The sequence below is a fragment of the Flagellimonas algicida genome, assembly GCF_049629585.1.
Lineage (GTDB): Bacteria > Bacteroidota > Bacteroidia > Flavobacteriales > Flavobacteriaceae > Flagellimonas.
In genome coordinates this window covers 229,917-287,587 of sequence record NZ_JBMYIX010000002.1, presented here as the reverse complement: position 1 = coordinate 287,587, position 57,671 = coordinate 229,917, and the positions used below count along the sequence as shown (strand labels likewise).

Here is a 57,671-nt window from a genome sequence, read left to right as displayed (position 1 = left end):
GTTTTTTGGATTTTTTGTTCTTCCATAGTTTCATTTCCGTGTAGGCGGAAATCCATGTCAAAATTGATAGGCTGTCATTTCGAAGGAGCTAGCGACTGAGAAATCTCAATGTGTAATTACTTAGATTTCTCAATCGTTGCTTTGCAACTCATTTCGAAATGACAATGAATGCGATTACTCCGTTGGCAATGGCGGTGGTGTGTTGCCTCCCAAGAACGATTTCAATTCTTCCACTTCTTTTAAAGAAGCCCAAGCGGCCATGCCCTGCTTCCATACCAAACTATCACGATTGATGGCCCGGGATGCAAAAAGGGATTGCATTTGTTCAAAGGTCACTGGTCCATGTTGTACCCCATTGGAGGCATAGTAATACATGGTTTGTGTTGGCATTGGTGGAGGAACGGCGCCTCCAACAGGTTGGGCGGTTTGTTGTGGGGAGGCTTGGGGGTTTCCACCCATCATGCCTCCCATTTGTTGGGCCAAAACAAACCCCATACCCATGCCCATTCCAGCCCCGGCGGTCCCGCCTTCGTTTTGGGCAGCGGCCTCAATGGCCTTGGCAGTTTTGAACTTGGTCAATTTATCGAGGTCAAGCTTGTCGATACGGCTGTACTCGAAGATTTCCTTTTTGAGATCTTCGGGCATAGAAACATTTTCGATATAGAATTTCTCCAAGGAAATACCAACGCTTTCAAACTCAGGTGACATGACTTCGCGACACGTATCCGAAAGTTCAGTGGTATTGGCGGCATACAATTCAATGGGCAAATTGGCTTGGCCCACGGTATTTGTGAATCGTGTGGCTATCAAACTTTTGAGATGTTCATTGATCTCAAAATTGGTAAAGTTGCTATCCGTGCCAACAATATCTTTGATAAACTTGCCAGCATCCGAAATTTTAAAGGCATAGGTTCCAAAAGCACGAATCTCTACCAAACCAAATCGGTCATCACTTAAAGTGATGGGACTCTTGGTGCCCCATTTCTCGTCGGTGAACAAGTGGGTGTTCACAAAATACACTTCGGCCTTGAATGGGGAATTGAACCCGTATTTCCACCCTTTCAGAGTAGCCAAAATTGGTAGGTTTTGTGTGGTAAGGTCATAAGTGCCCGGTTCAAAGACATCGGCCAATTGGCCTTCGTTGATGAAAACGGCGGTTTGCCCTTCGCGGACAATCAGCTTTGCGCCGTTCTTTATTTCATTTTGATAACGCTCAAACCGATGCGCAATGGTGTCATCCGTATAATCGAGCCACTCAACAATATCGATAAACTCATTGCTCAGTTTCTCCTTGATCTTTCCAAAAATATCCATGGTAGTGTTTTTTAGGTATTATGCTTTTAAAACTATAAAAAAACTATAGAGTTTCTATTAGGTTAGTGTAAAATTCAAGGGGAATGTTACGCCACATGCGAAGAAAAAGTGGATGGGATGAAGTGCTAGTCCATTTTATGGGCCGCTTGGAGCATTTCTAACACCTTTTTCTTTGGAAGCGCCTCAATGGTATGGTCATCACGACCGGTCATGGTTTCCGCAGCGAAAAGAGAATTAAGGATGGCCTCTTCGGTGGCTTCAATGGTGGCCAGAAAAAGTGGGGTCATGGCCTCATTGCGTAAGGTCGGTACAGTTTGAATGGGATTTTCACTTTCATAAGGGATTCTACATTCCTCTGCCGTGGAAACGGCAATCACATAATCCCCACTGCCGTTACTGGCAATTCCTCCGGTTTTGGCCAAGCCCAACATGGCCCGTTTGGCCAATCGTTCCAAATTGCGGGCATCCAATGGGGCATCGGTCAGGACCACCATCATACAGGAACCATCTGCTGAATACTTGAGCGTTTCAGAATAACGATCGAGCTGCTTGTCCACATCCACCCCGGCTATTTGCAAAACACCGCCAAAATTGGTCTGCACCAATACGCCTATGGTGTATCCTCCCAGTTTTTTGGGAAGTACACGGGAAGAGGTTCCTATCCCTCCCTTGAACCCAAAACAAATGGTGCCCGTTCCCGCACCAACATTGCCTTCAGGAACTGCTCCTGTTTTTGCTTTTGAAATGGCTTGTAGTACATCCGTTTCGCTTACATGGCGTCCTCGAATGTCGTTTAAATACCCATCATTGGTTTCGCCCACTACGGCATTTACGGAACGGACCGTTTCGTTGCCCTCTTGATGTAAAGTGTATCCTATAACGGCATTTACGGCCGTGGGCACACTCAACGTATTGGTCAGGATGATAGGGGTTTCCAAACTGCCCAGTTCCTTCACTTGGGTGCTGCCGGCCAGTTTTCCAAAGCCGTTGCCCACATGTATGGCTGCCGGGACTTTTTCCTGAAAGAGATTTCCGGAATGGGGGAGAATCGCCGTGACCCCGGTACGGATGCTGTCGCCTTTTATCAAGGTGACATGTCCCACCCGTACCCCAGGCACGTCGGTAATTGCATTGTATTGTCCTGGTCTGAGCACTCCAATCCCAACACCATAATCTCGAATACGCTTCTGCGAAAACGAAAGCAATGGTAGCAGAATCAGGAGGGTCAGTACGGACCTATTCATAATAGGGGAGTCCTAAAAATCCCTATAGTCTCCAGAAAGGTAGGCATTTGCCTTTTCCTCCTTGAACTTTGCCGCTTGTGCGTCCCAGTGGAGGGTCTCCCCGGGGAACCTTCCGGCAATGGTGCCCAACAGTATGGTCTCGGTGAGCCTAGCCCCATACTCAAAAGGTGCCGTGGTCTCAGCCTTGCCTAAACAAGCATCCACGAACTGGTGGTAGTGCTTGGGTCCTTCGGACTCATAATTTCTGATGGGCTCGCCCAGATTGTGCTTCTCGTTCAACTTGGCGATTTCTTTGGAGATGTCCACGTACTTGCCCCTTACGATCTTCTTGGGCAACTGCATGAAGTGGGGGAGCAACAGGCGTCCCTTTTCACCTACGAACATGGCTCCCTGTTCTGGAAGCTCGCCCTCTCCGGCCACCTTGGCGTCTAGTGATATTTTGTCCTCTACACTTTCCTCTTTGTTTGATTTCTTAGCGGCCATGTTCTTGGCACCAGGTAGAATTAAGTCCTCGTGCATATCTGGGGCTCCAGGGCCATCGTACCAAACCCATTTGAAAGTCTTGGAGGTATACGGTGTGCTAGGGAACTCATAGGTCACCACATTGTTCTCCGGGTACCCGAACCCATTGGAGGGGCGGCACTCGGTCTTCACGGTCATGGGAACGTCCAGCTCAAGGGCGTTGTACGGGGTGTCGAAGATGTGTACGCCCATGTCGCCCAAAGTGCCACAGCCGTAGTCCATCAATTTTCTCCAGTTCCCGGGATGGTACATTCCTTCTTTATAGGGTCTTTCGGCAGAAGTTCCCAACCAAAGGTTCCAGTCCAATTGTGCCGGGACTTTGTCCTCTCCTTGGGGAAGGGGACCGTCGTATCCCCAGTTCTTGGGGGACCAGGCATGCACGGTGTGCACCTTGCCAATGATTCCGGATTGGATCAATAGCGTAGCTAGTTTATAATCGTAGAAAGAGTGTACCTGGATGCCCATCTGGGTCACCAAACCTTTTTCGGCGGCCATCTTTTTCATGGCGCGGGACTCAGAAACATAATGAGTCAACGGTTTTTGGCAGTAGACGGGTTTGTTCATCTCCATGGCCATCATGGAGGCTGGGGCGTGGGTATGGTCCGGGGTGGACACGATCACGGCATCGATCTGATCGGCCATTTCCTTCAACATGGTGCGGTAATCGAAGAACACACGGGCCGTTGGGTGCAGTTTGCGCGCAGCGGAAAGGTTAACGGCATCTACATCGCACAAGGCCACCACGTCCACGGAACCATGGGACGATATGGCGCTGAGGTCCGCAGCGCCCATGTTCCCCACACCGATGTGTGCAGTTCGTAATCTTTCCTTGAAAGGGGCGCCTTTCAACAACGAAGGGGCCACCATGATGCCTAGGGCACCTACACTACTCTTTTTAATGAATTCTCTTTTATTCATGGGTTGGTTTTAGCGGATTATAATTTTTTTATTTTGATGTTTCGGAACCAAATTGGGCTGGAGTGGTCCTGCAAGGCAATGAACCCTGTCTTGAACTTTCCGTAGTCAGGACTGTTCTTCCACTTGTCCGAGTTTTTCTTTTCGTGCCAAGCCTCATCCCAAGGGACAAATGACAACAATAGTTCCCCGTTGAGCCAGTGCTCCACTTTTTCAGGGGTGAAGACGATCTTGGAGCTGTTCCATTCCCCAGCGGGATGTAGGGTCTTGTTGGCCTTTGGTGGGTGCATGGCGTAGTCGGCTCCGGTTTGCTGCAAGGGCTTGAGTTCTTCAGGTTTATCAGTGTAGCCCAGACTGGTATTGTAGGCCGTAAGGTCATGGATGCGGGCATAGTTCTCGTCATCGATCAACTGATATTCGGGAGATACCACGGGAGGACCGTCGTAACCTTCCTTGACGTGGTAGAAGATGCCACTGTTGCCGCCTTCGGGAAGCTTCCATTCCATGTAGAGCTCAAAATTGTCGAACTCCTCGGCGCCGTAGATGATGTCCTTTCCGCCTTTGTAGTCCTGCTCCATGCCCAGTTCGGTGTCGAAAGTCAGGGTGCTGTCCTTTATGATCCAACCGGGGGGAAGGGTCTCCATGTTGTAGCCGCGCCAGCCTTCGGTACTGGTACCGTCAAAGAGATAGATCCATTCGGACTCTTCTGGCTCTGGTGTTTGTACTGTTTGTGCTTCTTGGGATTTTGATTGGTTTTTGCAGGCTGCCATCAGAACGACAAGAACGATGAGCCCAAAATAATTTCGCATAGTGTGGGTTGAGATTTAAATGAGGGAGTTAAAATACAAAATATTGTGAAACCTTTTTTCTTCCTTTTTCATTACATTTAGACACGACTAATTAACACTTTGAAAATGAAGACTTGCTTTTCCAAAATGGGTATGCTGCTGCTTACCTTCACGCTCTGCGTTGCTACCGTTCAATCCCAACGAAAAAAGAAAACCCAAACCACCCCAGAATATCCTGAGGAAATCTATTCCAGTTTGGAATATCGATTGATAGGTCCGTTCCGTGGCGGTCGCTCCGCTGCCGTTACAGGAGTACCCGGAGAACCCAATCTTTTTTACTTTGGCGCCACCGGCGGTGGGGTTTGGAAGACCACGGATGGTGGTCGATCATGGGAGAATATTTCCGATGGTTATTTTGGAGGAAGTATCGGTGCCGTTGAAGTGGCCAAAAGCGACCCCAATGTAATATATGTTGGAGGAGGGGAGAAAACCGTACGGGGGAATGTCTCCTCAGGATATGGTGTTTGGAAAACTGAAGACGGAGGAAAGACATGGGCATCCATGGGGCTCGAAAAAACAAGGCATATCCCCAGGTTAAAGGTCCATCCCACAAACCACGATATCGTTTATGCGGCAGTAATGGGCAATATTTATAAACCCACTAAAGAACGCGGAATATACAAGACTACTGATGGCGGTAAAACTTGGAGACAGATTCTTTTTGTGAATGAACATGCTGGTGCTGTAGACTTGACTTTTGATCCCAACAACCCAAGAATATTGTATGCTTCCACATGGAGGGTGCAACGTACCCCATATAGCTTAAGTAGTGGAGGCGAAGGTTCTGCACTTTGGAAGAGTACGGATAGCGGAGAGACTTGGACGGAAATCTCAAAAAATGATGGTTTCCCAAAAGATACCTTGGGGATTATTGGCGTGACGGTATCCCCAAAAAATAGCGAAAGGGTATGGGCCATAGTGGAAAACAAGGAAAAAGGAGGCTTGTACCGCTCAGATGATGGAGGAAAAAAATGGACCCGTGTGAATGAGGAGCGAAAACTGCGTCAAAGGGCTTGGTACTATACCCGCGTCTATGCCGATACGGAAGATGAGGATGTGGTTTATGTGCTCAATGTCCAATACCATAGAAGTACGGATGGAGGAAAAACCTTCAATACGTTTAATGCACCACATGGTGACCACCACGATCTTTGGATCGCTCCAGAGAACTCAAAACGGATGATCATTGGGGACGATGGTGGCGCACAGATCAGTTACGATGGCGGGGAAACATGGAGTACCTACTACAATCAACCCACCGCCCAATTTTATAGGGTCACTACGGATAATGCGTTTCCGTACCGCATCTATGTGGCGCAGCAGGATAATTCCACTTTGCGCATCAACCACCGGAGTGATGACAATTCCATAGGGGAGGACGATTGGGAAGAAACTGCCGGAGGCGAATCCGCGCACATTGTAGTAGACCCTACCAATGATGATATTGTGTACGGAGGTAGTTATGGAGGATTCCTGACTCGCGTCAACCACAAAAACAAAACGGTTAGGGGCATCAATGTTTGGCCGGATAACCCTATGGGGTATGGTGCCGAGGGAATGAAATACCGTTTCCAATGGAATTTCCCGATCATATTCAGCAAGCATGATCCCAAAAAGCTCTACACCTTTTCCAACCATGTCCACATGAGTATCAATGAAGGGCAAAGTTGGACCTTGTTGAGTGATGACCTAACCCGAAACGATTCTACAAAATTGGTGTCCAGTGGCGGACCCATAACACAGGACAATACCAGTGTGGAATACTATTGTACCATTTTTGCCGCCAATGAGAGTCCTTTAAAAGAAGGCCTGTTGTGGGTAGGAAGTGATGATGGACTGATCCATGTGACCCAAGATGGAGGAAAAACATGGGAAAATGTAACACCCGATGTCATGCCCGAGTGGAGTATGGTGAACAGCATTGAACCCTCCGCTTTTGATGAAGGGACCTGTTATGTAGCCGCTACCCGTTACAAATTGGGGGATTTCACACCTTATCTCTACAAGACCACGGATTATGGAAAAACATGGACCAAGATTACCAATGGGATTAATAATGAACATTTTACCCGTGTGGTACGTGAAGATCCAAAGAGAAAAGGATTGTTGTACGCCGGGACTGAAACCGGGATGTACATTTCCTTCAATGATGGCCAAAATTGGGAGAAATTCCAATTGAACCTACCCATTGTTCCCATTACTGACTTGACCATTAAGGACAACAACCTCATCGTGGCCACCCAAGGGCGAAGCCTTTGGATTATTGATGATCTTACGGTTTTACACCAATTGGATGGCTCCAAAAAATCGGCAGAAGCCATTTTGTTCCATCCCAAGGACAGTTATCGTACCAAGGGAGGAGTGGCCAAGACCCCGTCTAAAACCGAGGGGCAAAACCATCCCAATGGCGTGGTCACCCACTTTTACCTCAAAAATCTTTCGGAAAAAGACAGTGTGGCCCTTACCTATACCACGATGAACGGGGATACTTTGGCTTCATATAGCTCTTATGCGAAGGATAAGGACAAAAAGCTTACGGCCAAGAAAGGGGGCAATACCCATGTTTGGGATACCCGTGGCAAAGGAGCGGAAAAATTAGAGGGAATGATTCTCTGGTGGGCCAATTTGGATGGTGCCAAAGCGGTTCCGGGAAGCTATAAAGTGCACTTGAATGTGAACGGTGCCGATCAGCCCCAGGAATTTAAGATTCTTCCCGATCCCAGGGCGGAAGTTTCCGTGGCCGATATGCAAAAGCAGTTCGATTTTATTACCGACATCAATGAAACGGTGGACAGGGCCCATCAATCCATAAAGAAAATCCGGAAAATCAATGAAAAGCTGGATGCTTTTGTGAAGCAGTACAAAGACAATGAAGCTACCAAGGCCTTGGTGGAAAAGGCCGAAAAAATGAAGGAAGACTTTGGGGAAATAGAAAAGGCGCTTTATCAAACCCAAAACCGAAGCAACCAAGACCCCTTGAACTTCCCCATACGGTTGACCAATAAACTGGCCCACTTGAACAGCTTGGTGTCCATAGACGATTTCCCTCCAACAGAACAGGATATGGCCGTGAAAAATGAACTTTCAGGAAAGATAAAGGAACAATTGAATGCCTTTGATGCTTTGGTGGATAAAGAGATTGATGCGTTCAACAATGAGTTCAACCAATTGGAATTGGACTATTTGAGTATTGAGGATTAAAAAGAAACCTAAACCCGACCGGACATGAAAAAAGTAAGCTTTCTTTTAGGGGTGCTTTGTGCTACCCTGACTTTTGGGCAAACCGCCAATGACTATTTCAAACCCATGAAATTCAGGAACATTGGTCCGTTTCGTGGTGGACGGTCCGTAACCGCCAGTGGTGTTGTGGGAGACCCCTTGACCTATTACATGGGAACAACGGGTGGTGGATTGTGGAAGACCAACAATGCCGGGCAACAATGGGAAAACATTTCGGATGGTTTTTTTGAAATGGGTTCTGTTGGGGCGGTTTCCGTATCGGCCTCCAATCCCAATGTGGTGTATTGCGGGATGGGCGAACATGCCCCCCGCGGGGTAATGACCTCTTATGGGGATGGCGTTTACAAATCCAATGATGCCGGCAAGACATGGGTCAAGCTGGGATTGGAAAAAACACAGCATATCTCCCGAATCATTGTGCATCCTACCAATCCGGATATCGTTTATGTAGCGGCTCAAGGAGCACTTTACGGTCCCAATAAGGAACGAGGGCTGTACCGCTCGGTGGATGGAGGAAAAACATGGAAGAACATTCTTTTTGTCAATGAACTTACGGGCGCCGTGGAACTTTCCATGGATGCCAATAATCCCTTGGTGTTGTACGCGGCCATGTGGGAGCACCAACGTAAACCCAATATTGTGATCAGTGGGGGCACTGGAAGCGGATTGTACAAAAGTACCGATGGAGGGGATACTTGGACCGAATTGACCGAAGGGCTTCCCAAAGAAAAAGGAAAAATGGCCATTGCGGTAAGCGCGGCCAATTCCGATAAGGTATATGCCCTGATTGAAAGCGATTCCAATGCAGATAAGGGCGGACTTTTCGTTTCCGGCGATGCCGGGAAAAGCTGGAGCATGGTGAGTGGCGATAACCGATTGGTGCAACGGGCTTGGTATTATATTGAGGTGTTTGCCGACCCCAATGACGAGGATACGGTATATGTGCTCAGTGCAGAAATGTTTCGGTCTGAAGATGGCGGGAAAACCTGGGAGACCATTTCCGTACCCCATGGCGACACCCATGATCTTTGGATCAATCCGAATAACTCCAAGAACATGGTAATGGCGGACGATGGTGGGGCCACCATAAGCTTTGATTACGGCAAAACGTGGACGCTTCAAGAGAATATGCCCACGGCCCAATTCTACCGCATCAGTACCGATAATCTTTTTCCATACAACATCTATGGTGGGCAACAAGACAATACCTCGGTGAAGATTGCAAGTCTTTCTTTAGGTCGATGGAGCATAAGCCGGGAAGACTGGCATTATTCCGCAGGAGGGGAGAGTGCCTTTTTGGCTTTTGACCCGGACAATCCCAGATATGTGATGGGCGGAAGTTATTTGGGAACCATTGAATTGTTGGATATGGAAACCAAGATGGCCACGGATGTCATGGCGGCTCCCATTCAATATTTGGGGCGTGAGGCCAGAAACATGAAATATTTGTACAATTGGAATGCCCCCATCATTTGGTCCCAACACGAACCCGGAACATTTTATCACGGCGCTCAGCTAGTGCTTCGCACTAGGGACAACGGGGTTACTTGGGAAGAAATTTCACCGGACCTTACCCGTGATCAAGATGACAAGCAGGGCAATGGCGGTGGACCCTATACCAATGAAGCTGTGGGAGCCGAAAACTATGGCACCCTGTCATACATGATTGAGTCCTCCCATGAAAAAGGGGTTTTCTATACAGGAAGTGATGACGGATTGGTGCACATTACCAAAAATGGAGGCGAAACCTGGGAGAACATCACCCCAAAAGGACTTCGGGAGTGTTTGATCAATGCCATTGAAGTATCGCCCCATGACCCAGCCACGGTCTACATGGCTACAACGCGTTATAAGTTCAACGACCATACCCCGGCATTGTACAAAAGCTCGGACTATGGCAAGACATGGTCCAATATCAGCACGGGAATCCCGTATGGTTCCTTTACCCGTGTAGTTCGGGAAGACCAAGGGCGTAAGGGGTTGTTGTATGCAGGCACGGAAAAAGGGCTTTACATTTCTTGGAACGATGGTAGAAACTGGGAACCATTGCAGTTGAATCTGCCCAAAGCACCCATCACGGATTTGAAAGTGCATCAGGGAGATTTGATCGTGGCCACTTCAGGGCGGTCTTTTTGGATTTTGGACAACATCACGACCCTGTCCCAATACAAGGCCAATGCCAATGCGCTGCAACTCTTTCAGCCAGAAGATGCCGTGAACGGATTTTGGTTCAGTCCCCTTAACAGCAGCTCAAAAGAGGTGACGGGGACCAATCCATACGAAGGAGTGAACCCGGCCAATGGCATGGTCATCCACTACAATCTGCCCAAAGCCATGGACAGTACGGAAATCACTTTGGAGATTTTGAACCAACAGGATAAGGTAGTGCGCAGTTTCACCTCGGAAAAGGATAAGGACTACAAACCTCATCATGGGGGTGGGGCACCTCCGGCACCAGTGTTGGGTACGGACAAAGGGTTGAATCGCTTTGTATGGGATTTAAAGACCTCCATCCTCCCCGGCATTCCCGATGTCTATATTGAAGCCAATTTCACTGGACATAAAGTACCTCCCGGTACCTACACCCTACGTTTGAAAGCCAATGGGGAAACCGTGACCACTACGGGAGCAGTGTTAAGCCCCCCCAATACGAATATGACTCCCGAACGGTATAGGGAACATGATGTGTTCATGACAGAACTGGAAACCAACCTTACTGATATGCACCAAAGAATGAATACCCTTTTCAAGGTACAGGGTCAGTTGAAGAAGTTGTTGGAAGAATTGAACGATGAAAGCTTGAAAGCAGAAGGCAAAGCCCTGCTGGAGAAGCTCAAGGCATGGGATGGAGACATGGTACAACGAAAGTCACAGGCCTATGACGATGTGGAGAATTTTCCCAACAAGTTCTCGGCGGAATATTTGTTTTTGATGAACCAGAGCAACAGTGCCCTGCCCCAGATCAATCAAGCGTCAAAAGACCGTAAACGGGAATTGGATGCGCAATGGGTAGGACTTAAGCAAAGAGCCGTAACTTTGATGGCTGCCGATATCCCCAATTTCAACAAGAAACTTTGGGAAAATGGGGTAGGGGCACTTCGATTGTAATCGTAAAAAAGCGTACTGTTGATTTACCCATATATTAAATCCTTGCACCTCATTTTTGTGGTCACCTGGTTTGCGGGACTGTTCTACATTCCCCGTCTGTTCATCTATCATATTGAAGCTTGGCAAAAACCCTCCCCGGAGCGGGAGATATTGACCGACCAATTGAAGCTGATGACCAAACGCCTATGGTACATCATCACATGGCCTTCGGCCATTCTGTGCACCCTGTTTGCGGTTTGGATGCTTATTTTGATGCCCTCTTGGCTACAACAACCTTGGATGCATGTAAAACTGGGATTTGTGCTGCTGTTGTTCGGGTATCATTTTAAATGCCATCAAATTTTTAAGCAATTGCAGCGCGATGAGGTAACATACACCTCCAAGTTTATGCGTATCTGGAACGAGGGGGCCACCTTGATCCTCTTTGCCATCGTGTTTCTGGTAATCCTTAAAAGTGCCTTTAATTGGATTTATGGGGTTATTGGTATTGTGGTGCTGGGCATTCTTTTGATGTTGGGCATTCGACTCTATAAACGTATCCGGGACAAGAATCCGAATGCTTAAGAAAGTTCAAATATCAAGTTCAAGTTTCAAGCTCAGTTAATTTGGTAGGAACCTAATTTTGAGCTTGCGCTTGAACTTGAACTTACTCTTGTGCCTCATTTGGCTTGATAATTGTGTAATTTTACCTCAAACCAAATACGCTTGTTCAGTAAACTATCCTTACGATCCCGGATATTCTTCAGCATGATATTATTGGTGGTCATTGCCTCCGTATTGATTGCCGGGGTCACCATTTACCAATATAGTGAACAGGGAAGGGACTATCACGAAAACAGGGTGGAGCGTAAGGAAGAACAGGTACTCCAAAGTATTTCCTATACCATACGGGAAACCACCTACCCCGTAAACACGGAAAATCTTGGCTTGATCTTCATGGATGAAATCTATAAGATAGCCGATGTCCAAAATGTCAACTTTAATATTTACGACCTTGAGGGTAGTTTGATCAAAAGCTCCAGACCTAGTTTTGAGGCCGATTCCATTTCCAATTGTCTGGATGCACAAATACTGAACCATCTGCGGGACAGTGACGATAAGCGATATGTACAGGAGCAACGGGCGGCCGGCGATAATTACCAAGCAACGTATACGTACATTAACGATACTAGGTTTAAACCAATCGGTATAGTCAACCTTCAGTACTTTGAGGACAATACTTTCAACAATAAGGAGCTCAAGGAGTTTCTTTTCCGTTTGGGAGGGGTGTACCTGATCATGCTGCTCTCGGCAATTTTTCTGGCCTACTTCATTTCAAAATACATTACCCGATCGCTCCAGACCATTTCGGATAAGATCAACAGGACCAACCTTACCCGGCAAAATGAAAAGATCTATATTGAAAGCCCCGGGCAAGAAATTGGGAAATTGGTGGATTCGTACAACAGAATGATCGATGAATTGGAGGAAAGCGCGGTAAAATTGGCCAAGAGCGAACGCGAACAGGCATGGCGTGAAATGGCCAAACAGGTGGCCCACGAAATTAAAAACCCGTTGACGCCGCTACGACTTACCGTACAGAATTTTGAGCGCAAGTTCGATCCCCAAGACCCCGAGATACAAACCAAGGTCAAGGAATTTTCAAAAACCCTGGTTCAGCAAATAGATACCATGAGCAATATTGCCACGGCTTTTTCCAGTTTTGCCAATATGCCTGCCCAGCAGAACGAGACCTTGAATGTGGTAAAGATCGTAAAGTTGGCCTTGGAGATCTTTACGGAAGATTACATCCATTTTATTGCCGATGAGGAAGAGATCATTGCCAAACTGGACCGCACCCAGTTGATCAGGGTCATCACCAATTTGGTGAAAAATGCCATACAGGCCGTTCCCGAGGTGGCATCTCCCCGAATATTGGTAACCGTTTCCTCGGAAGGGGAACAAGTAAAGATTTCCGTGGCGGACAATGGAGTGGGCATTTCGGATGGATACAGACAAAAGGTCTTTGAGCCCAAGTTCACCACCAAATCCAGCGGAACCGGCCTTGGTCTGGGAATGGTAAAGAACATTGTGGAAAACTACGGCGGAACCATTAACTTTACTTCACAAGTAGGCAAGGGAACCGTTTTTATTGTTAGGTTCCCAAAACAATCTTAGGCACTGGTCAGGTCGAGCGCAGTCGAGACCTCAAAATAAACAACACATGGACTACGAGAACATCTACATTGAAGAAGAGAACAACATAGCTACCGTCACCATTGATCGGCCCAAAAAACTGAACGCCCTCAACAAACGGACCATTGAGGAATTGCATGTGGCGTTTAAGGAGTTGGATGAGGACCCCGATACCAAGGTCATTGTCATTGTGGGTAGTGGTGAAAAAGCCTTTGTGGCCGGCGCGGATATTTCGGAATTTGCCCATTTTTCGGTAAAGGAAGGCCGCCAACTGTCTGCCATGGGCCAAAAAAACCTGTTCGATTATATTGAAAACCTATCCACTCCCGTCATTGCAGCCATCAATGGCTTTGCACTGGGCGGAGGATTGGAACTGGCCATGGCCTGCCATTTTAGGGTGGCGAGCACCAATGCCAGAATGGGCCTCCCGGAAGTCTCACTCGGGGTCATCCCCGGTTATGGGGGTACACAGCGCCTCCCACAACTTGTGGGCAAGGGAAGGGCCATGGAAATGATCATGACGGCGGGTATGATCGATGCAGACAAAGCCTTCGCTTATGGCTTGGTCAATCATGTGGTGTCCCCGGAGGAATTGTTGCCCCTTTGTGTCAAAATAGCAAGCAGGATATCGAATAATTCCACTGTGGCCATAAAACAGGCAATAAAAGTGGTAAATGCTGGTTTTAAGTATGATGTTGATGGTTATGCCGCCGAAATAGACGCCTTTGGCCATTGTTTTGGGACCGATGACTTCAGGGAAGGCACATCGGCCTTTTTGGAAAAGCGCAAGGCAGATTTCCCCGGCTCATGACCATAGGCGCGACCAACCCAAATCGAAATGAAAAAACAAATCGTCCTGTTGGGCCTTCTTCTTATGGGTATTGTGGCACAGGCCCAAAAAATGCCCGTTTCCTATAATTTTGGTGAAAAATACAACGACCGCTACCGCTATTCCAACCTGTTGACCATTGATGATGACGGTACCGGGGGCTATATCTTGGTCCGGGCCTATTACCAAGGCTTGATCTTAAGACCTAAAGGTTACCTCATAGAACATTACAATGCCGACCTAGAGTTGGTGACAGAATACAACTACAAGCTCAAGGGGCTCGACTTTGTGGACGGATTCCTGAAAAACGGCCAATTGAACCTCATGTTCCTCAACTATAATGAGGGCAGGCACGAATACGAATATTGGGTGCATTCCAGCCCCATTATCACTTTTGATTTTAAGGAGAAAAAACTACTTTCCATCAGCTCGGAACAGGTAGATCATCCCGTGGGGAAAAACTACTACAACCGAAATTTTTCCAGGGGATTTACCACGGCCATCCTTTTTGATGAGGATAAAAGAGGCTTTGTGATCAGTACCCATCATAAAAGGGGAAAGGACAACAAGCATATGATCCATATGTTCGATACGGCCCTGAACAAAAAATTCGAGTTCGACTTCTCCAACGAGATCGAGGAAAAGAACTATGCCTTTGAGAACGTGGCCTTCTCGCAGGACCTGCAGACCGCGTATATCGTGGGGAAAGCCTATTTTAAGAAGAAACGTTTTCAAGTGGACGAGCGAAAGTTCCAGTACGAGCTTATAAGGGTTAACACCAACGGAAGCAGTTCACAATCGTTCGTGGATCCCGGAAAATATCCCGAAGCGCTCTATCCGGTCCGTTTTAAAAACAGACTGGTCTGTATTGGATTTTATGCTGATAGAAAGGACAATCGCTACAACGGAATCGCCTATTTTGATCTAGATCCCACCTCGCTCAACATCAATTCCCAAAAATACAATCCCTTTTCGCAACAGTTCATGGAAGACAAGTTTGGCAGGGAAGAGGACAAGGTGGTCAAGAATTTGGTCTTCAAAGGGGTACAGATTACTCCAAACGACGATATCTTCTTTAATGCGGAAGAATACTTTGTTACCACCGGTATGGAAGTCACGGGTGCCGGACAGCGTATTAAAACGGAGCGTTACCACTATAACGACATTGTAAGTGCCAAGTTAAGGCCCAATGGCGAAATGGACTGGGTGCGCAACATCAACAAGACCGAGGTAACCCGCGGCGATGGCGACTATGCCTCTTACAGCTCTTACTGCAAGGATGGCAACACCTACTTCTTTATCTGTACCGCTGCGGACAACCCACAGCTTATAGGCAACGAACGCCTTATCTTTAAACAGGGCTTTAGCCGAAACCGCAATGTGTTCATGATCTCCTTGGACCCCAACGGCGCCTTGGATTATGAGAAGGTCATAGACCAACAAGAGGCCCGTTTGCCCCTCATGGTCTCCAAGCCTTTAAAGGATGCCACTGCGGACCACATGCTGTTCTACGCCAAACGGGGCGGTAAAAAGCAATTGGTCAAGGTAGATTTTAACTGATCGACCACAAAAAGCAGCTTAAAATTCCCACAGCAGATTTCATCCGTCAATTCTAAACGGCAATCCGTCAATCCAAACGGGTCACGGGTCAACTAGGCCCCAAAATACCCAATAGGGCCACGTACTTTTGGTTCTGGATAACAATTAAATAAAAAATTATGAAATCAATTAAAGTACTGGGCATGGCCCTTTTGGGAATGTCCATTATAATGGCCTCTTGTTCCGGTGAAGATGGAAAAGACGGTTTGCCTGGAGATAAAGGAGACAAAGGTGCTCAAGGTGACCAAGGGCCAAAAGGTGATCAGGGTGATCAGGGAGAACAAGGAGAACAAGGTATTCCTGGGGAAGACAAACCCAATGTGGATTTTTATTTCCAAGAGGGGTTTAAGGGGTACAACGGAACACATGACACCTATATCAACGAACAAGCTACATCAACCAATTATGATGGAGAGGATTTGACCATAGGCTACAATACCACTTTAGATAGAAGTAGAAATACCATTATTCGTTTTGATGGGATAGAAGGGGTTGCCTCGGATTTTGTGGAAAGTGGCGAATCCTGTACGGATGGTTTTTATATCAATCAAGCTATACTATATGTATATCTGTCCAACTACAGCAAAGTAGGAGTGGGCACCAACCAACCGGCGATACAACTGTATTGCGGTTTTTACAATGGAGGTACCGATGATCCTGTTTTTGAAGAGACCGATGCGACTTGGAACATGGCCAATGCTAATGATGCTTGGTTTGTGGCAGGAGGAGTGAGCGCCTTATTTGACTATGGATTAACTACAGCAGTGGATGACTACATTGTGCCAATTCAGTTTAATGAAGCAGGAATTGGTACAGGAGCCATTGGTTGGGTGGCCATCCCGTTGCCAAGAACTTTGGTAAGTCAATGGATTTGTACTCCAGAATCTAACAAAGGCATGCGAATCAGGTTTGAGGAAACTGAAGTTAATGCCAATAGTACTAATATGTTAATAGAGTTTGAATCCAGCGAGAGTGATAATGTAGACTTACGTCCCCTTTTGGTCATCGAGACCGAGGATATAGACCCGGCTGCCGGCAAAATGGCCCCGAGCAGTAAGGCCCAAGATTGGGATAGTATGTCCTACGAAGAAAAAATGGCGCCCCTGTACCGCTACTTTGCGGCCAAGGGCCTATAACAAGCTTTCCTTTTTCCCGTACCTACCTGCAGAGAGAGTCCCGTCCGGGGCTCTTTCTTTTTTATGTCAGTTCGAGCTGTCATCCTGAGCGCAGTCGAAGGAGCAGTCGAGAACCCTGTTCTGAGCGCAGTCGAAGGAGAAGTCGAAAGGGTAGTCCAGGTAGTCCAAGGAGTAAGTGGAAAGTCCAAATATTCAGGACCTCAAGTCATTTCGAACATCCCGATAGTTATCGGGAGTGAGAAATCTAAAAGTTACCAGTAAAATATGAGATTTCTCGTTGCACTCGAAATGACATCAAGACTTCATCTTATTTCTGACGCTGCCCTGAGTACGGTTTGAATACTTCTTCAATCTAAGTTTCTGTTACCTTTGTCAGTTCGAGCGCAGTCGAGAACCCTGCCCTGAACCCTGCCCTGAGCCTTGCCTTGAGCCAAGTCGAAAGTGCGGTCGAAGGGTAGTCCAAGGCGTAAGTGGGAAATCCAAATATTCAGGACCTCAAGTCATTTCGAACATCCCGATGGTTATCGGGAGTGAGAAATCTAAAAGTTACCGGTGAAATATGATGAGATTTCTCGTTACACTCGAAATGACATCAAGACCCCATCTCATTTCTGACGCTGCCCTGAGTACGGTTTGAATACTTCTTCAATCTAAGTTTCTGTTACCTTTGTCAGTTCGAGCGCAGTCGAGAACCAAGCCCTGAACCCTGTCCTGAGCCAAGTCGAAAGTGCAGTCGAAGGGTAGCCCAAGGAGTAAGTGGAAAGTCCAATTATTCAGGACTTCAAGTCATTTCGAACATCCCGATGGTTATCGGGAGTGAGAAATCTAAAAGTTACCAGTGAAATATGAGATTTCTCGTTACACTCGAAATGACATCAGGGCTTCATCTCATTTCTGACCCTGTCCGAAGGAACAGTCAAGAACTACATTACTTAGGGTTACTTTCGTCAACCTGAACTTGTTTCAGGTTCCCATCTTTTTGGAAACAGTTCAATACGATGCTGAACTAAATTCAGCATGACAGTTTTATACCTTTTAACCATCAACCATCAACCATCAACCATCAACCATCAACCATCAACCATCAACCATCAACCATCAACCCTTCACCTTTTAACATTCACTCAAAACCAAACAGGGGAAATAATCCATAAATTTGGAATAAATCCAAAAAATGGAACCTAAAAAATACCAAAAAGGCCGTGGGGCCCAAAAGAACACACCCAATCAATTCTTGCAGCACGTGTACGAAATGCGGGAAGATTTTCTGGAGTTCTGCCGTTTGGAGGGCGAGGAAGCCGAGAGTAATAAGACCCAATACATCCCTATTTTTCCCAAGACCATTGTAAACAAGGTAGACAGCCCCGATGTGGGGATGATGTACTCCATGAACCCCTACCAAGGCTGTGAACATGGCTGCATTTATTGCTATGCCCGTAATGCCCATGAGTATTGGGGTTATAGCGCCGGACTGGATTTTGAACGCAAGATTTTGGTCAAAAAGGCGGCGCCGGAACTGTTGGAAGCCAAGATCAAGCACAAAAACTGGAAGGCGTGCACCATTGTACTTTCGGGCAATACGGATTGCTATCAACCCGCAGAGCAAAAATTTGAAATTACGCGTAAATGCTTGGAAGTCTTCCTAAAATACCGTCACCCGGTGGGCATCATCACCAAAAATGCATTGGTGTTGCGCGATTTGGATATTTTAAAGGATCTCAATGCCCATCAATTGGTGGGGGTCAATATTTCGGTGACCTCCCTTTCGGAAAAGACCCGAAGAAAACTGGAACCCCGCACGGCGTCCATCCAAAAAAGATTGAAGACCATTAAGGTCCTATCCGAAAACAACATTCCCGTCAACGCCATGTTGGCACCCATGATACCCGGCATCAACAGTCATGAGCTCTTGCCCTTGGCCAAGGCCGTGGCCGATCATGGGGCCCGTTCGTTTGCCATAACCGTGGTGCGTTTGAACGGGGCCATTGGACAGATCTTTACGGATTGGATCAAAAAGGCCATGCCCGATCGGGCCGAAAAGGTACTGCACCTGATCCAAGATTGCCACGGAGGGTCTATCAACGATAGCCGGTTTGGGGTTCGGAATCGGGGAGAGGGAAAGATTGCCCAACAGATTCACGATATGGCCCACTTGGCCCGAAAAAAATATTTTAGGGACAGGCAGTTTCCCAGATTACGGACCGATTTGCACGAACCCTATAAAAATGGTCAGATGAAATTATTTTGATACGGTCATTTCAGGGTTGTATGCGACGGAGAAATCTATTTTTCAACTATTTTTAAAGAATTGTCCAAACAAGGGTTGTGTGTTCGTCCTTAGGATGAAAACAATATATAACCAGTCCTAAAAAAGGACACAAAACGAAACGTCATGAGTAATTTTTTGTATCTGTTCAGAGGTGGCGATGATGCCTTTGACAAATTGTCCCAAGAAGAAAAGCAGGCCCACATGGAAGTTTGGGGCGCATGGATGGGAGGCTTGAAGGAAAAAGGGAAGTTATTGGACGGACTCCCCTTGGGAAAGGATGGAAAAGTGGTCAGCAATAAAGGCGAAGTGGTCACCAATGGTCCCTTTGCGGAAGGCGCCGAAATGGTGGGCGGATATTTGATCGTATCGGCCAAGGACTATGACGAGGCCGTGGAAATTTCAAAAGGTTGTCCCATTTTTGATTATGAGGGAAGCTTTGTGGAGGTACGTGAAATCCTTTCCATGGAACACTGATTTAAAAAATGGAAAACCTATGTCATTTCGAACGAATGTGAGAAATCTAGTGAAACGAGAAATCTCTTATGGCAATTTTATGATTTAGATTTCTCACATTCGTTCGAAATGACGCAATTAAGAAAGTAGTCTTTTAAAAGTAATGCAACAGGACCACCACGCAACCGTAGAACACCTTTTTAGACAGGAATATGGGAAAGTGGTGGCCCTATTGACCCATAAGTTCGGGACTTCTTATTTGGAACCGATAGAGGATGCCACCCAGGACTCTTTTGTGAAGGCCATGCAAGTCTGGGCCTACAAATCCGTTCCAGAGAACCCAACGGCCTGGTTGTATCGCGTGGCGAGCAACCGGTTGATTGATATGCTGCGAAGGGACAAAAAAATGGACCTTCAAGATACGGAACGATTGTCCCAATACAGCGGAACGGAACAAAATGGCGCCCCCTCCTTGGATGCCACCCTTTCGGACAGCCAATTAAAAATGATATTCGCCTGTTGCCACCCCGCGCTTTCCCAAGAGCATCAAATTGTGTTGAGTTTGAAACTTATTGGGGGGTTCAGCAATAAGGAACTGGCAGAGGCCTTGTTGAAAAAGGAGGAAGCGGTGGCTAAATCCTTTACCCGGGCCAAGAAAAAATTCCGGGAAGAGGTGAAAATGCTGAAGATTCCTGTGGAAATGGGGCTTCAATCGCGTTTGTTCCGGGTATTACAGGTCATTTATCTGTTGTTTTCGGAAGGCTATGCGGCCACCTCGGGCACCCTGGTCATTAAAAGGGACATTTGTTATGAGGCCTTGCGATTGGCCTTGTTGATGCAGCAAAACACCTATTGCCAACACCCCAATTTAGAGGCATTGATCGCTTTGATGTGTTTTCACGCCTCCCGCTTTGATGCCCGATTGGATGATAACGGAGCGTTGGTCACTTTGGAACATCAGGATCGGAGCAAATACAACCAAGAATTGATTGCGATTGGGATGCGCCATTTGGAACAGGCAGGAACCCAAGACCGCACGCCTTCCAAGTATCATTTGGAAGCAGCCCGATCGTATTACCATTCCACCGCTAAAAGTTTTGCCAAGACCGATTGGAAGAACATACTCTATCTATATGACCTGCAACTGAAATTGGAACCTTCACCTATGGTGGCCTTGCATCGGATTGTGGCCTTTGCCAAGATCCATGGTGCTGAAAAGGCATTAGGGGAACTGGAGCAATGGGAACAGAAAAACAACTTTTCTGATCAAGCCCTTTTCCATGCCATCAAGGCCGAACTTTGGTCTGATTTGGGAAAAACCAAGGAACAAAGGACTGCTTTGGAAAGGGCCATTGCCCTGACCGAAAATGAACTGGTCAAAGCACACTATCAAAAGAAAATGAAAACCTAACGCCCTAAGTGGTACAGGTTACATGTCTTCTTCCCCAACATGCTTCTTATAAAATTTCCAAGCCTCATGGGCCACATCACGGCCCAGTTCCAATCCAGCAATATTGTCCGCTTGGATGTGGTATCCACCAAGCACCCTTGAAATTCCAGCCATTTCGGCCGTTTTGGTGAACGTGGGAAACTTAAGGGTCACGGTATCCCCAAGGTTCTCCGGTTCGGTAAGGGAACCGGCCACGAGTTCCACTTCAGAGCCAAACTCATCGCTGCCTGTCCAAAGTTTTAATGCTTCGGCACAGCCTCCACTTATGGTGCTGTGACCCGAGGTGTAACTTGGGAATGGTGGGCATAAGAACGTATCTGGGGAATAGGGGCGCCATTGGTTTCCATCCATCTCGACCATCCCTTTTCCGACTCCGCCCCAAGCTTTTATTTTCTGTTGGTCATAGTATTCATGTACCAAGGCGAAAGGTCTGGCAAAGTCATAGAACATTTTGCTGTCCCATGAGGCAATGAAGGCGTCCATGGCCACCACTTGGTTGTAGAAGAACATTTTTACATCTTGATCCAAGCTGTGGTTGTCCCTGATGGATACTTCTTGGGCAAACTTTAACCAGTGTCCTGCCTGTTGCACCGATTGGGGTCCATCTCGCATGAACTCCACCAAGGCTTTTTGCTCGTCGGTGAGGTTGGCCTGCATTTCAATGACTTCCTGTACTTCTTTCTCAAGCTGTTCCGAGCCAATCTGAGGAGGTGGACCGGGCCTGAATTGATCTCCGGATTTCATGGATATAGGGGTTACCTTGTCCCAAAAAGGGGTAAGACAACCAGGGGCGAACTGCCCACCTTTTCCATCTGAAAAATATTTGGGTTGCCAACGGTTGGGATCCACATTGCTGTCAACGGAATTCACAGGTTCATACCCCACATAATTGAAATAAGGCACCCCATTGGAACCTTCTTCCTCCCCATATTGATTGGCGCCATCTCCCTTTCGGGCCTCAATGACCGCTTTGGCGGCCAAATTACCAATGCCTTCTGGGGTATTGGGATCCAGACTTTCATTATTGGGGTCCAGGCCAAGCTCTTTCATGAAATCGGTGAAGAGTTCCTTGTCCGAATAATAATATTCGTTCATGGCCCTATATGCGGCATAACTAATGGCAATTTCCTTGTTTTTCAGGGTTTGTTCATCCATGGGACGTCTATCCACTCCCTCCAGATACACAGGGATGGCCTTTTCATCATAACGGGACCAAGCATCAAAGATGGAAACAAATATCAACCCTAAAAATCGAGAGGTTATGGTGGGCCTTGGTTTGAATTTTTCCGTATCGTTGGCCGTGGCGGTGATGGCCATCTGGCTCCATTGGTAGGCAAGGTTTTCAGCTCCAAGGGGTTGGGCCGCTTCCGCCATGTTTTGGCTTTCTTTTCCGTTAGCACCTTGTTTACAGGCCATAACGACTGCCAATGCAAATAGCAGTAAGAATGCTTTTTTCATCATAGGTGTGTTGTTTAGAGAAGTTACATCAGACGGATATGGACCGTTTGTTGTCCATATCCATCGTGCAATGTAGTAATTTTGAAAAAATTACGACAGTTCCCAACCTTTACGGTAGTTGCGGGTGACCCATTCATTGGCCTTGTCGTAATTGGTGATCTTCATGTTTTCACCATCCCAGAAAAGTTTGCGTCTTCCCGGGTAGTCGTATGGATCCCAATCCCCCACTTTTTTACCTTCCTTCAATACTTTGTATTGATATGCTTTTACAGCCAAGTTACCCATAAGAACGGTTTCGGTCAAAGGACCTGCTTTGGAGAAATCCGAAGAAGTAGATCCTCCCTTGAGGCACACATCAACAAAATTGGCAATGTGACCGCCCATGCTACCGGGCACTCTAGGATATTTTGGTTTTGGAGCTTTGTACAGGTCCATCATATCGGTAGGTAGCAAACGTGCATTTTGGGAGTACGTATCGCAAACCAAAATACCTCGTTCCCCATACATGATGGTTCCACCATCCCGATTACCGACCATCTCACCATCTTTGAGTTCATCGGGCAAGTTGGGCATAATGCCCCCGTCGTACCAATTCAGGGCAATATCCCCGTGGTATTCGTGGTCAAATTTCAAATGTATTTTGGAAGAAGGAGGGCAGGAAGGGCTATAATCGGCCTCCACAAAATCACCTACCCAAACGGTGGTGCAGCTAGCTTCGGCTTCAGTTGGATATCCCAAATCCAATACGCTGAACGGAGTTTCCATGATATGGCATCCCATATCGCCCAAAGCACCTGTTCCAAAATCCCACCAACCTCGCCATTTAAAGGGAAGGTAGGCTTCATTATAATCGCGCATGGCGGCTGGGCCCAACCATAGGTCCCAATCCAATCCTTTTGGAATTCGTTGTTTTTCTGTAGGTACGGCAACTCCTTGTGGCCAAACTGGACGGTTGGTCCAACAATCTATCGTATGGATTTTTCCAATAATTCCAGACTCGACCCACTCTCTCGCAATTCGGCTATCATCACTGGAAGCGCCTTGATTTCCCATTTGGGTAACAATACCATTTTCTTTGGCCACTTGGGTCATCAGACGGGCTTCATGGATATTATGGGTAAGGGGTTTTTCCACATAAGCATGCTTTTTTTCCCGCATAAAAGGGAGTGCAATGGTAGCATGCATATGGTCGGGGGTGGCTACCATTATGGCATCAATATCATTCAAATGCGCGTCAAAGACTTTTCTGAAATCCTTGTATCGTTTTACATCTGGGAATTTTTCGTAAGTATCTTTGGCCCGTCGATCATCTACATCACAAAAGGATACAAACTTTACCTTTCCAGTATCATTGAGGCCTTTGATGACTCCACTTCCCCTACCGCCAACACCAAAAGCACCAACATAGAGGGTATCACTGGGAGGAACATGGGTCTTGCCCAGAACATGACTGGGTACAATGGAAAACGCAGCGGAGGCCGCTGCGGCATTTTGAATGAATTTTCTTCTTTGCATTGTGTTAGTTTTGATTGCGATTACAAGATACAAAAAACTGCTAGAGACAAAAGTTTTACCGATTGCCGTTCCACTCACCAAAAAACTGGTCTAGGTAAGTTTCCATGAACTGGTGTCTCTCCTTGGCAAGTTTTCTCCCGGTTTCAGTGTTCATGCGGTCCTTGAGCAGTAGTAGCTTTTCGTAAAAATGATTGATGGTAGGGGCTTTGGAGGCCTTGTATTCCTCTTTGGTCATCTGAAGATTGGGTGCGATTTTTGGGTCGTACAATGCCCTATTTTTAAAGCCTCCATAATTGAAGGCTCGTGCTATGCCGATGGCACCAATGGCATCCAGACGGTCCGCATCCTGGACCACTTCCAGTTCTTTGGAAGCAAAGGCCGTTCCGCTGTTCTCCAGACTGTTTTTAAAGGACATATGTTGAATGATATTCACCACATGGTCTATAGTGGAGGCATCTACTTGTTGGGATTCCAAAAACGTTCTGGCCATTTCCGGGCCAACGGATTCGTCCCCATCATGGAATTTTGGGTCCGCTATATCGTGGAGCAGTGCGGCAAGCTCCACAACAAGGGCATTGGTCTTTTCCTGTTTGGATATGAGCCTGGAAGTATTGAAGACCCGTTCAATATGAAACCAATCATGACCTCCTTCCGCATTTTCCAGCGCTTTCTTGACAAAGGAAATGGTGTTTTGGATGAGTTGATCGTGATTCATTGATTTGTGATTATCCCCGAAGCGATAGTGGCTTCAATTTGGGCAATGAGTTCATCGGAATTACCCTTGTTCTCTACAGGGGCATGCACCTTTAGTGTAAGGTGGGAGCCCAATCCCATGGGAAATTTTCCATAGCGTAATAATTTCCAAGAGTTGTTTATACTAATGGGAACAATCAAGGCGGAAGGGGCCTTTTTCATCAATACTTTGAGTCCAGTGGTCCTAAAAGGCTTGGGAACACCATTTCTACTCCGGGTACCTTCAGGGAAAATTACGGCGCTTCGGTTGTGTTTTTCAATATACGTGCCCAGTTTTTGCAACTCGGCAATGGATTGTTTGGGGTCTTTTCTATCAATCAATGCCGAACCACTATGCCTTAAATTGAAGGATACGCTTGGGATGCCCTTTCCCAGTTCAATCTTGCTCACAAATTTGGGGTGGTGTTTCCGCATGTACCAAATAAGGGGAGGGATGTCGTACATGCTCTGATGATTGGAAACTACGATCAAAGGTCTGTCCGTGGGGATATTGTGGGTGTTTTCAAAGGTATATCGGGTGCCCAATAGGTTGGTACATCGCATAATGAACCAGTTGAGTATGGAAACGCTTCTTTTGTGGGCATTGTACCCAAATATCTTCAGGCAGATCCATTGGATGGGGTGAAAAATGACCAAGACCAATCCAAAGCTAATAAAGAAAAGAGTGGTAAAGAGATAGGAAAACAATTTGGCAAGTGTCATTTTTGGATGTTCAGTTTTTGGTAGGATGTAAAAATAAAAAAACCACCCTTTAAGGGTGGCTTGTTTTTGAGATGGAAGGGGATATTTAACAAAATTCGTTATACGCTTCCATCAAATTTTCTGCGATAAGCTCAGCAGGCCTACCTTCAATATGGTGTCTTTCGATCATGTGTACCAATTCCCCATCCTTAAAAAGGGCCATACTTGGCGATGATGGAGGGAAGGGAACCATATGGTTCCTCGCCGTGTTCACGGCATCGGTGTCCACTCCGGCAAATACGGTCGCCAAATGGTCAGGTTTTTTTGAATTCTGCAAGCTCAATTTGGCCGCTGGTCTTGCATTGGCTGCTGCACAACCACAGACCGAGTTGACCACAATCAACGTGGTGCCCTCTTGCTTAAGGGCATTCTCAACGGCTTCACTTGTATATAGTTCTTCAAACCCGGCGGTGGCCAAGTCTGCTCGCATAGGTTTTACCAATTCTTCAGGATACATAGACTACTTTTTAATTAAAGTCCAAAGATACGGTTTTGTTGGTTTATTTTCATGCCCCTTAACATTGTATAAGGCTTAGCTTCTTGTGCAAAGCCCTATATTTGGGCTTTAATTTTTTGTAGGATGATCAAGTGGGTTGCGGCCTTAATCGGATTTTTTATTAGGGGAATTGTAGGGGCGGTATTAGGGTTCTTTGTGGGCAGCATACTGGATGGACTTGGGGGCTCTTCAAAATCATCAAGGACGGTGTTTCAGGATTTTACCCGCCAGAGCGTTTCCCCGGCCGATTTTGAACTGAACCTACTCTCTCTTTGCTCTATTATCATCAAGGCCGATGGACAGGTAAGCCAGCGGGAATTGGACTATGTACGCCAATACTTTTTAAGTACCTATGGCAAGGAAAAGGCCAATGCCATTTTCAGGACTTTCAATGAAGTGATCAAGAAGAGGGAAATCTCCGCCCAACGAATTTGTACTTATATGGTCCAACGCACCCGTTACGAGGTACGGTTGCAATTGCTGCACTTTTTGTTCGGGATTGCCCAAGCCGATGGACAGGTAAGTCAGGCAGAGACTTCCAAGTTGCGGGAAATTGCCGGGTACCTTCGGGTGGGGATGCACGATTTTGAAAGTATCATGGCCATGTTCATCAAATCTGCCGATAATGCCTATAAGATTTTGGAGATAGAAAGGAGTGCTACCGACGAGGAGGTGAAAAAGGCCTATAGAACCATGGCCAAAAAATATCATCCAGACCGTGTGGTGACCGAGGACAAGGCCATTCAAAAAGGGGCCGAAGAGAAATTCAAGGAGGTGCAAAAGGCCTACGAGACCATTCAGAAAGAACGTGGGATTTCTTAGGTTTGGTTAGGAGTTAGGAGTTAGGAGTTAGGAGTTAGGAGTTAGGAGTTAGGAGTTAGGAGTTAGGATGGAACTGACTTAAAAATTTAAATAGATAAGTATGCAGGAATTTTGGTTTTACATTAAGCTGGGTCTGAAGCATGTACTCGATTTTGGGGCCTATGACCATATTTTGTTTCTATCGGCCTTGGCCATCCCCTTTACGTTTAGACACTGGAAACGGGTGGTTATCTTGGCCACCATATTCACCATAGCCCATTGTGTGTCCTTGGCACTTTCGGTTTATGAAGTTGCCACTATTGATGTTGGACTTATAGAATTTCTGATTCCGGTTACCATTTTGCTCACGGCTCTATTCAACTTTGCCTATGTGTTCAAAGAGGCATTGGATGTTGGACTTTTTCTACATGTTTTGGCTACGGCCTTTTTTGGGTTGATCCATGGTTTTGGGTTTTCCAACTATTTTAAAATGCTCATGGCCGAGGAAGAGGACAAGATTACCCCTCTTTTGGGTTTTGCCACAGGAATAGAACTTTCCCAGGTGACCATCATCTTGGCGATTTTGACCTTGGCATTTGTGGTTTTGGATGTACTGAAGGTAAAAAGACCCATTTTTATCGCGGTGGCCTCTATTTTGGTGATTGCCATTACAATACCCTTACTCATTGCAACGTTTCCCATGTAGGCCCTTCGTTAAAATTAATCGAATAAGGTTGTACGGGTCTTCCAAAGCGGGTATATTTAATTATTCTCGACTTATTTTATTGGATGTATGAAGGAGAGCAAACAAGAAAAGTACGACAAAGCATATTTGCGAATGGCCTTGGAATGGGGAAAACTTTCCTATTGCAAAAGAAGACAGGTAGGGGCCATTATCGTTAAGAATAGAATGATCATTTCCGATGGGTACAACGGAACACCCACGGGATTTGAGAACATATGTGAAGACGATGAAGGGTATACCAAATGGTATGTGCTTCATGCGGAAGCCAATGCCATTTTAAAGGTGGCAGCCTCAACCCAATCCTGTGAGGGGGCCACATTGTACATTACCTTGTCCCCGTGTAGGGAATGTAGCAAATTGGTGCATCAGTCTGGCATAAAACGTGTGGTGTACCAAACCGCGTACAAAGACGATTCAGGATTGAAATTTTTGGAACGGGCCGGCGTTGAAATCGTGCACATGCCCGTTCTGGAGGAAATGGTGTAAGCCTCAACTCTTGCTATTATGAAGAAAATTAATGGATATATCTGGCCCACATTGCTGGCCCTTGCGGTAGCCATAGGGATTTTTATAGGGGGGAAACTCCATTTTAACGATACTCCGGAAAAATTGTTTTCCACCAATTCCAAGAAGGATAAACTCAACCGACTTATAGATTACATCGACTACGAATATGTGGATGAAATTGATACGGACAGCATCGTGGATGTGACCGTGAACAACATTTTGGGCAAGCTGGATCCCCATTCCGTATACATCCCCAAGAGTGAAATGGATGAGGTATCCGAAAACATGAAAGGCGATTTTGCCGGAATAGGCGTCAGTTTTTACATGTACAGGGATACCATTACGGTGATACGGACCATTAAAAATGGCCCCAGTTATATCAGTGGCATAAAACCGGGAGATCGGATATTGACAGCCAATAGCGATACGCTCTTTGGAAGAAGGGTGCCCAACAATGAGGTGGTCTCCAAACTCAAGGGCAAGATAGGGACCAAAGTGGATCTTAAAGTGTTTCGAAAGTCGGAGAACCGTACCATGGATGTCACGGTTACCCGTGGGCATGTACCCATTCGAAGTGTGGATGCCTACTATATGCTCACCAAGGATTTGGGATACATCAAGATCAATCGCTTTGCGGAATCTACTTTTAAAGAATTCCAGGATGCCCTGAGAAAACTGAAATTAAGGGGAGCCGAGAAATTGGTGTTGGACTTAAGGGATAATCCCGGGGGTTATCTGGGCATTGCCGAGAAATTGGCGGATGAGTTTTTGGAAGATGACAAGCTGATTCTCTTTACCAAAAACAAGAAGGGAAGAATAAAAAAGGCCTTTGCGACCAGCAAGGGTGATTTTGAGAACAAACCGGTATATGTACTGATCAATGAACGTTCCGCATCGGCCAGTGAGATCATAGCGGGTGCCCTTCAGGACAATGACATAGGGACCATTGTGGGGAGGCGTTCCTTTGGAAAAGGACTGGTGCAGCGAGAAATGGACCTGGGAGATGGTTCCGCAGTGCGACTCACCGTATCTAGATACTATACCCCAACAGGCCGTTCCATCCAAAAATCCTATAAAAAAGGAACTCGGGACTATTACCAAAAGTTTATGGAACGCTATAGCAATGGGGAGTTGGTATCCGCAGACAGCATAAAAGTGGCAGATTCCCTAAAATTCCGTACCCCAAAAGGAAAAATTGTCTATGGCGGGGGAGGTATCATTCCTGATGTTTTTGTGCCCATTGGAAGTAATGAGGAAGAGGCCATTGAAAGTATGGACGACACCTACCAATTCTTTTCCCGATTTGTTTTTGAACACTTGGAAGAGGATAGAGGCAGATACGCTTCCTACAGTATGAACCAATTTTTGGAGGAGTTCCGTGTGGATGATATTCTTTTTGATCAGTTCCTCCAATTTGTGCTGAACCGGAAGATAAAGATGGACTTCTATGCCCAAGAGGACAAGATAAAGGCCTACATAAAAGCCAATATTGCCGAACAGTTGTTTTCGCCCAACCTATCTGCGGAAATCAAAGGAGAATATGACGCCATGCTCAACAAGGTACTGGAATTGGATACCATTACATTTGACCAACCCGAAGTGGGTGCGGCCATTAAAAAATAAGGGATTAATTGTCCTTTATCTTTTTTTCAATCTTTTTTGAGGTCATAAAGATCAAAAGCAGTACAATGGCGCACAATGATGCCACGATTCCAATCAAGGCAATGGTGCTGTCCCCTTGAAAAGGGTTTTCAAAATCCACCAAGGTTACATTATAAGCGATTAGCCCCAAGGCCAAGACAATAAGCACAATACTGAAGGTTCTGTTCATAAGCGAATTTTAAATGCCGTGCGTAAAGAGCTCATTGATATTGGCGGCAAATAGTTTTACGGCAATCGCCAAAAGAATAACCCCAAACACTTTTCGGATAATGTTGAGGCCATTTTTACCCAATACGCGCTCAATTTTGGCACTGGATTTCAGTACCAGATATACAAAGATAATGTTTAGGATAATGGCAACAATGATGTTTTCCACATGGTATTCCGCACGGAGCGCCAACAGGGAGGTCATGGTTCCGGCCCCGGCAATAAGCGGAAATGCAATGGGAACAATGGAAGCGCTTTCCGGTTCATCATCTTTATAAAGGCTAATGCCCAAAATCATCTCAATGGCAAGAAAAAAGATGATAAAGGAACCTGCCACGGCAAAGGAGTTCACATCAATTCCTATCAAAGACAAGATTCTTTCCCCCACAAAAAGGAAGGCTACCATGATACAGGCTGCCACAATGGAGGCTTTTTCCGATTGAATATGTCCTACCTTGTTTCGCAATGAGATAATGATCGGGACACTTCCTACAATGTCTATCACTGCAAAAAGAATCATGCTGGCGGTCACTATTTCCTTAAAATTGAAATTCATGGCTGTATTTTTTTCAGTCTGCAAATGTACGTGTAAAAAAGACTTTTGGATGATATAAAAATGTTTGGAAAAGGTCAAATTTTGGGTTTTGGACTACCTTTGTCCCAAAACAGGCATAAATATGTTCCAAATAGGGAAAACCATAGTGTCCGAGGAGATTTTGGAGAACGATTTTGTGTGCAACCTGAATGCTTGCAAGGGCGCTTGCTGCGTAGGAGGGGAATATGGTGCCCCGGTAGAGGATTCAGAGACCGATATCTTGGTCAACATCTATCAAGAAGTAAAGCCATACTTGCGCCCTGAGGGAATCAAGGCCATTGAGGAACAGGGGGCTTTTGTAAAGGGAGAGGATGGCGAATGGGAAACACCTTTGGTAAACAACAGCGAATGTGCCTACGTTATTTTTTCGGAGGATGGCATCACCAAATGCGGTATAGAAGCAGCGTATGAAGATGGTGCCACGAAATGGAAAAAGCCCATTTCATGCCATCTTTATCCGGTACGCACCCGGGAATATTCAGAATTTACCGCGGTGAACTACCACAAATGGGAAATATGCGACCCGGCCTGTAGCCTTGGCAAGGAGTTAAAAGTGCCCATCTATAAATTTGTCAAGGAAGCCTTGATCAGAAAGTTTGGCCAAGCGTGGTACAGTGAACTGGAAGAGGTGGCGTCTGGTAACCCGGCTTCTAAATCGTAGGAATGTCTAAAATGACTTTGGTACCCACTGGATTCCCTCCTTCATCAAAAAGGTCCACGATATCCACATCAAACTTGTTCTGGTAATCTTTTGAGAAATTGGCCAGACGTTCCTTGGTTATGCGGATACCCACGGATTTTCTTTTGAGCACCCTATTTTCTTTATTGACCTCTGCGGCGCCTCGGCCTACACCGTTGTCCATAATTTCTATGGAGACATGACTTTGGTTCTTACGCTTGACGTTCACATGGATTTTTTTATCCCCATCCTTTGGGGAAAGCCCATGCCATAAGGAGTTTTCCAAAAAAGGCTGTAATGCCAGGGAGGGCATTTTAATATTGGTAGGGCATACACCCTCGTCCACGGTAATTTTAAAGTCTATTTCGTTGGAAAAGCGAATGTTTTCAATATTCATGTACAATTCCACGGTCTCCAGTTCTTCGGCCAAGGTAATTTCCTTTTGGGAAGAGGCCTCCAATATCTTTCGGACCAATTTGGAAAATTTGTTGAGGTAATGAACGGCATTTTTTTGCTCGTTGTTGATGATGTAAAGTTTAATGGAATTGAGCGAGTTGAACAAAAAATGGGGATTCATCTGACTGCGCAGCATGTTCTGTTCCAAGGAAAGCACCCTTTTCTCGTTCTTGCTCTGGTATTGCCGATATAGAATATAAAGGATGGATGATATAAGCCCCACAATGAGGGCGCTGACCAATAGGGTGGTCTGGTTTTTTCGCAGTCTTAGGCGCACGATCTCATTCTCTTTGGCCAATACGGAGATTTGGTTGTTCTTCTTGTCAGCCTCATAACGGACAATCACATCGTTCATGTACCTTAGGTTGGTGGCATTAGAGATCTGGTTGCTATATTCATCCGCCTTTTTGAAGTACTCATAGGCCTTTTGATAGTTTTCCCGGGCCTGTTCCAGATCCGAAAGCTTAAGATACCCATTGAGCATGTTGCTGGGCATGTTGTGGCTTTTCGCCATTTCCAGTCCCTCTTGGATAAATGTATTGGCCTTGTCGTACTGTCCCAATTTGGTGTAGGCCCATCCGGTGTTTATAAAAACCGAAGAGGTAATGGAAAAGTCGCCTATTTTTTTGGATTCCTTGTGCAGCGGCTCCAAGAGTACAATGGCGGCATAAGGCATATTTTGTTTCAGATAAATTTGGGCCAAGCTGTTTTTGCAAATGACCCTGCCATAGGCAGAGTTGATTTCCTCATTATAGGCCAAGGATTTTCGATAATTTTCCAAGGCTGCCTCCAAGTCCCCCTTTTGTTCCAAGCAATCCCCGATGTTCTGATGGTTAATGGCCAGACCAAGCTTGTTTCCGAGTTCCTCTTCCAATTTCAACGCCCTTTTAAACTGTGCAATGGCCAAGTCGTACTGTTCCAAGGTTTGGTATAGGTTTCCAATGGAGTTCAGGGAAATATTGATATGTCGTTTAATATGATGGGAAGGATTTTCCACTTCTTCAGCCAACTCCATGGCTTTTTGATGGTAGTCCAAGGCTGTTTTTATGGCGTCAGTTCGCCTGTAGACTACCCCGAGCATGTTCAGGCTTAAGACCTTTAGTTCGGTATTGTTGGCGCTCTCCGAAAGCTCCAAGGCTTTTTCGTGTAGGTCGGCCGCTTTCTTGTATTGGGAGATGTTTCTGTATTTGGTCCCCATTAGGTTAAGGGCGTATGCCTCTCCTTCCAAATAATTGTTTTCCCTGGAGAAGTTGGCAAAATAACGCAAGAGCGTGGTATCCCTTTTCTCGGATTTCAACTCGGTATCCAATGCCACATAGGTTTTGGGCACCAATTGTACGATTCTTTCCACCTTTTCCTTGAACGCTTCGGGAACTTCTTGGGCGTAAGGCGCTCCTATGAACAAAAGGAAGACCATGGATAATAGAGTTACCCTTTGCAGTCGACCTAATTTTTCGATGTGTGTGGACTCTATTTTGGACACAGGGATTAAGGGGGATTACAGCATATCCAAAAAATCGGATTTTTTTTGCCGGGAGACAGGAATCTTGTGGTTGGACTCCAAGACCACATAGCCGTCCGTTTTTAGAAATTCTTTTATCTTGTTCAGGTTGATGATGTAGGAATTGTGTATCCTGAAAAAGCTGTTATCAGGTAAGAGGGCATTTACCTCTTTGAGTTTTTTGGTGAGAAGTATTTTTTGCCCATCGCTCAAAAAAATAGTACTGTAGTTTCCGTCAGATTCGGCATACAGGATGTCGTCACTGTTCAGGAACAATAATTTGCCGTCTGTATTGATGGTTATCTTTTTGCTGTGGGACTCCGCATTGAAGTTCAGTAGAATCTTTTCCAACTTATTGACGGTCAAGTTTTTGGCATTGAATTTTTTGATCTTTGCAATGGTCACTTCCAAATCGTCAGTATCAATGGGCTTGAGTAGATAATCTATGGCTTCGTTCTTCAAGGCCTGTAGGGCATACTGGTTATAAGCTGTGGTAATGACAACGGGGAAGTCTTTGTTTTTAAGGCTTTTTATGAACTGAAACCCGTCCATGGCCGGCATTTCAATATCCAAAAAAAGGCAGTCAGGGGTATTGCGTTCCAGATACTCCAAAGCCTCATGGGCATCGGTAAAGGAAGCCACAATATCCACCTCATCGCTCAAGTTGGTCAATTCCCAACTCAAGCTTTGTAGGGCCTTTATTTCGTCGTCAACAATAACAGCTTCTAGCATGCTATGGTAATTAGGTATATCAAATTTATGATTATTCTTTCAACGCGTCCTTAAATTATGTGCTAATGGATGTATTACACGTATAATCGGTAAAAAATGCCGAATCAAGCGAAAAAGCTCAGCTTTTGGGCTTGTATATCAAATTTTTAACCAAATGTTCAAGGATCCCAACACCAATTATACATAAAAGCCAACCGTTTATACATACCCATGGAGGGACGGTGGCATTGTTGGCTATCTTGGCTCTGTCAAAAATTGGGGTGCCATAAACTACTGTTATGAGAAAATGTGTTGTATTGTTTATGATTTTGGTGGCGGCTTTGATTTTTGCGGCAATTTCCGAGAAAAAGGAATTGAAAATACAATCGCATTGGAATGAGATGGCTGTTGAGAGCAACCATCTACCCAGATAAAAAGTTCATATACATATTGCCAAGACTTGTACGGCCGCAGCAACCATTCTCTTGATTATAGAAACCGCTTGCAAAATAAAATCTTCGGTCTGTCCAGGGGTCAATTTTGGTTTTTAGGTTTCGGGGGAACTACCTAAATATTCCAAAGATCCTATTGGGAAGGCATGAAGAAGGCCGTACTGTTTGGTAATATTTCATAAGCTCCTGAGTTTAATCATCATAAAAACAAGACCAAAAAGTATATTTTTGATATACTTTTTGGTCTTTTTCTTTTTGGGCGTCCAACACCAAAAACTTATCATTTTTTCCATTTTGGTCAAACCCAAGAAACATCGTTGGCGACCCTAGATTTCAACAGTTTGTGTTAAAAACTTTGCCCCGGTTTTGCAAAAACCAACTTTACAATCTAACAACAATTTTGAATCTTTGTTAGCCTATTCGCATGGAAATTTCCTTCCAGATTATAAACCTTTAGCAACAAGAAACTATGTCGGTAGCCATTGAACCCATATTGCAAGAAAACAAAGACAGATTTGTGATTTTTCCCATAGAGCATCATGATTTGTGGGAATGGTACAAAAAATGTGAGGCTTGTTTTTGGACTGCCGAGGAAATAGACCTGCATCAAGATCTCACGGATTGGAACTCCAAGCTGAATGACGACGAGAAATATTTCATAAAGCATATTTTGGCCTTTTTTGCCGCTTCGGACGGGATTGTGAATGAGAACTTGGCAGAAAACTTTGTGAATGAAGTGCAGTACTCCGAGGCCAAATTTTTCTATGGGTTCCAGATTATGATGGAGAACATCCACTCCGAAACCTATTCGTTGCTCATAGACACCTATGTGAAAGATGAAAAGGAAAAAAATGTGCTCTTCAAGGCCATCGAGAATTTCCCTGCCATCAAAAAGAAGGCGGATTGGGCCCTGAAATGGATAGAATCCCCAAGTTTTGCAGAGCGTTTGATAGCTTTTGCCGCGGTCGAGGGAATTTTCTTTTCCGGTGCGTTCTGTTCCATCTTCTGGTTGAAGAAAAGAGGGTTGATGCCCGGACTTACTTTTTCCAATGAATTAATTTCAAGGGATGAAGGAATGCATTGCGATTATGCAGTGCATTTGCACAATAACCACTTGGTCAATAAGGTGCCAAAGGAGCGTATCAAAGACATTATCGTTGATGCCCTGAACATAGAGCGTGAATTCATTACCGAGTCATTGCCGGTGAGCCTCATTGGGATGAACGCAAAACTAATGACCCAGTACTTGGAGTTTGTAACCGACAGGTTGTTGGTGGAATTGCAGTGTGAGAAAGTGTATAATGCCACCAATCCATTCGATTTTATGGACATGATTTCCCTTCAAGGCAAGACCAATTTCTTTGAAAAACGAGTGTCCGAGTACCAGAAGGCAGGTGTTTTGAACAAGGAGAAAGATTCTGATTCGCAAAAAATCAGTTTCGACGCGGACTTTTGACCCATATATTTTTTGTTGACTTTCCATGCCCCGGGAGTCTTCATGACCTTAACCTAAAAATGTTAAAATTTTAACATCGCGGTATGCAATTGGGCAAACACAACATATCAATTCAAATAAAACACTAGTAGCGCCATGTATGTAGTAAAAAGAGACGGAAGAAAAGAGCCGATCATGTTCGATAAGATCACGGCCAGGGTTAGAAAACTTTGTTATGGGCTTAATGCCCTAGTGGACCCCGTTAAGGTGGCCATGAGGGTCATCGAAGGGCTTTATGATGGTGTTACCACCTCAGAGCTGGATAATCTGGCGGCCGAGATTGCGGCCACGATGACGACAACTCACCCGGATTATGCAAAACTGGCAGCCCGTATTTCCGTTTCCAATTTGCACAAGAACACCAAAAAGTCTTTCTCAGAGACCATGAAGGACTTGTACGAATATGTAAACCCAAGGACAGGAAAAAAAGCCCCCTTGTTGTCCGATGAGGTGTTCAAGGTAATTTCGGAAAATGCGGATACTTTGGATTCCACCATCATTTACAACCGGGATTTTGGCTACGATTATTTCGGTTTTAAAACCTTGGAACGCTCTTACCTGCTCAAGTTGAACGGTAAAATCGCCGAACGTCCCCAGCATATGCTCATGAGGGTGGCCGTTGGGATCCACTTGGATGACATGGACGCCGTTGTGGAAACCTATGAGTTGATGTCCAAAAAATATTTTACCCATGCCACGCCGACCCTTTTCAACTCGGGGACGCCAAAGCCGCAGATGTCATCCTGTTTCCTTTTGGCGATGAAGGACGATAGCATCGATGGGATTTACGATACCCTAAAGCAGACGGCCAAGATATCACAGTCGGCTGGGGGTATTGGCCTATCTATTCACAACATTAGGGCAACAGGATCCTATATTGCAGGAACCAATGGAACCTCCAACGGTATTGTTCCCATGTTGCGTGTTTTCAATGACACGGCAAGATATGTGGACCAAGGTGGTGGAAAAAGAAAGGGAAGCTTCGCCATATATGTAGAGCCATGGCATGCCGATATTTTTGACTTTTTGGAACTTAAAAAGAACCATGGGAAGGAAGAAATGCGGGCCAGGGACCTCTTCTATGCCATGTGGGTGCCGGATTTGTTCATGAAACGAGTGGAGGCTGATGACACATGGACCTTGATGTGTCCCAATGAATGTCCAGGATTGTTCAACACCCATAGCGAGGAATTTGAGGCCCTGTACACCAAATACGAAGCCGAAGGAAAAGGAAGAAAGACCATCAAGGCCAGAGACCTTTGGGAAAAAATATTGGAGTCCCAGATAGAGACTGGTACGCCCTATATGCTGTACAAGGATGCAGCCAACAGAAAGAGTAACCAAAAGAATTTGGGGACCATCCGCTCCTCCAATCTCTGTACCGAGATTTTGGAATACACTTCGCCGGATGAAGTGGCCGTTTGTAATTTGGCCTCCATTGCATTGCCCATGTTCGTGAAGAATGGGGAGTTTGATCATAAAGAATTGTTCCGGGTGACCAAAAGGGTGACCAAGAACCTCAACAAGGTCATTGATCGTAATTTCTATCCCGTTAAGGAGGCCGAGAACTCCAATATGCGACACAGACCTATAGGTCTGGGTGTTCAGGGATTGGCCGATGCCTTCATCATGTTGCGATTGCCTTTTACCAGCGATGAGGCCAAAAAATTGAACCAAGAGATTTTCGAGACCCTATATTTTGCTGCCGTTACCGCTTCCATGGAGCAGGCACAGGAAGAAGGGGCCTATTCCACCTATGAAGGTTCACCCATGTCCAAAGGAGAGTTCCAACACAATCTTTGGGGGGTTAAGGATGAAGAACTTTCAGGAAGATGGGATTGGGGTAAACTCAGAAAAGAGGTCAAAAAACACGGGATACGAAACTCCTTGTTGGTAGCTCCAATGCCTACCGCATCCACCTCCCAGATTTTGGGCAACAATGAATGCTTTGAACCCTATACGTCCAACATCTATACTCGACGGGTACTATCCGGGGAGTTCATTGTGGTGAACAAGCACCTATTGGAAGATTTGGTGCGGTTGGGTCTATGGAACGAAAACCTAAAACAGGAACTAATGAGAGCCAATGGTTCCGTTCAGGGTATCGATGCCATTCCAGAGGACATCAAGGAACTTTATAAGACCGTTTGGGAACTCAGTATGAAGGATATCATAGACATGAGTAGACAAAGGGGATATTTCATTGACCAGAGCCAATCGTTGAACCTGTTTATGGAGAATGCCAATTATCCGAAGCTCACCTCCATGCACTTTTATGCTTGGAAGAGCGGTCTTAAGACCGGAATGTATTATCTCAGGACCAAAGCAGCGGTGGATGCCATTAAGTTTACCTTGGACAATACCAAGAAAAAAGAAGAGCCTGTCAGTGTTGCGGTCGAGACTTCAGAAAACACCGCGGGGGCAACAGAAGCCATAAACGTGGAAGCCGTGGCCGTAAACCAACAGGAAGTGGACATACAGCCCCTAACACCAGAAGAAATGAAAGAAATGATCGAGCGCGCCAAAGCAGGTCAAGCAGATGACGATTGCTTAATGTGTGGATCATAAGTCTGTACTGGACTCAAAACAGTACATGTGATAGTGTTTATTGATTAGATGCCTCGGAAAAGTTCACCCCACCATGAACAACTTCCGAGGTATTTTTTTGCCGTAATTGGGGAAAGGGACAAAAACAAAAAGCCTTCCATATGGAAGGCTTTTATGTGTATAAAGAACAAAACTTACAATGACCAGGCCTTGCCTCCGGTCAGTGTATTTAAATCTCCACAGCCAATATATTCACCAGGGATGGGCAAGTAAGCCAAGACTTCTTCACCTACATATTCTGATGATTTATAAGCCCATGTGGCCAAGTTCCTCAAATCGTTGGCAAAAGAGAAACTGGCAATATCCTCATTGAGGGTGGCTTCTCCTCCCTGTTCTATGGCATCCATATAACTGCTTATGGCTTCAGAGTGAGCCTCCTCTTCCTCATCGGTGCGTTTTTTGAGATAAGTCTGCAAAACAGGCTCTATATCCGTAGCTTCAACATCCATTAGGGATGATTTTCCAGATTCGGCCAAGACCTTATCAAAGAAATTGCCCATTTTCAGTTTTACAAAATCCTGCTGCTCTATTGGCAATACCTCGTTCATGTATGCATCGATAAAAACATGCACATTCATCTCAGTTGCTGAGGGGGTGTCTGTCTTGGGAAGGATTACGTCCAAGGTTTGGGCCAGGGCATACCCCTGTTCTTGGTTCAAAAAAGAAGGAACCCATTCGGCATAGGCCGGTTTGTCCTTGCAGCTTTGAAGCAACCCAAAAAGGGTGGGCGTGGCCACGGCATAGCCAAAGGCCATACCCATATTCTTAAGTGCGGATCTTCTTTCCATTATATATTTCCTTTTTTAAGTTCTTGAACGGCATGGTGAGCGGCTCTTGCTGTAAATGCCATATAGGTCAATGATGGGTTTACGCAACTGGCGGAGGTCATAAAGGCCCCGTCGGTAACATAAACGTTCTTGCAGGCATGCACCTGGTTGTTTCCATTGACCACGGAAGTTTTAGGGTCACGACCCATACGGGCAGTACCCATTTCGTGGATACCCAGTCCTAAGGCGTACGGACGGTCGTAGGGCTCAATATCACGGGCACCTGCCTTCTCAAGCATCTTAACGGCTTGGTCCGTCATGTCCTTACGCATGTTCAATTCGTTTTCCTTGATTTCAGCATCAAAGGTCACGGTAGGTAGTCCCCACTCATCTTTTTTGTCGTAATCCAAGGTCATTTTGTTGTCGTGATAGGGAAGAATCTCTCCAAAGGCGGTCATACCCATACTCCATCCACCGGGGGATAGAACAGCATCCTTGTATTCTTTTCCAAAGGCAGCTTCGGCGATCATTTCCTCATAATTACCGCGACCAGCACCACCTTGGTAGCCATATCCACGGACAAAATCTTTCATGTTGGAGTCTCCGCCCAAGTTTCGGAACCTAGGAATATAAATACCATTGGGCTTTCTGCCTTTGTAGTATTTGTCCTCGAAGCCATCAAATTTTCCACTGGCACCGGCCAAGAAATGGTGGTCCATGATGTTGTGGCCCAGTTCTCCGGAATCGTTCCCCAATCCATTTTCGAATCTATCCGATTTGGATTGCATCAAAATGGAAGTGGATGCGATGGCAGAAGCGCAAAGGAAAATCACCTTGGCCTTAAACTCGAACTCTTCCTTGGTTTCACGGTCGATTACTTTTACTCCAGTGGCCTTTTTGGTATTGGGGTCGTAAATGATCTCGTGTACAATGGAATCGGGTCTTAGGGTCATGTTTCCGGTTCTCTCAGCAGTAGGCAGGGTAGAGGATACGCTACTAAAATAACCTCCAAAAGGACATCCCCTAATACATCTATTCCTAAACTGGCAACGAACCCGGCCATCGCCTTCAAATTTTTTATCACTGTTGATGTGTGCCACCCTACCAGCGGTAACGGCCCTACCATTGAAATGTTCGGACACTTTTCCCCTAAATAGATCTTCCACACAGTTCAACTCCATCATGGGCTCAAACTGACCATCGGGCAATTGGGGCAATCCTAGATTTTCGCCAGAAACCCCAATGAATTTTTCCACTTTATCATACCATGGGGCAATGTCCTTATAACGTACAGGCCAATCCACGGCAATGCCTTCATTTTTATTGGCCTCAAAATCAATATCGCTCCAACGGTAGCTATGGCGTCCCCACATAATGGAACGTCCACCAACGTGGTAGCCCCGCATCCAATCAAAGCGCTTTACCTCATTGTAAGGGTGTTTCAAATCGTTCACAAACCAATGCTTGGAGGCAGCACTGGTGGTATAACCGGTCCTGGATTGTTTTTCCTGTTGTTTTATGTCTTCCCTTGTCGCCTGTCCGGCATGTGGAAAATCCCAAGGGTCCATGTTGGCTGTGGGATAATCATCACGGTGTTTCACCATGGGGCCACGCTCCAAGACCAAAGTCTTGAGTCCATTTTCACAAAGCTCCTTGGCAGCCCAACCACCACTGATGCCTGTTCCCACTACTATGGCATCGTAGGAGTCCTGCTCCTCGTTGTAATAAAATTTACTCATTTATTCGGATTGTTTATTTCCTAAATGTATTAATTATTAAATTAATTTTCTACATTTAAACCCTATGTTTATTGAGAATTCACTACTATAACGTTGTAGTTTTTTGTATTCCATGTGAAATTTTATTATAGAATCTTATGAAGAAACATTTTTTTGCCAAGAATGGTACTTTGGCTGTAGTCGTGTTTGTATTACTGGGAATTTTTTCCTGTAAACAGAACCAGAAAAAGGAGGGAGAGGAGAGCCAAGAAGTGGCCCAAGAGGCAATGACAACCACTGATGACCCCGCCTTTAAAATTTCCCTGGCCCAATGGTCCATGCACCGAATGATACGTGAAGAGGGGATGGATCCCTATCGCTTTGCGGAAAAAGCCAAAGAATGGGGGTTTGAAGGATTGGAGTATGTGAGTGGGTTGTATTATCCAGAATTGGAAAAAGACAACTTTTCCGAAGAAGCCATGAAAAATTTTGTTGAGAAGAGTAAGGCCGAAAGTGAAAAATACGGATTGGCAAACCTGATCATCATGATCGATGGCCAAGGGGATTTGGCAGCAGCAGATGCAAAAGAGCGAAAAGCGGCCGTTGAAAACCACTATAAATGGGTAGATGCCGCAGCTGCTTTGGGTTGCCACTCCATTCGGGTGAACCTGAACGGGACCATGGAACCTGAGGCTTGGACCGAGGCTTCCGTGGATGGACTTACACAACTGTCTACCTATGCCAAGGAAAAGAACATCAACATTATTGTGGAAAACCATGGAGGGCCCTCTTCAAATGCAGCCATGCTCACAGCAGTGATGAAGCAGGTAAACATGGACAATTGTGGTACCTTGCCCGATTTCGGTAATTTCTGCATCAAAAGGGAAGCAGGGGATTATTATGAATCCAAATGCCTGGAGGAGTATGACAAGTACCAAGGGGTGAGCGAGTTGATGCCCTACGCGAAAGCGGTAAGTGCAAAATCCTATGATTTTGATGAAGAAGGCAATGAAACCACCATTGACTATGCCAAAATGATGGAGATAGTAGAGAAAGCGGGCTACTCAGGCTATGTGGGTGTGGAATATGAAGGCAACGAACTAGGGGAGGAAGCAGGAATTTTGGCGACAAAGGAATTGTTGGACAAACTGCGTTAGACGTTCACTATAAGGTAAAGAGGTATGAAGGGATTCTTGCAACAGCTCTTCGATTACAATTTCTACTGTAACAAAAAGCTGATAGGGCAGTTCCATTCCATGGAACAAGTCCCTGAAAATTGTATTCGCCTTTTTAGCCATATCCTTAATGCGCATCACATCTGGAACCAAAGGATATTGCAAAAGCAACCGGACTTTACGGTTTGGCAGGAACAGCCTGTGCAAAACTGGGAAGATATCCATTACGATAACCAAAGGACATCCTTTGAGATCATTACCAATACCGATGACCTTAACAAGAGGGTGGAATATGAAAACAGTGAGGGAAGAACTTTTGCCAATGACGTTAAAGACATTCTTTTCCACGTGGTGAACCATTCTACCCACCATCGAGGCCAGATTATGATGGATTTGCGTGCATCCGGGACAACACCCGAACCTCTGGACTATATTTTTTACAAACGATAAACTAAACTGACTAATATGAGTTTTAAAACCAAATTCCAACTGTCCTTTATGATGTTCCTCGAATTTTTTATTTGGGGCGGATGGTTTGTGACCCTAGGGACTTTTCTGGGGAATAATTTAAATGCAACCGGGGGCGAGATTGCCCAAGCTTTCTCAACACAATCATGGGGAGCCATTATAGCCCCTTTCATTATTGGGTTGATTGCGGATAGATATTTCAATGCTGAACGAATCTTGGGAGTGCTGCATTTGGTTGGGGCCTTCCTGATGTACCAAATGTACCAAGCTGATGCATTCGAGTTGTTTTACCCATATATTTTAGGATATATGATCCTATATATGCCCACATTGGCTTTGGTGAACTCCATCTCGTTCAGTCAAATGAAGGATCCTGCCAAGGAATTTTCCCCTATCCGTGTTTTTGGAACCATTGGATGGATCGTTGCTGGGTTGGTCATCAGTTATATTTTCTTTTGGGATTCCCCGGAAAGCATTCAAGCTGGAATGTTGAAGAACACCTTTTTAATGGTGGGTATTGCTTCGGCCGTTTTGGGGCTTTTCAGTTTTACCTTGCCCAAGACCCCTCCAAGTGTCAATAAGGGCGAAAAAGTATCCGTAGCTGACATGTTGGGATTGGATGCCTTGAAACTTTTGAAGGATAGAAACTTTCTGGTTTTCTTTATCTCATCGATTTTGATATGTATTCCATTGGCATTCTACTATCAAAACGCCAACCCTTTTCTTTCCGAAATCGGAATGGAGAATCCAACCGGGAAGATGACCATTGGGCAGGCATCAGAGGTTTTGTTCATGCTACTTTTACCGTATTTCTTTACCAAATTTGGATTCAAGAAAACCATCATCGCAGGGATGTTGGCCTGGACGGCCAGGTATTTACTGTTTGCTTATGGAGATGCGGGCAGTTTGGCCTTTATGCTCCTTTTGGGGATCGCATTGCATGGTATATGTTATGATTTCTTCTTTGTTTCAGGACAGATCTATACCGATAGTAAAGCCGGTGAAAAATACAAGAGTGCTGCCCAAGGATTGATTACTTTGGCCACCTACGGAGTGGGGATGCTCATCGGATTCTGGATTGCTGGTCAGATAACGGACAACTATCTTGTTTCAGAAAACAGCCATGATTGGGCAAGTATCTGGCGCTTTCCTGCTATTTTTGCCTTTGCGGTGGCAATTATCTTTGCCCTGTTGTTCAAAAATGAAAAAATAGAGTACAAAGAGTAAATTAATCAAAACATGCCAAAAAAAATTAGATTAGGAATACTTGGAGGCGGCGGTGATTCCCTTATTGGGGTATTGCACAGAGTGGCTTCTTTCATCAATGATAACTATGAAATTGTGGGGGCGGTCTTCAACCCCAATTTTGAGAACAGTTTGGATTTTGCCAAGGAAATAGACATTCCTACCAATCGTATCTACAAGGATTTTGATACGTTGGTAGAAGAGGAGCTGAAGCTTCCGGAAGAGGAGCGTATTCAGGTGTGTTCTATCCTTACACCCAACTTCCTGCATTTTCCCATGGCCAAGAAGTTGTTGGAAAACGGCTTTCATGTCATCTGCGAAAAGCCCATGACCACCACCTATGATGAAGCCAAGATCTTACAGGAAACCTTGGCCAAGGCCGGGACCGTGTTTGCGGTTACCCATACCTATACCGGGTATCCCATGGTGCGCCAAATGCGCGAGATGATCAAGGAAGGTGTTTTGGGAAAAATCCACAAAGTGGATGCACAATATTACCAAGGTTGGATCAACCCCATCATACACGATAAGGAAAAACGGTCTACCGTATGGCGCTTGGACCCCAAAAAAGCGGGCATCAGTTCCTGTATGGGCGATATTGGTGTCCATGCCTTTAATATGATTGAGTACACCACGGGACTTCAGGTGAAATCCTTGTTGTGTGATTTCAACTACCTGTATGCTGACAACCAAATGGATGTGGACGGAACGGTGTTGTTGCGCATGGGAGAACATGTAAAAGGCCTTGTTCGGGCAAGTCAGGTGGCCACTGGGGAGGAAAACAATCTTACCATAGCCATTTACGGGGAAAAAGGAGGTTTGCGATGGGAGCAGGAAAATCCCAACTACCTCTACAAATTGAACGACCCAGAACCGTTACAAGTTCTTAAACCAGGGCATGCCTATAATTCAGAATTGTCCTTGGATGGCACCAAGTTGCCCCCGGGTCACCCTGAAGGGATTTTTGATGCCATGGCGAATATCTATTTGGGTGTGGCGAGGGCCATACGAGGTGAAAAATATAATAGTGGAGAGTTCCCAACCATGACCGATGGTGTCCGTGGACTCAACTTTATAGAAAACACGGTAGCTTCACACAAACAAGGGAATGTTTGGGTAGATATGGTGGATTGAATCCGCTTATAAAATAAAGATGTAATGGCTGCCTTTCGGCGGCCATTATTTTTTATAAAGCATCTCAAACTGTTCAAAGACGACGATCATACTGTCTTTGGGCGCGGCACCGAACTGGCCAAGTTCCCGGGAGAAATAATCCCAATGCGTGTTTTTCCATTGGTCCAGACTTTTATCACCCTCACCTTCCAATCTGGCATGTTCATCACGAATACTGAAATAAGGCAACAACTTCACCGAAGTGGTCCGGATGACACATTTGGCATTGCCGTTCCAATCGGTCACCACATAGAAATCGCCAATCTTGGGAAGGGGTTCATTACGTGATTGAAGGCCCTTTAGCGCATGGGACATGGCTCTTTTGGTTTCCTTGCAGGCCAAATCGGCACAGACATTGGCATCTTTTTTATTATCATAAAAATGAATTACCCTTGGGGCATCTTCGGAGGCAAACTCCAGATGGGCGTCCAAAAAATCGCCCCACAGATTCCGGGCTGAAGCATTTTCCATAAGCAGGTATTAAGAAGATTTGTGTTGTTTAAATTGATTGGCGGCATGATTGGCGGCCCTGGCCGTGAACGCCATATAGGTCAATGAGGGGTTTACGCAACTTGCCGAGGTCATAAAGGCGCCGTCCGTTACATAGACATTGGGTACATCATGCAATTGATTGTGCTTGTTCAATACCGAGGTTTTGGAGTCGTGTCCCATTCGTGCGCCTCCCATTTCATGGATGCCCAGACCGGGACCTGTTTCGTTATCGTATGTGGTGATATTTCTAAATCCGGCAGCCTTGAGCATGGCAGCTGCCTCTTCAAGTATGGCTTCTCGCATTTTGTACTCATTGTCCTTGAACTCTACATCAAAATCCAATTGGGGCAATCCCCATTGGTCCTTTTTATCCTTGCTCAAGGTAACCCGATTGTCATGATGGGGCAACATTTCCCCAAAGCCGGTCATTCCAATTTCCCAACCACCAGGCTTTAGGATGGCCTCTTTCAGTGCTTTGCCATAGCCCATTTCCGCGACCATTTCGGACCAGTTGGTCCTATTGGCGCCACCTTGGTATCCAAATCCGCGCAAGAAGTCCTTGCGTTGCGTTTTTTCATCCAGATTGACAAACCTTGGGATGTAAAAACCATTGGGCCGTCTACCCTTATAATATTTGTCCAAATGGCCATCCACCTTGGCCGAAGCACCCAATTGGTAATGGTGGTCCATGATGTTGCGTCCCAATTGGTCATGGTTGTTGCCCATTCCATTGGGGAATGCCTTTGATTTGGATTGCAACAAGATACCCACGGATGCCATGGAAGATGCACATAGAAACACCATGTTTGCTTTAAACTCCATTTTTTCATGGGTTTCTGCATCAATGATTTTTACCCCAGTGGCCTTTTTTTGCTGCTCATCGTATATCACTTCATGGACGATGGAGTTGGGTCTTAACGTCATGTTTCCGGTCCGTTCCGCGGCAGGAAGCGTAGAGGAATTACTACTAAAATAACCTCCAAAGGGACATCCCCTCCAGCATCGGTTTCTATATTGACAAGGTCCGCGACCTTCAAATTCCGCAGTTTTTTCTGTGATGTGGGCCACTCTGCCAATGGTCAGGAGCCTGCCATCTTCAAAATTGGAAGTCAAAGCCTGTTGTAGTTCCTTTTCGGCACAATTCAACTCCATGGGAGGTTGAAATTGTCCGTCGGGTAATTGTTTGAGTCCCAAGGCTTGTCCACTTACCCCAATATAGGATTCAACCTTATCATACCAAGGGGCAATGTCCTTGTAACGAACGGGCCAATCCACGGCAATGTCCTCTTTTTTGTTGGCTTCAAAATCAATATCGCTCCAACGATAACTTTGTCGTCCCCAAATCAAGGAACGGCCACCTACCTGATAGCCCCGTATCCAATCAAAACGTTTGGTTTCTTGATAGGGATGTTCCAGGTCATTCACAAAGAAATGTTTTACATCGTCCCTGGGAGCCCATCCCACCCGTAACTGTTTGTGGTACTTTTCTTTGTCAGCACGGCTTAGTTCGCCTTTAAAGGGGTAGTCCCACGGATCATCGTTCATGGTTTTGTAATCCTCCACATGTTTTACCATGGGGCCACGTTCCAGCACTAAGGTTTTTAGTCCGTTTTCGCAGAGTTCCTTGGCGGCCCAACCGCCACTGACTCCCGTGCCTACCACAATGGCATCATAAACTTTGGCATCATTCACCATTCTACTGTTTTAATTGTTGGCTAATCCCTATATTTAGGTCTTTATTCATGGGAAGTGAGAACACCATGATATTTTTCTTAAATATAGAGGATAAATCCTAAAAATGAATGGATTTATAAATTCCAAAAACTCAACTTAAATGAAAACAATTAAAGGACCGGCTGTTTTTTTAGCACAATTTGTGGACAGTCAGCCACCGTTCAATTCTTTGGATGGGCTTTGCGAATGGGCCTCGGGTCTAGGATATAAAGGGATTCAGATTCCTACATGGGAATCCTTTCTAATTGATTTGGACAAAGCGGCCGAAAGTCAGGATTATTGCGATGAACTCAAAGGAAAGATAAACTCCTACGGATTGGAAATCACCGAATTGTCCACCCATTTACAGGGACAATTGGTGGCGGTGCACCCTGCTTACGATATCATGTTCGATAATTTTGCGCCGGACGCCCTCAAGGGCAAACCCAAGGAGCGGACACAATGGGCCATAGAGACCGTTAAAAAGGCAGCGACGGCCAGCCGAAGACTGGGATTGAACGCCCATGCCACCTTTTCGGGAGCATTGCTCTGGCACACAGCACACCCTTGGCCCCAAAGACCGGCCGGTTTGGTGGAAATGGGATTTGAGGAACTGGCCAAGCGTTGGATGCCCATATTGAACCATTTTGATGAGGAAGGTGTGGACGTATGCTATGAGATCCACCCCGGGGAGGATTTGCATGATGGGGATACCTTTGAGCGCTTTCTGGAGGCGACAGGCAACCATAAAAGGGTCAATATTCTTTACGATCCAAGTCATTTTGTGTTGCAGCAACTGGATTATATCGCTTACATAGACCATTATCACGAGTTTATAAAATCGTTTCACGTAAAGGATTCTGAGTTTAACCCAACAGGAAAGAAAGGGGCCTTTGGTGGCTACAATGATTGGGGAGATAGAGCTGGGAGATATCGCTCTTTGGGTGATGGACAAATCGATTTTAAGACCATATTCTCCAAATTGACCCAATACGGTTGCGATGTTTGGGCCGTCATGGAGTGGGAGTGTTGCATAAAAAGCCCTGAACAAGGTGCACGTGAGGGTGCCAAGTTCATTCAAGATCATATTATTGAGGCCACGACCAAGACCTTTGATGATTTTGCAGGCTCGGCAGTGGATTCGGAAAAACTTAAAAGAATATTAGGAATATGAAAAAAGCAATCGTATTGATGGCACTTGCAGTATTGTTTGCCTGCAAGGAAAAGCCCAAGGAGAATGCAACCGAAGAAGTTGCACAAGAGGTAACGAAAACACAGCAAGAACCCACATGGACGGTTTTGTTCGATGGCTCTTCCTTTGATGGATGGCATTTATACAACGGAGGTGAGATAGGAGAACCTTGGAAGCTGGAAGATGGCGCCATGGTGTACTATCCACCAAAGGAAAGAAAGAAAGGGGAGGTGTATGATATTGTCACAGATAAGGACTATACGAATTTTGTACTGTCCTTGGAGTGGAAAATTTCCGAAGGAGGGAACAGTGGAATTTTCTATGGAATATTTGAAGACGAGAAATATGGAGCACCTTATGCAACAGGTCCGGAAATTCAGGTATTGGATAATGAAGGGCATCCTGATGGCAAAAATGGAACTACCCATCAAGCTGGAGCTTTGTACGATATGATTGCCGTATCGGAAAAAACAGTAAAACCTGTAGGCGAATGGAATCTAGTGGAATTGACCATCAACCATAAAACCAATCAAGGACAAGTGGTCCTTAATGGTAAAAAGGTTGTGGAGTTTCCGGTACATGGTCCGGAATGGGATGAGATGGTTGCCAATTCCAAATTTAAAGGATGGGAAGGTTTCGGGGCCTATCAAACCGGAAAGATTGGGTTGCAAGATCACGGAAATATTGTGGCGTTCAGAAATATTAAAATAAAGGAGCTATAATATGATGACAAGCAAGAATGCCCTTTTGGCCCTGTGCGTCTTAACTGGGGCTTTTGCCTTCGGTCAAGAGAAAGAACCCACCCAACCAGAAGCCACCGAGGTTTATGAACCCGTTCCTCCAAAAGTGGTGCCGGGAAGTAATGGTGCACCACCCAGTGATGCCATTGTTCTTTTTGATGGCTCCAATTTAGACGGATGGATCAGCACCACGGACAGTACTGCTGCAAAATGGACGCTGAACAAGGATGGGAGCATGACCGTAAAGGACAAAACAGGCAATATCCAGACCCAACAGAATTTTGGGAGCATCCAATTGCACATTGAATGGAAGTCGCCGGCCCAAGTAAATGGAAAAGGACAAAACCGCGCCAATAGCGGTATCTTTTTATCGGGTTTGTATGAAGTACAGGTGCTGGACAACAACGGCAATGATACCTACGTGAACGGTCAGGTGGGGTCGGTGTATAAGCAGCATGTGCCCCTGGCCATGGCCTCCGTGCCAACAGGGGAGTGGAATACCTACGATATCATCTACCATGCCCCGGAGTTTGAAAAAGGGCAAAAAACCAAATCGGGGATACTCACGGTGATCCAAAATGGGGTGTTGATCCAAGATCATGTAGAGATCAAGGGAACCACACCGTACATTGGGTGGCCCAAGAACCCTCCACATGGAAAGGGACCATTGATGTTGCAGGACCACCAAGACAATAGTAGGGTAAGCTATAGGAACATTTGGGTAAGGGAGCTGGACTAAAGTTACCCTCTATCTTCAACAAGCAGTAGTTAAAGGGCCAATACCTATTTTGGTTACCTTTGGCAAAATTTATCGTTTCATATGATTCAATCCATGACCGGCTTTGGAAAGCATGTTGTACAGCTTCCATCAAAAAAAATTACGGTAGAGCTTAAATCGCTCAACAGTAAAAATTTGGATATCAACGCTAGGATTCCCCAAACCTTTCGGGAAAAAGAGTTGGAGTTCAGAAAGATGATAGCCGATGTCCTGATCAGGGGAAAGGTTGATCTAAGCCTTTATGTGGAAATTACTGGGGAAGAAACCACTGCCGAAGTAAACCAAGGGGTGGTCAGGAATTATATGGAACAGTTGTCAGCGATTGCCCAGGGTGACGATTTAAAGCTCTTGGAACTGGCCTTGCGTATGCCGGACACCCTGAAAACTGACAAGAACGACATTGATGTTGAAGAGTACAAAGCCATCAAGGAAGCCCTTGACCAGGCCCTGTCCAAAATAATCGAATTCAGAAATGAGGAAGGCAAGGTTTTGGAAAAGGATTTTGTGGAACGTTTGGCCAACCTGAAAGCCTTGTTGGATAAGGTGAAATCCCTTGACCCTGAACGTTTGGCCAGCGTGCGTGAGCGTTTGGAACGAGCCGTATCGGATCTACAAGTGGAAGTGGATGAGAACCGTTTTGAACAGGAGCTCATCTACTATTTGGAGAAATATGACATTACTGAGGAAAAGGTGCGTCTGGACAACCATTTGAATTATTTTGAAACCACCTTGAACTCCGATGATTCCAATGGCAAGAAGCTGGGATTCATTTCCCAGGAAATAGGAAGGGAAATCAATACCATTGGCTCCAAGGCCAATTATGCCCCCATGCAACAAGTGGTGGTGCAGATGAAGGATGAACTGGAGAAAATCAAGGAACAAATGCTGAATGTATTATGACGCAAGGAGGGAAACTCATTATTTTTTCGGCCCCATCGGGAAGCGGGAAAACAACTATTGTAAAACACTTGTTGGAACAACCCGAACTAAACTTGGCTTTTTCGGTTTCGGCCACCTCCAGACCGCGAAGGGGTAAGGAAAAACATGGGATAAATTATTACTTCATGTCCATTTCCGAGTTCAAAAGGCATATCAAGGAAGAAGATTTTTTGGAGTGGGAAGAAGTGTATCGCGATAATTTTTACGGCACCTTAAAGAGTGAGGTGGAACGTTTGTGGGCCGAAGGCAAGAATGTCATTTTTGATATTGATGTGGTCGGGGGGCTCCGTATCAAAAAGAAATTCCCCGAACAGACTTTGGCCGTTTTTGTGAAGCCACCCAGTGTGGACGAGCTCAAGATTCGCCTTAAAAAGCGTAGCACGGAAAGTGAGGATAAGATCAATATGCGGGTGGCCAAGGCCTCGGTTGAATTGGCCACGGCTCCCCAGTTTGACCGTATCATCAAGAATTATGATTTGGATACGGCCCTTAAAGAAGCCCATGAATTGGTTGCCGAATATGTTGGGGCCAAGATTCCAGATGCAAAAGAGGAATAGCTTATGAAGAAGGTAGGGCTCTTCTTTGGAACATTCAACCCCATTCATATAGGTCATTTGGTCATTGCCAACCATCTGGTGGAGTTTTCCGATCTGAATGAGGTTTGGTTTGTGATCACCCCGCAAAGTCCGTTCAAGACCAAGCAATCGCTTTTGGATGACCACCATCGGTATCAAATGGTATATGAGGCCGTACAGGAATACCCCAAGTTGAAACCCAGCAAGATTGAGTTTGACCTGCCTCAGCCCAACTATACCGTGAACACTTTGGTGCATTTGGATGAAAGATATGGGGAAGACCATCAGTTTTCCCTGATCATGGGAGAGGACAACCTGAAAAGTTTCCATAAATGGAAAAACTACGAAACCATTTTGGAACAGTATTCCTTATATGTCTATCCTCGCGTTTCGGAAGGGGAGGTGGAGCTGCAGTTCAAGGACCATCCCAAGGTGGTGCGGGTGGCTGCCCCCATCATGGAAATTTCATCCACTTTTATCCGTAGGGAACATAAAAATGGGAAAAATATAAGACCATTACTTCCCGATGTCGTCTGGAAATATATGGACGAGATGAACTTTTATCGTTAGGAGAACCTAGGGTAAGTCTTTGGAAAGAATATCCGTTCCTAGATATTTGTCATCCTTGTTTAAATACCAAGCCCGTGTCTTGGGCATTTGTATCCCGTTGATTTCTTCCAACCCTTCCAAAAGGATGTATTCCCCGTCATTTTTGCTTTCATCATGGTAAAATTGGTACACTTCCATGGCATAGGTCTTCGGGTCAAAATAGAAATACCAGGTATCGCTGCCTACTTTTTCATCATATCGAACTTTTAAGACAAGATATTCCTTGCCCTTAAAGGTTTTTACCTCCACTTTTCCATCCAATAGTGTCCCAGGGTCTTTTAGCTTCATGGGAAGCCCATACAGATAGGTATAGTAATTTTTCATGGTCCTGCCCCGTTCGCAGGATAACCTAAATTTCTCTGCATCTGCTTTTGAAAACTCTTTGTTGCCATTTAGGGTTATTGAGCAATTGTCCTTGCTCATGTCATAGGAATAGGCGTTGCCATCCTGCTCCACCTCCAACACAAATTCTTGGTTGACAAAATCGGCTTTTATGGTACTGGTACGCTTCGGTGCATTGGGGGACTCCATAATCACCTTAAAAGAGGCATCAAAATAGCTCCAGTTGTCATCGGGGTCATGGAAGGCAATGGCCTTTTCAAGTACTTTATCGGCCGTTGGCAGTTTTTGGGAATTGCCAACATGGACCGTTACGCATGTAATTAGGAAGGTGAAAAACGCATATTTGACCATCTTGTACCTAAAATTTTAGGTACAAGATAGTACTTTATGCAATGATATTGTTGCTTACTGCTCCTGTTCTATCTTGGCAGGAGGAACGGAACTGTCGTATTCTTGATAATACTGCTCCAAAAGATCCATCATGGCGGTCATTAGGTCCCGTGTCTCCAACAATAGGGAGAAATACAGAGTTGTATTTTTTGGACTGGACTCCTCGGTTCGGGTTCTTGAGACCTGACGATCAATTTTTTGCAATACCAGATCATACAGTTCTTGCTTGGAATTCAGGATGGCGTCAATCTTGTCAAAGGATTTCTTTTCGAAGGTTTCTTGGGTCCTGTCAAAAATCTCCTGTAGTTTCTGGTCGATTTCCTTGAGCTCCTTTATCTGGTTGTACTTTAATTTTTTATGGTTGTTGTACACATGGTTAAAGCTCACTTTTCCAATGTATTCAAGGGACTGGGACATATCGGTCAAATGGCCCATCGCATTGATGTAAAAGTTACTGGCGCCAATATGGGCTTCCTCAAGGTTCTTGATAAAGTAGAAGGTGTGTTCACGGAGGTCCTCAATCTCGGAAGAAAGTTTGCTGCTCTGCTTTTTGTTCTTCTTTAAGAAGTTCAAATCTTGTTTGGCCAATCCATTGATGGAGTTGGAGTAGATTCTGTTACTACGCTTAACGGCGTTGGCAATGTTGGCGGCACTTTCCTCTATCACACCTTGTATGGAGCTGCTTTCGGCTCTTCTCAAACGGTCTTCCACCTTGATTTCCTTGGTTTTCTTATTATAGGAGATATAGTTTCTTACCAAAAGAAGCACTGCTGCAAACAAAAGAATGGCAATTGCGGCACCTTTACCAAAACTGATTAGCGTTAGAATGGTCCCTGCGGCAATGAACGCTATAATGGCGGTACTGAACCATCCGGCAATAACATTAAGAACCCCTGCTACCCTGTATACGGCACTTTCGGCCCCCCAAGCCCTATCGGCCAAAGAGGTTCCCATAGCTACCATAAAGGTTACGTAGGTGGTGGAAAGGGGGAGTTTATAGGAAGTGGCCACTGAAATCAGGATACCTGCTACCATCAAGTTGACAGATGCCCTGATCATATCAAAAGCAGGTAAGTGCAACACTTTATCCTTGGATAGGTTGATTACAGGTTTTTTGAATCTTTTGTCGATGGCGCCCTGTACTGAAGGAGGGACTATGGAAGTTATCCATTCAGATACGGCAATGGAGTACCGTACAAGACTTCTGGACAAGTAATTGGGTTGAAACCGTTCCTTGGCCTCGCCTTCACGTGAGAGATTGATTTCCGTGTCGGCAACATAACGTGCTTTTTTGGAAAACCAAAGGGTGGCCACCATGATCATTCCGGATATGAACAAAAGCAGCGTAGGGGTTTCCACTTTTGTAGCAAGGATTTCCATACTAAATTCGGAAGCAGGGGTTCCAGAAACCACCCAAGCTTCATAGGATTGCCAAGCAGCAATAGGTACTCCAATGAAATTGACAAGGTCGTTTCCGGCAAAGGCCAATGCCAATGCAAAAGTTCCAACACCAATGATCAACTTATAGATATTGGTATTGGCAAACATGATGAGCACGTAGGAAATAAGGGCCCAGATCATGAAGTTCACCACTACGACCCCGTACACTTGGGTCTCTAAAAAATCCTTGATGGTCATGCCGTTGATAAAACCATAGGTTTGGTCGGCAAAGGGAGTTCCTTTAATCCCTTTTATCAGGATAAAATAGGTAATCGCCGAAAGAGCAACACCTCCAAAAATAGCTCCGGTCCATTTGGGTTTTTTCTGAAAATCATAGGATAGCAAAAGTCTTGATACCCATTGCACCAAAGCCCCAATGGTAAATGCAATGACAACGGACGAAAGGATGCCTATAATAATTTCAATGGCCTTATCCGTATTGATGTAGTTGATTACATCCGTGAAATTCCCATTTTGCGCCCCGATTTTGATCAAGGCCATGGCTACGGCCGCACCCAAAAGGTTGAAGACTATGGATACCGTTGTAGAGGTGGGCATGCCCAGGGTGTTGAAAAAGTCAAGAAGCAGAATATCAGTGATCATCACAGCCATAAAAATGAACATGATTTCATCAAAATAGAATTGCCCGGGATTAAAAATACCCTTTCGGGCCACCTCCATTAGACCACTGGAAAAAATAGCGCCACAGGCAATACCTATACTGGCCACGATCATAATGGTCCTAAAGGAAATTGCCTTGGAACCAATGGCCGAATTAAGAAAGTTTACCGCATCATTGCTGACACCAACCACAAGGTCGGCTATGGCCAAGGCCGCCAAGGCGACCATAATCAAAAAGTAAATACTATCCATAGTGTAATTAAAAGTCCAAAAAATTTTTCAAATATCTAGAGAATGCCCTATGATTAAGTTATGTTAAGGTTATCTTTTACAGGTGAACATCCAACTGTAACCGGAACATTAACTCATCAGTTCCTTGATCAACAGTTAGATAACTAAGATCAGTTTGCAGTTTTAGTTTATGGCCTACAATATATTTTGAAAGTCCGAGTGTATACTGTTTCGCTGGATTTTTTCCGGTAACGTTTTCGTCTAATTTTATGCTGGTAAACCTAGCGGATAGTTCCCAGTCCTTTTTAAGAAGATATCCAGTTTGAAGGTTCAATCCGTTTCCAATTTGCACAACGTCCCCGGTTTCGGTACCATCCAAATTTTTGGCAATGGGGTCATCCGCATCACGGTGGGCATATTCCCCCATGAGGGAGAATCCTTTGTACTTGAACATAAAATCAAGAAAGAAAGTGGAGATATCCGTTTCATGGAAACCGGTATCGGTGAACATGTATGTACCTATGTTGCTCCGGGTCTTTACGGCATCTTTGTTGAGGTCGTATGTAGCGCCTACCATCAATTTAGGGGTTTCTTCCCGTGCCAGATCGGCCCCTTTATAATCACCTTTGGACTGGAATTTTCCAAAGGGAAGGAATTCCAGACGGGAGGTATACTGATGTCCTCCAAGGTTGCCTGCGGTAACATTTCTCCCCTCCCCTTGGGAGAAGGCGAACTTTTCCCTAATCAAAGCCTGTTTTCCCAAGTTGAAATAATGCCTTAGTTGGAACCCCATATCCCGATCAATGTTGAACTTAGAATTGAGCAAGGAGCGATCTACCTGTTGGAGGTCTCCGGAAGAAATAACACGCTCTATGTTCCCGGGGAGTTTGGTCTGCCCAAACCACAGTTCGAAATTCTCATAAAAGTTCCATTTCACTACGGCATCAAAGATATATCTGGGCGTGTTTCCCGTAAATTGGGAGCCTCCTGAAATATCGCGGTTGGAGAGCCCCAATTCAATTTTATATCGAAGCTTTGGCGTGTATACAAACCCATCAAATTTTAATCTGGCCCTACGCACCAAGAAATTCTGTTCTGGGTTTTGTAACCCATCAGTTTCACTATTTTCCCAATTGGCAATGGCCAGAAGTTGCATTCTTGCCCCAACTTTGGAGCTCCAAGTGCTATCCTTGCCAACAATGTTCAATACTCCTTTACCAAAAGTTGATGAACTTAAATCTTGTGAGTGGGAAAAATGGGTGCATAAGAAAATAAAGAAAGACCCTGTTAGGGCTAACTTTTTGATATTCATTACAGTACTAGTTTTTGTCGCTGCAAAGAACAGCACCCAATGTTAAGTTAATGTTTTCTGTATGTTATATTAAAGATAGGAGGTGAATAAAAAAGGCTACCTTATTGAAAAGGTAGCCCTAGGATTTCGAAGAATAGTCGACAAAAACTAATATCCGTAACGAAAACCTTAGCTGTAATGCTGTAATCTGACAAAAATGCCCTAATGGGATGTCTTTAGTGTAATGTAAAAATTAAGGAATCATTAAACTTTTGTGAGTCTAAAGGGCAATACGGGACAAGGTTTTTCTTGGAACGTACCCAAGGTTCAGCGTATATTGCACCAATATGAACTGGGAACAATTACTCTCACTACGGCGCCACGGCGATACCCATAAACGATTGCGAAAAGAGCAAAACGAGACCCGTTTAGGGTTCGAAGTGGATTACGACCGCATTATTTTCTCCTCGGCATTCCGAAGTCTTCAGGACAAGACCCAAGTGGTTCCCATGCCCATTAGTGTAGGTTCCAACAAAGACTTTGTGCATACGAGGCTTACCCATAGTTTGGAGGTTTCTGTGGTGGGGAGAAGTCTGGGGCGAATAGCAGGACAGAAGATCCTCTCCAAATATCCGTTTCTATCGGAAGTGCATGGGTATCAGTTTAATGATTTTGGTGCTATTGTTGCCGCGGCGGCCTTGGCCCATGACATAGGAAATCCTCCTTTTGGGCATAGCGGGGAAAAGGCCATTGGAAATTATTTTGCGCAGGGGAATGGGAGAAAATATAAAGAGGTTCTTTCCGAGGTGGAATACCAAGACCTGATTGATTTTGAAGGGAACGCCAATGGATTTAAACTGTTGACCGAATCCAGGGACGGTGTGCCGGGTGGGTTGCGACTCAGTTATGCCACCTTGGGAGCTTTTATGAAGTACCCCAAAGCTTCGTTGCCCAAAAAGCCCTCTCGGCATATAGCGGACAAGAAATTTGGCTTTTTTCAATCCGAAAAGGATTTTTTCATGGAAGTGGTGAACGAAATTGGACTTGTTCCCAATCCCCATAATCCGGAAATGGGCTATTACCGTCACCCTTTGACCTATCTAGTGGAGGCGGCGGATGACATCTGCTATACCATCATCGATTTTGAGGATGGTATCAATTTGGGTTTGATTTCAGAGGAATATGCGTTGGAATATTTGATCAAGTTGGTGAAGGACAACATCAACACCAAAAAATATGGGGCCATGACCAGCTCCAGTGACCGGTTGAGCTATTTGAGGGCCATGACC

At 45.4% G+C, this 57,671-nt stretch carries 50 protein-coding genes (2 of these 50 cut by a window edge); 29 read left to right on the top strand and 21 right to left on the bottom strand.

Going from position 1 to position 57,671, the window contains the following annotated elements; genetic code table 11:
* The 5 genes from ACPD8L_RS10080 to ACPD8L_RS10060 form a co-directional block, all read right to left on the bottom strand.
* Positions 1 to 26, bottom strand: the start of a protein-coding gene (locus ACPD8L_RS10080; protein WP_423943221.1) for a TFIIB-type zinc ribbon-containing protein. It extends 1,066 nt beyond the left edge of the window; only the first 26 of its 1,092 coding nucleotides appear in the window; the start codon lies at positions 24 to 26; the stop codon falls past the left edge of the window.
* Positions 27 to 174: 148 nt separating this feature from the next.
* The gene (locus ACPD8L_RS10075) at positions 175 to 1,314 is read right to left on the bottom strand and encodes an SPFH domain-containing protein (protein WP_423943220.1); all 1,140 of its coding nucleotides are present in this window, start codon (positions 1,312 to 1,314) and stop codon (positions 175 to 177) included.
* 125 nt (positions 1,315 to 1,439) lie between these two features.
* Entirely contained in the window at positions 1,440 to 2,558 is a 1,119-nt protein-coding gene (locus tag ACPD8L_RS10070) for a DmpA family aminopeptidase (protein WP_423943218.1), read from the bottom strand.
* Between the two features lie 12 nt (positions 2,559 to 2,570).
* Complete coding sequence (locus ACPD8L_RS10065; RefSeq protein WP_116216809.1) at positions 2,571 to 3,998, bottom strand: Gfo/Idh/MocA family protein; 1,428 nt, start codon at positions 3,996 to 3,998, stop codon at positions 2,571 to 2,573.
* 17 nt (positions 3,999 to 4,015) lie between these two features.
* On the bottom strand, positions 4,016 to 4,804 hold the full coding sequence (locus tag ACPD8L_RS10060; RefSeq protein WP_421810497.1) for a 3-keto-disaccharide hydrolase: 789 nt from the start codon (positions 4,802 to 4,804) through the stop codon (positions 4,016 to 4,018).
* 105 nt (positions 4,805 to 4,909) lie between these two features.
* Here ACPD8L_RS10060 and ACPD8L_RS10055 point away from each other — a divergent pair, with 105 nt between their 5' ends.
* From ACPD8L_RS10055 to ACPD8L_RS10010, 10 genes are all read left to right on the top strand, one after another.
* Positions 4,910 to 8,044, top strand: a complete 3,135-nt coding sequence (locus ACPD8L_RS10055) for a VPS10 domain-containing protein (protein ID WP_423943216.1) — start codon at positions 4,910 to 4,912, stop codon at positions 8,042 to 8,044.
* A gap of 24 nt (positions 8,045 to 8,068) precedes the next feature.
* Positions 8,069 to 11,191: a VPS10 domain-containing protein gene (locus ACPD8L_RS10050; RefSeq protein ID WP_423943214.1), complete on the top strand. Its 3,123-nt coding sequence runs from the start codon at positions 8,069 to 8,071 to the stop codon at positions 11,189 to 11,191.
* An 18-nt stretch (positions 11,192 to 11,209) separates the two neighbouring features.
* Positions 11,210 to 11,755, top strand: coding sequence for a CopD family protein (locus tag ACPD8L_RS10045; protein ID WP_116216813.1), 546 nt, complete (start codon positions 11,210 to 11,212; stop codon positions 11,753 to 11,755).
* A 183-nt stretch (positions 11,756 to 11,938) separates the two neighbouring features.
* Positions 11,939 to 13,348, top strand: coding sequence for a sensor histidine kinase (locus ACPD8L_RS10040; protein ID WP_423943859.1), 1,410 nt, complete (start codon positions 11,939 to 11,941; stop codon positions 13,346 to 13,348).
* A gap of 46 nt (positions 13,349 to 13,394) precedes the next feature.
* The gene (locus ACPD8L_RS10035; protein ID WP_423943212.1) at positions 13,395 to 14,177 is read left to right on the top strand and encodes an enoyl-CoA hydratase/isomerase family protein; all 783 of its coding nucleotides are present in this window, start codon (positions 13,395 to 13,397) and stop codon (positions 14,175 to 14,177) included.
* Positions 14,178 to 14,204: 27 nt separating this feature from the next.
* The gene (locus ACPD8L_RS10030) at positions 14,205 to 15,755 is read left to right on the top strand and encodes a hypothetical protein (RefSeq protein WP_423943210.1); all 1,551 of its coding nucleotides are present in this window, start codon (positions 14,205 to 14,207) and stop codon (positions 15,753 to 15,755) included.
* 158 nt (positions 15,756 to 15,913) lie between these two features.
* Positions 15,914 to 16,930 carry a DNRLRE domain-containing protein gene (locus ACPD8L_RS10025; RefSeq protein ID WP_423943209.1) on the top strand — a complete coding sequence of 339 codons (1,017 nt, stop codon included), beginning with the start codon at positions 15,914 to 15,916 and terminating at the stop codon, positions 16,928 to 16,930.
* Between the two features lie 1,174 nt (positions 16,931 to 18,104).
* Positions 18,105 to 19,178, top strand: coding sequence for a PA0069 family radical SAM protein (locus ACPD8L_RS10020; RefSeq protein WP_421810503.1), 1,074 nt, complete (start codon positions 18,105 to 18,107; stop codon positions 19,176 to 19,178).
* 144 nt (positions 19,179 to 19,322) lie between these two features.
* Positions 19,323 to 19,673 carry a YciI family protein gene (locus ACPD8L_RS10015; RefSeq protein WP_421810504.1) on the top strand — a complete coding sequence of 117 codons (351 nt, stop codon included), beginning with the start codon at positions 19,323 to 19,325 and terminating at the stop codon, positions 19,671 to 19,673.
* A 142-nt stretch (positions 19,674 to 19,815) separates the two neighbouring features.
* Complete coding sequence (locus ACPD8L_RS10010) at positions 19,816 to 21,063, top strand: RNA polymerase sigma factor (protein WP_421810505.1); 1,248 nt, start codon at positions 19,816 to 19,818, stop codon at positions 21,061 to 21,063.
* An 18-nt stretch (positions 21,064 to 21,081) separates the two neighbouring features.
* On the opposite strand, the gene ACPD8L_RS10005 is transcribed toward ACPD8L_RS10010, so the two are convergent.
* The 5 genes from ACPD8L_RS10005 to ACPD8L_RS09985 form a co-directional block, all read right to left on the bottom strand.
* Positions 21,082 to 22,563 carry a vanadium-dependent haloperoxidase gene (locus tag ACPD8L_RS10005; protein WP_421810506.1) on the bottom strand — a complete coding sequence of 494 codons (1,482 nt, stop codon included), beginning with the start codon at positions 22,561 to 22,563 and terminating at the stop codon, positions 21,082 to 21,084.
* A gap of 87 nt (positions 22,564 to 22,650) precedes the next feature.
* The gene (locus ACPD8L_RS10000; RefSeq protein ID WP_423943207.1) at positions 22,651 to 24,075 is read right to left on the bottom strand and encodes a Gfo/Idh/MocA family protein; all 1,425 of its coding nucleotides are present in this window, start codon (positions 24,073 to 24,075) and stop codon (positions 22,651 to 22,653) included.
* 55 nt (positions 24,076 to 24,130) lie between these two features.
* Complete coding sequence (locus tag ACPD8L_RS09995) at positions 24,131 to 24,790, bottom strand: HD domain-containing protein (RefSeq protein WP_421810508.1); 660 nt, start codon at positions 24,788 to 24,790, stop codon at positions 24,131 to 24,133.
* Complete coding sequence (locus ACPD8L_RS09990) at positions 24,787 to 25,530, bottom strand: lysophospholipid acyltransferase family protein (protein ID WP_421810509.1); 744 nt, start codon at positions 25,528 to 25,530, stop codon at positions 24,787 to 24,789. The genes ACPD8L_RS09995 and ACPD8L_RS09990 overlap by 4 nt, the downstream gene beginning before the upstream one ends.
* 85 nt (positions 25,531 to 25,615) lie before the next feature.
* Positions 25,616 to 26,026, bottom strand: a complete 411-nt coding sequence (locus ACPD8L_RS09985) for a BrxA/BrxB family bacilliredoxin (protein WP_116216826.1) — start codon at positions 26,024 to 26,026, stop codon at positions 25,616 to 25,618.
* A 123-nt stretch (positions 26,027 to 26,149) separates the two neighbouring features.
* Here ACPD8L_RS09985 and ACPD8L_RS09980 point away from each other — a divergent pair, with 123 nt between their 5' ends.
* From ACPD8L_RS09980 to ACPD8L_RS09965, 4 genes are all read left to right on the top strand, one after another.
* On the top strand, positions 26,150 to 26,887 hold the full coding sequence (locus ACPD8L_RS09980; protein ID WP_116216827.1) for a TerB family tellurite resistance protein: 738 nt from the start codon (positions 26,150 to 26,152) through the stop codon (positions 26,885 to 26,887).
* A gap of 100 nt (positions 26,888 to 26,987) precedes the next feature.
* Positions 26,988 to 27,572 (top strand): HupE/UreJ family protein, encoded by a 585-nt coding sequence (locus ACPD8L_RS09975; RefSeq protein ID WP_423943204.1) that lies wholly within the window; start codon positions 26,988 to 26,990, stop codon positions 27,570 to 27,572.
* 87 nt (positions 27,573 to 27,659) lie between these two features.
* Positions 27,660 to 28,097, top strand: coding sequence for a deoxycytidylate deaminase (locus tag ACPD8L_RS09970; protein WP_116216829.1), 438 nt, complete (start codon positions 27,660 to 27,662; stop codon positions 28,095 to 28,097).
* An 18-nt stretch (positions 28,098 to 28,115) separates the two neighbouring features.
* Positions 28,116 to 29,741 carry a S41 family peptidase gene (locus ACPD8L_RS09965; RefSeq protein WP_116216830.1) on the top strand — a complete coding sequence of 542 codons (1,626 nt, stop codon included), beginning with the start codon at positions 28,116 to 28,118 and terminating at the stop codon, positions 29,739 to 29,741.
* 4 nt (positions 29,742 to 29,745) lie between these two features.
* Here ACPD8L_RS09965 and ACPD8L_RS09960 read toward each other — a convergent pair whose 3' ends face one another.
* Together ACPD8L_RS09960 and ACPD8L_RS09955 are read right to left on the bottom strand one after the other, a co-directional pair.
* Positions 29,746 to 29,949 carry a hypothetical protein gene (locus tag ACPD8L_RS09960; protein WP_116216831.1) on the bottom strand — a complete coding sequence of 68 codons (204 nt, stop codon included), beginning with the start codon at positions 29,947 to 29,949 and terminating at the stop codon, positions 29,746 to 29,748.
* A gap of 9 nt (positions 29,950 to 29,958) precedes the next feature.
* The gene (locus tag ACPD8L_RS09955) at positions 29,959 to 30,543 is read right to left on the bottom strand and encodes a MarC family protein (protein ID WP_116216832.1); all 585 of its coding nucleotides are present in this window, start codon (positions 30,541 to 30,543) and stop codon (positions 29,959 to 29,961) included.
* Positions 30,544 to 30,664: 121 nt separating this feature from the next.
* Between ACPD8L_RS09955 and ACPD8L_RS09950 the strand changes: the two genes are divergently transcribed.
* Positions 30,665 to 31,243 (top strand): DUF3109 family protein, encoded by a 579-nt coding sequence (locus ACPD8L_RS09950; protein WP_293303540.1) that lies wholly within the window; start codon positions 30,665 to 30,667, stop codon positions 31,241 to 31,243.
* Here ACPD8L_RS09950 and ACPD8L_RS09945 read toward each other — a convergent pair.
* Positions 31,233 to 33,134, bottom strand: coding sequence for a tetratricopeptide repeat-containing sensor histidine kinase (locus ACPD8L_RS09945; RefSeq protein ID WP_423943200.1), 1,902 nt, complete (start codon positions 33,132 to 33,134; stop codon positions 31,233 to 31,235). The two genes, ACPD8L_RS09950 and ACPD8L_RS09945, sit on opposite strands and share 11 nt — an antisense overlap.
* 81 nt (positions 33,135 to 33,215) lie before the next feature.
* Entirely contained in the window at positions 33,216 to 33,950 is a 735-nt protein-coding gene (locus ACPD8L_RS09940; protein WP_116216834.1) for a LytR/AlgR family response regulator transcription factor, read from the bottom strand.
* Positions 33,951 to 34,228: 278 nt separating this feature from the next.
* Between ACPD8L_RS09940 and ACPD8L_RS09935 the strand changes: the two genes are divergently transcribed.
* The 3 genes from ACPD8L_RS09935 (at position 34,229) to ACPD8L_RS09925 (ending at position 38,444) form a co-directional block, all read left to right on the top strand.
* A complete protein-coding gene (locus ACPD8L_RS09935) occupies positions 34,229 to 34,363 on the top strand; it encodes a hypothetical protein (protein WP_293303538.1) in 135 nt (44 codons plus the stop codon).
* A 487-nt stretch (positions 34,364 to 34,850) separates the two neighbouring features.
* Positions 34,851 to 35,837, top strand: a complete 987-nt coding sequence (locus ACPD8L_RS09930) for a ribonucleotide-diphosphate reductase subunit beta (protein ID WP_116216836.1) — start codon at positions 34,851 to 34,853, stop codon at positions 35,835 to 35,837.
* 135 nt (positions 35,838 to 35,972) lie between these two features.
* Positions 35,973 to 38,444: a ribonucleoside-diphosphate reductase subunit alpha gene (locus ACPD8L_RS09925; RefSeq protein ID WP_423943198.1), complete on the top strand. Its 2,472-nt coding sequence runs from the start codon at positions 35,973 to 35,975 to the stop codon at positions 38,442 to 38,444.
* A gap of 173 nt (positions 38,445 to 38,617) precedes the next feature.
* On the opposite strand, the gene ACPD8L_RS09920 is transcribed toward ACPD8L_RS09925, so the two are convergent.
* Together ACPD8L_RS09920 and ACPD8L_RS09915 are read right to left on the bottom strand one after the other, a co-directional pair.
* A complete protein-coding gene (locus ACPD8L_RS09920) occupies positions 38,618 to 39,271 on the bottom strand; it encodes a gluconate 2-dehydrogenase subunit 3 family protein (protein WP_116216838.1) in 654 nt (217 codons plus the stop codon).
* Positions 39,271 to 40,989 (bottom strand): GMC oxidoreductase, encoded by a 1,719-nt coding sequence (locus ACPD8L_RS09915; RefSeq protein WP_293303535.1) that lies wholly within the window; start codon positions 40,987 to 40,989, stop codon positions 39,271 to 39,273. Before ACPD8L_RS09915 ends, ACPD8L_RS09920 begins: the two co-directional genes overlap by 1 nt.
* Positions 40,990 to 41,126: 137 nt before the next feature.
* On the opposite strand from ACPD8L_RS09915, the gene ACPD8L_RS09910 reads away from it, so the two are divergent.
* From ACPD8L_RS09910 to ACPD8L_RS09895, 4 genes are read left to right on the top strand one after another with little or no spacing between them, the layout of a single operon-like run.
* On the top strand, positions 41,127 to 42,125 hold the full coding sequence (locus tag ACPD8L_RS09910) for a sugar phosphate isomerase/epimerase family protein (RefSeq protein WP_423943196.1): 999 nt from the start codon (positions 41,127 to 41,129) through the stop codon (positions 42,123 to 42,125).
* Positions 42,126 to 42,149: 24 nt separating this feature from the next.
* Entirely contained in the window at positions 42,150 to 42,593 is a 444-nt protein-coding gene (locus ACPD8L_RS09905; RefSeq protein ID WP_423943194.1) for a DinB family protein, read from the top strand.
* A 15-nt stretch (positions 42,594 to 42,608) separates the two neighbouring features.
* On the top strand, positions 42,609 to 43,838 hold the full coding sequence (locus tag ACPD8L_RS09900) for a nucleoside permease (protein WP_116216842.1): 1,230 nt from the start codon (positions 42,609 to 42,611) through the stop codon (positions 43,836 to 43,838).
* 12 nt (positions 43,839 to 43,850) lie between these two features.
* Positions 43,851 to 44,990, top strand: coding sequence for a Gfo/Idh/MocA family protein (locus tag ACPD8L_RS09895; protein ID WP_423943192.1), 1,140 nt, complete (start codon positions 43,851 to 43,853; stop codon positions 44,988 to 44,990).
* 45 nt (positions 44,991 to 45,035) lie between these two features.
* On the opposite strand, the gene ACPD8L_RS09890 is transcribed toward ACPD8L_RS09895, so the two are convergent.
* Both ACPD8L_RS09890 and ACPD8L_RS09885 read right to left on the bottom strand, forming a co-directional pair.
* Positions 45,036 to 45,500 carry an ASCH domain-containing protein gene (locus ACPD8L_RS09890; protein ID WP_423943191.1) on the bottom strand — a complete coding sequence of 155 codons (465 nt, stop codon included), beginning with the start codon at positions 45,498 to 45,500 and terminating at the stop codon, positions 45,036 to 45,038.
* 9 nt (positions 45,501 to 45,509) lie between these two features.
* Positions 45,510 to 47,216, bottom strand: a complete 1,707-nt coding sequence (locus ACPD8L_RS09885) for a GMC oxidoreductase (RefSeq protein ID WP_423943189.1) — start codon at positions 47,214 to 47,216, stop codon at positions 45,510 to 45,512.
* 139 nt (positions 47,217 to 47,355) lie between these two features.
* Between ACPD8L_RS09885 and ACPD8L_RS09880 the strand changes: the two genes are divergently transcribed.
* The 6 genes from ACPD8L_RS09880 to nadD all read left to right on the top strand — a co-directional run bounded on the left by ACPD8L_RS09880 (position 47,356) and on the right by nadD (position 52,028).
* The gene (locus ACPD8L_RS09880; protein WP_116216846.1) at positions 47,356 to 48,408 is read left to right on the top strand and encodes a sugar phosphate isomerase/epimerase family protein; all 1,053 of its coding nucleotides are present in this window, start codon (positions 47,356 to 47,358) and stop codon (positions 48,406 to 48,408) included.
* Complete coding sequence (locus ACPD8L_RS09875; protein ID WP_423943187.1) at positions 48,405 to 49,148, top strand: 3-keto-disaccharide hydrolase; 744 nt, start codon at positions 48,405 to 48,407, stop codon at positions 49,146 to 49,148. The genes ACPD8L_RS09880 and ACPD8L_RS09875 overlap by 4 nt, the downstream gene beginning before the upstream one ends.
* A gap of 4 nt (positions 49,149 to 49,152) precedes the next feature.
* The gene (locus ACPD8L_RS09870; RefSeq protein ID WP_423943858.1) at positions 49,153 to 49,905 is read left to right on the top strand and encodes a 3-keto-disaccharide hydrolase; all 753 of its coding nucleotides are present in this window, start codon (positions 49,153 to 49,155) and stop codon (positions 49,903 to 49,905) included.
* 81 nt (positions 49,906 to 49,986) lie between these two features.
* The gene (locus ACPD8L_RS09865; protein ID WP_293303525.1) at positions 49,987 to 50,844 is read left to right on the top strand and encodes a YicC/YloC family endoribonuclease; all 858 of its coding nucleotides are present in this window, start codon (positions 49,987 to 49,989) and stop codon (positions 50,842 to 50,844) included.
* Positions 50,841 to 51,440 (top strand): guanylate kinase, encoded by a 600-nt coding sequence (gmk, locus tag ACPD8L_RS09860; protein WP_423943186.1) that lies wholly within the window; start codon positions 50,841 to 50,843, stop codon positions 51,438 to 51,440. Before ACPD8L_RS09865 ends, gmk begins: the two co-directional genes overlap by 4 nt.
* A 3-nt stretch (positions 51,441 to 51,443) precedes the next feature.
* Positions 51,444 to 52,028 (top strand): nicotinate (nicotinamide) nucleotide adenylyltransferase, encoded by a 585-nt coding sequence (gene nadD, locus ACPD8L_RS09855; protein WP_116216850.1) that lies wholly within the window; start codon positions 51,444 to 51,446, stop codon positions 52,026 to 52,028.
* A gap of 6 nt (positions 52,029 to 52,034) precedes the next feature.
* Here the strand turns inward: nadD and ACPD8L_RS09850 are convergent, their stop codons facing one another.
* The 3 genes from ACPD8L_RS09850 to ACPD8L_RS09840 all read right to left on the bottom strand — a co-directional run bounded on the left by ACPD8L_RS09850 (position 52,035) and on the right by ACPD8L_RS09840 (position 56,403).
* Positions 52,035 to 52,760, bottom strand: a complete 726-nt coding sequence (locus ACPD8L_RS09850; protein WP_423943184.1) for a DUF6503 family protein — start codon at positions 52,758 to 52,760, stop codon at positions 52,035 to 52,037.
* 54 nt (positions 52,761 to 52,814) lie between these two features.
* Positions 52,815 to 55,112, bottom strand: a complete 2,298-nt coding sequence (locus ACPD8L_RS09845; protein WP_423943182.1) for an inorganic phosphate transporter — start codon at positions 55,110 to 55,112, stop codon at positions 52,815 to 52,817.
* A gap of 76 nt (positions 55,113 to 55,188) precedes the next feature.
* Positions 55,189 to 56,403 carry a porin gene (locus ACPD8L_RS09840; protein ID WP_423943180.1) on the bottom strand — a complete coding sequence of 405 codons (1,215 nt, stop codon included), beginning with the start codon at positions 56,401 to 56,403 and terminating at the stop codon, positions 55,189 to 55,191.
* Between the two features lie 326 nt (positions 56,404 to 56,729).
* Here ACPD8L_RS09840 and dgt point away from each other — a divergent pair, with 326 nt between their 5' ends.
* A protein-coding gene (gene dgt, locus ACPD8L_RS09835) for a dGTP triphosphohydrolase (RefSeq protein WP_423943178.1) crosses the window boundary here: on the top strand, positions 56,730 to 57,671 show its 5' portion. Its footprint extends 417 nt past the window's final position; the window shows 942 of its 1,359 coding nt (coding positions 1-942); its start codon is at positions 56,730 to 56,732; the stop codon falls past the right edge of the window.

Coding starts and splice junctions, on each gene's coding strand:
- ACPD8L_RS10060 (WP_421810497.1), bottom strand. CDS start 4,804: ATGCGAAATTATTTTGGGCTCATCGTTCTTGTCGTTCTGATGGCAGCC.
- ACPD8L_RS10030 (WP_423943210.1), top strand. CDS start 14,205: ATGAAAAAACAAATCGTCCTGTTGGGCCTTCTTCTTATGGGTATTGTG.
- ACPD8L_RS10065 (WP_116216809.1), bottom strand. CDS start 3,998: ATGAATAAAAGAGAATTCATTAAAAAGAGTAGTGTAGGTGCCCTAGGC.
- ACPD8L_RS09880 (WP_116216846.1), top strand. CDS start 47,356: ATGAAAACAATTAAAGGACCGGCTGTTTTTTTAGCACAATTTGTGGAC.
- gmk (WP_423943186.1), top strand. CDS start 50,841: ATGACGCAAGGAGGGAAACTCATTATTTTTTCGGCCCCATCGGGAAGC.
- ACPD8L_RS09865 (WP_293303525.1), top strand. CDS start 49,987: ATGATTCAATCCATGACCGGCTTTGGAAAGCATGTTGTACAGCTTCCA.
- ACPD8L_RS09895 (WP_423943192.1), top strand. CDS start 43,851: ATGCCAAAAAAAATTAGATTAGGAATACTTGGAGGCGGCGGTGATTCC.
- ACPD8L_RS09965 (WP_116216830.1), top strand. CDS start 28,116: ATGAAGAAAATTAATGGATATATCTGGCCCACATTGCTGGCCCTTGCG.
- ACPD8L_RS09940 (WP_116216834.1), bottom strand. CDS start 33,950: ATGCTAGAAGCTGTTATTGTTGACGACGAAATAAAGGCCCTACAAAGC.
- ACPD8L_RS10050 (WP_423943214.1), top strand. CDS start 8,069: ATGAAAAAAGTAAGCTTTCTTTTAGGGGTGCTTTGTGCTACCCTGACT.
- ACPD8L_RS10000 (WP_423943207.1), bottom strand. CDS start 24,075: ATGCAAAGAAGAAAATTCATTCAAAATGCCGCAGCGGCCTCCGCTGCG.
- ACPD8L_RS09930 (WP_116216836.1), top strand. CDS start 34,851: ATGTCGGTAGCCATTGAACCCATATTGCAAGAAAACAAAGACAGATTT.
- ACPD8L_RS09905 (WP_423943194.1), top strand. CDS start 42,150: ATGAAGGGATTCTTGCAACAGCTCTTCGATTACAATTTCTACTGTAAC.
- ACPD8L_RS09850 (WP_423943184.1), bottom strand. CDS start 52,760: ATGGTCAAATATGCGTTTTTCACCTTCCTAATTACATGCGTAACGGTC.
- ACPD8L_RS10015 (WP_421810504.1), top strand. CDS start 19,323: ATGAGTAATTTTTTGTATCTGTTCAGAGGTGGCGATGATGCCTTTGAC.
- ACPD8L_RS09920 (WP_116216838.1), bottom strand. CDS start 39,271: ATGGAAAGAAGATCCGCACTTAAGAATATGGGTATGGCCTTTGGCTAT.
- ACPD8L_RS09995 (WP_421810508.1), bottom strand. CDS start 24,790: ATGAATCACGATCAACTCATCCAAAACACCATTTCCTTTGTCAAGAAA.
- ACPD8L_RS09945 (WP_423943200.1), bottom strand. CDS start 33,134: ATGGTCTTCCTTTTGTTCATAGGAGCGCCTTACGCCCAAGAAGTTCCC.
- ACPD8L_RS10020 (WP_421810503.1), top strand. CDS start 18,105: ATGGAACCTAAAAAATACCAAAAAGGCCGTGGGGCCCAAAAGAACACA.
- ACPD8L_RS09975 (WP_423943204.1), top strand. CDS start 26,988: ATGCAGGAATTTTGGTTTTACATTAAGCTGGGTCTGAAGCATGTACTC.
- ACPD8L_RS10075 (WP_423943220.1), bottom strand. CDS start 1,314: ATGGATATTTTTGGAAAGATCAAGGAGAAACTGAGCAATGAGTTTATC.
- ACPD8L_RS09890 (WP_423943191.1), bottom strand. CDS start 45,500: ATGGAAAATGCTTCAGCCCGGAATCTGTGGGGCGATTTTTTGGACGCC.
- ACPD8L_RS09970 (WP_116216829.1), top strand. CDS start 27,660: ATGAAGGAGAGCAAACAAGAAAAGTACGACAAAGCATATTTGCGAATG.
- ACPD8L_RS09955 (WP_116216832.1), bottom strand. CDS start 30,543: ATGAATTTCAATTTTAAGGAAATAGTGACCGCCAGCATGATTCTTTTT.
- ACPD8L_RS10040 (WP_423943859.1), top strand. CDS start 11,939: ATGATATTATTGGTGGTCATTGCCTCCGTATTGATTGCCGGGGTCACC.
- ACPD8L_RS09915 (WP_293303535.1), bottom strand. CDS start 40,989: ATGAGTAAATTTTATTACAACGAGGAGCAGGACTCCTACGATGCCATA.
- ACPD8L_RS09935 (WP_293303538.1), top strand. CDS start 34,229: ATGAGAAAATGTGTTGTATTGTTTATGATTTTGGTGGCGGCTTTGATT.
- ACPD8L_RS09985 (WP_116216826.1), bottom strand. CDS start 26,026: ATGTATCCTGAAGAATTGGTAAAACCTATGCGAGCAGACTTGGCCACC.
- ACPD8L_RS09900 (WP_116216842.1), top strand. CDS start 42,609: ATGAGTTTTAAAACCAAATTCCAACTGTCCTTTATGATGTTCCTCGAA.
- ACPD8L_RS09925 (WP_423943198.1), top strand. CDS start 35,973: ATGTATGTAGTAAAAAGAGACGGAAGAAAAGAGCCGATCATGTTCGAT.
- ACPD8L_RS09885 (WP_423943189.1), bottom strand. CDS start 47,216: ATGGTGAATGATGCCAAAGTTTATGATGCCATTGTGGTAGGCACGGGA.
- ACPD8L_RS09980 (WP_116216827.1), top strand. CDS start 26,150: ATGATCAAGTGGGTTGCGGCCTTAATCGGATTTTTTATTAGGGGAATT.
- ACPD8L_RS09990 (WP_421810509.1), bottom strand. CDS start 25,530: ATGACACTTGCCAAATTGTTTTCCTATCTCTTTACCACTCTTTTCTTT.
- ACPD8L_RS10070 (WP_423943218.1), bottom strand. CDS start 2,558: ATGAATAGGTCCGTACTGACCCTCCTGATTCTGCTACCATTGCTTTCG.
- ACPD8L_RS10005 (WP_421810506.1), bottom strand. CDS start 22,563: ATGATGAAAAAAGCATTCTTACTGCTATTTGCATTGGCAGTCGTTATG.
- ACPD8L_RS09950 (WP_293303540.1), top strand. CDS start 30,665: ATGTTCCAAATAGGGAAAACCATAGTGTCCGAGGAGATTTTGGAGAAC.
- ACPD8L_RS09910 (WP_423943196.1), top strand. CDS start 41,127: ATGAAGAAACATTTTTTTGCCAAGAATGGTACTTTGGCTGTAGTCGTG.
- ACPD8L_RS10010 (WP_421810505.1), top strand. CDS start 19,816: ATGCAACAGGACCACCACGCAACCGTAGAACACCTTTTTAGACAGGAA.
- ACPD8L_RS10055 (WP_423943216.1), top strand. CDS start 4,910: ATGAAGACTTGCTTTTCCAAAATGGGTATGCTGCTGCTTACCTTCACG.
- ACPD8L_RS09875 (WP_423943187.1), top strand. CDS start 48,405: ATGAAAAAAGCAATCGTATTGATGGCACTTGCAGTATTGTTTGCCTGC.
- ACPD8L_RS10025 (WP_423943209.1), top strand. CDS start 15,914: ATGAAATCAATTAAAGTACTGGGCATGGCCCTTTTGGGAATGTCCATT.
- ACPD8L_RS10035 (WP_423943212.1), top strand. CDS start 13,395: ATGGACTACGAGAACATCTACATTGAAGAAGAGAACAACATAGCTACC.
- ACPD8L_RS09870 (WP_423943858.1), top strand. CDS start 49,153: ATGACAAGCAAGAATGCCCTTTTGGCCCTGTGCGTCTTAACTGGGGCT.
- ACPD8L_RS09960 (WP_116216831.1), bottom strand. CDS start 29,949: ATGAACAGAACCTTCAGTATTGTGCTTATTGTCTTGGCCTTGGGGCTA.
- ACPD8L_RS09845 (WP_423943182.1), bottom strand. CDS start 55,112: ATGGATAGTATTTACTTTTTGATTATGGTCGCCTTGGCGGCCTTGGCC.
- nadD (WP_116216850.1), top strand. CDS start 51,444: ATGAAGAAGGTAGGGCTCTTCTTTGGAACATTCAACCCCATTCATATA.
- ACPD8L_RS09840 (WP_423943180.1), bottom strand. CDS start 56,403: ATGAATATCAAAAAGTTAGCCCTAACAGGGTCTTTCTTTATTTTCTTA.